Here is a 54,941-nt window from a genome sequence, read left to right as displayed (position 1 = left end):
GCGAGATGCCCAGGATGTTGACGATGAATGACTCGGCACCAAACTGCCGCAGCTGCAGGCTCATCAGGTAGGCCAGCACCACACCGATGAGGAACCCCACCAGCGCCGTGATGGGCAGCGCCGTGGCGCCCATGCGGTACAGATGGCCGGACACATCACGCCACGGCCCCTTGCGCGGTGCGCGCGCCAGGCGCCCCAGGTCCAGCACCAGCTGGCCCACCATCTCCAGCAAGTGGCGGGCGTGGTCCACACCGTGCAGCACCAGCACGCCCAGGTGGTCGACCTGTTCGCCCAGGCGCCAAGGCTCAGGCGGCGGTGCAACACAGGTGAACTGAGCCACCCGTGCCAGCATGGTGCGCTGGCTGTCGGTGCAGGCCAGGTGTGCGGGCCAGGCGTGCTGCCAGTGGTTCCACAGCAGTTGCGCGCCCACATGGTCCAGCCACTGCAGCTCCCGCAGGTCCCAGCCCAGGGTGGGGGCGGGGGGTGCGCTGCGCAGTTGGTCCGACACGGCCTCCCACTGCGCCGCGTTGCCCAGCTCGGCCGCACCCCAGCGCCCACGCAGCTGCGCACACGGCCCTTGGGGCGTATCGGCGCGGACGATGTAGGGAGCGTGGTCGGTCATGGGTCTGGCCGCCAGGGCAGCCGCAGGGGTGGGGTCGTCAAGAAGCAGCAAGGAAGAGCGTGCATGGTAGCGGAGCGAATCTTGCACGCGCTGTCGGACACGAGCCTGTCAAGCACAGACAGGCGGCGAAGCGTGTAATTATTATCAAATCAGCGCCAAGCGCAATCAATTCAAGCATCAGCAGCTACCAAAAATGTAGCAATAGGCACACACCCTATCGACAGGGCCTCCCCCATCCGCACAATGGCCCACCGTTACCACCTTTGATCGGCACCGCCCCTCCTCCATGAGCGACACCACGTTTGACACCATCATCATCGGCGGAGGCACGGCCGGTGCCTTGCTCGCCAACCGCCTGAGCGCCGACGGCCGCCACCGCGTGCTGCTGATCGAGGCCGGCCGCAAGGACGACTACCACTGGATCCACATCCCCGTGGGCTACCTGTACTGCATCGGCAACCCGCGCACCGACTGGCTCTACAACACCGAGCCCGACGCGGGCCTGAACGGCCGCACCCTGCGCTACCCACGTGGCAAGACGCTGGGCGGCTGCAGCAGCATCAACGGCATGATCTACATGCGCGGCCAGGCGCGCGACTATGACCGGTGGGCCGAGCTGACGGGCGACGCCAGCTGGCGCTGGGACAACGCCCTGCCCTACTTCCGCCGCCACGAAGACCACTGGCGCCTGGACCAGCCCGGAGGCGTGAACGAAAATTTCAAACGCCTGCACGGCAACAAGGCCACCGGCAGCACCGGCGAGTGGCGGGTGGAGAAGCAACGCCTGCGCTGGGACGTGCTCGACGCCTTTGCCCACGCCGCGCAGCAGGCCGGCATCCCCGCCACCGACGACTTCAACAGCGGCAGCAACGAAGGCGTGGGCTATTTCGAGGTCAACCAGAAAAGCGGCTGGCGCTGGAACACCGCCAAGGCCTTTTTGCGTCCCACCTGCTATGGCCGGCCCAACTTCGAGATGTGGACCAGCGCGCAGGCGTCCAAGCTCCTCATCGAGACCCAGCCCGATGGCAGCCAGCGCTGCACCGGCGTGTTGGTGTGGGACGGCCACGAGATGGTCACGGCCCGCGCTGCGGGAGAGGTGATCCTGAGCGCAGGCGCCGTCAACTCGCCCCAGCTGCTGCAGCTGTCGGGCATCGGCCCCGCCACACTGCTGCGCCAGCATGGCATCGATGTGGCGGTGGACCTGCCGGGCGTGGGCGCCAACCTGCAGGACCACCTGCAGATCCGCGCGGTGTTCAAGGTGCAAGGGGTGCAGACGCTCAACACCATGGCCAACTCGCTGGTCGGCAAGGCCAAGATCGGGCTCGAATATGCGCTCAAGCGCAGCGGGCCCATGAGCATGGCGCCTTCGCAGCTCGGTGCGTTCACCCGCAGCAGCCCCGACCAGCCCTATCCCAACATCGAGTACCACGTGCAGCCCCTGTCGCTCGATGCGTTTGGCGAGCCTCTGCACAGCTTTCCGGCCTTCACCGCCAGCGTGTGCAACCTCAACCCCACCAGCCGGGGCACGGTGAACATCAAGAGCGCCGACTTCAAGGCCGCGCCCGCCATCACGCCCAACTACCTCAGCACGCCCGAAGACCGCCAGGTGGCCGCCGACAGCCTGCGCGTCACGCGCCGCATCGTGGCCCAGCCCGCGCTGGCCAAATACCAGCCGCAGGAGTGGAAGCCCGGCGTGCAGTTTGAAAGCGACGAAGACCTGGCGCGCCTGGCGGGTGACATTGCCACCACCATCTTCCACCCCGTGGGCACCATCAAGATGGGCCGCGACGGCGACCCGATGGCCGTGCTGGACGCGCAACTGCGCGTGCGCAATGGGCGCGGCGGCCTGGTGGCCGGCCTGCGCGTGGTGGATGCGGGCGCCATGCCCACCATCACCAGCGGCAACACCAACTCGCCCACGCTGATGATGGCGGAGAAGGCGGCGGAGTGGATCATCCAGGCAAGGCGGGCGGCGTGAGTACCATCGCGCCGATGTACTCCTCCACTTTCATCTTTGCGACCAAACAGTTCGACGACGCCTTTCACCGCCTGGACGAGGCGATTGCCACCGCCGCCCGTTCCATCGACGGCTACCTGGGCGAGGAGTCCTGGACGGACACGGGCAACGTCCTGGTATCCAACGTGTACTACTGGCAGTCGCTGGAAGCCTTGCAAACGCTGATGCAACACCCCGCGCACCTGAAGGCCAAGGCCGCGCAGGCGCAGTGGCTCAATGGCTACCAGGTGGTGATTGCGCAGGTGCTGCGCACCTACGGCGACAACCAGCTGACCGGGCTGCTGCCCACGGCCGGGCTGTTCACGCAAGGCACGGCGCCCCACTGATCTTTGCAAGCCCTGGCGCCCAGGTCGCTGCAGCGTTCAGCGGATGCCGCCCACATAGCGCGGCACCTCGGGGGCGGGCTCAGGCGTCGGTACGGGGCGCGAGCGCACAGCCTGCGCCGCCACGTCCAGCAGCGGACGGCGCGGCGCTGCAAGGGGAGTGGCGTGCAGGGCGTGCTCCAGGCGGTCGGCCCACTCAGCCAGATCGGGCGCGTTGTCGTCTACAGCGCGCTGGCGCGCGAACCGCACGATCTCCTGCGCATAGTCGGCGTTGACCGCCATCCATTCGGTATCGGTCACGCGACCCGTTTTGCGCCGCAACAGCACATGCAGGTGGGCGGCAATTGCCAGCTTGTCGGAATCGGACATGGTCGGCTCCTTAATGCATTGGGGTCATCCATCGGACTGCACCCGCTGGCCCGCGTTGCACAACGATGCGGGAGCGGGGAAGGCCTGCCGGGTCTCTCGGGGCTCATTCAGCCGCCCAGGCGCTCGCGGTGCTGGGCAATGTCCAGCCCCGTCTGTTCGCTCTGTTCGTCCACCCGCAGGCCCATCGCAAAGTTGATGACCCACAGCAGCGCGGCCGTCACCACCAGGCTGTAGGCCGCCACGGCGCCCACGCCGATGGCCTGGGTCAGCAGGCTGCCCGCCACCCCGCCCACGGTCTTGCTGGCCAGCACACCGGTGAGCAGCGACCCCACGATGCCGCCAACGCCATGCACGCCAAACACATCGAGCGAGTCATCCACCCGCAGCAGCCGCTTGAGCCCCGTCGCGCCCCAGTAGCAGGCCAGCCCGGCCACCAGCCCAATCACCACGGCCGAGCGCAGCGTGACAAAACCGGCGGCAGGTGTGATGGCCACCAGCCCCGCCACCAGGCCGGAGCACAGCCCCAGCAGCGACGGGCGCCCGCGCACCACCCACTCACCCAGCATCCACGACAGCGCACCGGCCGCAGCGGCCAGGTGCGTCACTGCCATGGCCAGCCCGGCGCGCCCATCGGCCGCGACCGCAGAGCCCGCGTTGAAGCCAAACCAGCCCACCCACAGCATGCCCGCGCCCGCCATGGTGAGCCCCAGGTTGTAGGGCTCAAACGGCTCGCGCCCATACCCCGCGCGGCGGCCCAGAAACCAGGCGCACACCAGCCCCGCCACGCCCGCGTTCACGTGCACCACCGAGCCACCCGCAAAATCCAGCGCGCCCATCTGCGCCAGCCAGCCACCCGGCTCCCACACCCAGTGCGCCACGGGCGCATAGACCACCAGTGTCCACAGGCTGATGAAGACGAGCATGGCCGAAAACCGCATGCGTTCCACAAACGCGCCCACCAGCAGCGCGGCCGTGATGATGGCAAAGGTGAGCTGGAACATCGCGTACACCGACTCCGGGATCAGCGGCGCAATGTGGCTCACGGCCAGCTTGCCCGCCTCCAGCTGAAAGTCGAGCCCGGCAAAGCCAGCACGGTCCCAGCCGCCAAGCCAGGCGCTGCCCGGTGTGAAGGCCAGTGAATACCCCGCCGCAAACCACAACAGGCTGACCAGCGCTGCAATGGCCACCACGCTGGCCATGGTGTTGAGCACGTTCTTCCTGCGCACCATGCCTGCGTAAAACAGCGCAATGCCTGGCAGCGTCATCAGCAGCACCAGGGCGGTGGAGGTCATCATCCAGCCGGTATGGGCTGCATTCACCGTGTCCTGGGCCACCAAGGCGGGGCGCGTGAGGGGCGCCGCGACTGCAGGCGCCTCTGGCACGCCCTGGGCCAGCGCGCAGGTGCACAGCCCCAGACACAACGACACGACCGCAAACACCCGGTGGTTGACTGCACGCATGCACGCTCCCTTTCGCAATTTGTTACAAGCGCATTGCACGAGCCATGCCAGCCAGTTGCCACCGAATCGGGGCACCGGGCGCCCCCGCAAGCCGTCCGGCGCCCAATAACGGGGGGCGGGAAACCCCCAATGCACCAGCAGGGTGCAGCCGTTACAGTCACGGCACTCGAAAGCGCGCTTCGGTGTGCCAAGCGAGGGGCCCGAGGAGACAACCTTTCTACCAAGAACCACATTCAAAACACCCAACGAGGTGTGAACCCTTTCAGGCGCTGGCGATCCCAGCGCCTTTTTCTTGCCCGCTCGATCCTGAGCGGTCCTGAATCGATAGCAGGCCCGGTGCGACAATCCTGCGATGGAATGGATTTTGATGACCCTGGCCTCGCTGCTCGCGGGCTTTGTGGATGCGATCGTGGGAGGCGGTGGACTGGTGATGGTGCCCGCGCTGTTTGCAGCTTTTCCGGGGGCGCCCCCCGCCACCCTGCTGGGCACCAACAAGGCGGCCTCGGTCTGGGGCACCGCCATGGCCACCTGGCAATACAGCCGCAAGGTGCAGATCCGCTGGTCGGCCATGCTGCCGGCCGCAGCCGCCGGTTTTGCCGGCTCGTTCGTGGGCGCCTGGGCCGTCACCGTGGTGTCGGCCGACTTCCTGCGCAAGCTGCTGCCCCTGGTGCTGCTGGGCGTGCTGCTCTACACCCTGGCCAAGAAGGAACTGGGGCGGCACCACACCCCCCGGTTTGCCGGCAGGGCAGAGGTGATCGCCGCCTGCCTGATTGGTGTGCTCATCGGCTTTTACGACGGGTTCTTTGGCCCCGGCACGGGCAGCTTCTTCGTCTTCTTGTTCGTGCGGCTGCTGGGCTACGACTTTCTGAATGCGTCGGCGTCTGCCAAGCTGCTCAACTGCGCCACCAACATTGCCGCGATTGCGCTGTTTGCCGCCAAGGGCCATGTGTGGTGGCACTTTGCGGTGACGCTGGCCGTGGCCAACGTGCTGGGCAGCCTGCTCGGCACCCACATGGCGCTCAAGCATGGCACCGGCTTTGTGCGGGGCATCTTCATCGTGGTGGTGAGCACGCTGATCCTGAAGACGGGGTACGACGCCTTTCTGCGGTAGGCCTGCTCTTCACGCACCAGGTGTCGGTTGCCAGGGTGGCACCCAACTTGCAACGCCCTGCAAGGCCTACCACCAGGGCGCTCCGAGGTCATCGGGGTTGCCCTGCATGGCCCCAATGTGAACGCGCGTCCTATAATTTCCGCACGTTTCCGTTTGATGACGAGGCCCATCGCCAATGGCGATGTCCGCATCCACCCGCTCCGGCCTGCCTACCCGCAGGCCGGATTTTTTGTACCTGAACCACCCCCGCAGGAACCTGTCATGCAATTTTTCAAGTCTGCCGTTGTCACCACCGTGGCGCTGTGCGCTGCCCTCGCCGTCCAGGCCCGCACGCTAGACGAAGTCAAGAAGGACGGCAAGATCATCGTGGCCACCGAGGGCCAGTTCGCTCCCTTCAACTATTTCGAAGGCACCAAGCTGACGGGTTTTGAGGTGGAAGTGGCGGAGCTGGTGGTCAAGAAGATGGGCCTGAAGCTCGAATGGAAGACCCTGGGCTTTGACGCCCTGCTGACCGGCCTGGGCCAGAACCGCTGGGACGCCGTGATCGCCTCGCACGGTGTGACCGACGAGCGCTCCAAGGCCGTGACCTTTGCCAATCCCCATTACTGCTCGGGCGGCATCATCGTGGCCATGGACGACAAGATCCGCAACGCCAAGGACCTGACCGGCAAGGTCGTGGCCGTGCAGACCGGCACCAGCTACCTGGAGCAGGTCAAGAAGGTCAGCGGCGTGAAGGAAGTGAAGAACTTCCCGCAAGACACCGACGCCCAGCGTGCCCTGATCTCCAAGCGCGTGGACGCCTGGGTCAGCGACAAGTTCGTGGCCAAGGAAGCCGCTGCCAAGAACGCCAAAGCCGGCTTCAAGCTGGGCGACATGCTGTTCATCGAGCGCATCGCCCCCGCCATGGCCAAGGGCAACACCGGCCTGGCCGATGCCTGGAACAAGGCGTTCACCGAAGTGCTGGCCGATGGCAGCTACGCCGCCGTCTCCAAGAAGTATTTCAACGAAGACGTGCGCTGCAACTGATGTGATGGCTTAGAACCTGGTCAAGATCTTGACCAGGTTCTTGCGGGTGCGCAGAGGGCTCGGGCCTGCTGCGCACCCTTTGCCGTTTCTGGTGGCGGGTGCATGATCGCCCTGCCCCAGTCCGATTTCCAACCAAGACCTTCTGGTCGTCTGATCCATGCTTCTCGCTCTTTGGCCACAAAGCTGGTCCCGACAGCAGCGCAGCAATGCCACGCTGGTCGCTGCACTGGTGGTGATGGTGCTGGCCCTCTCGTTGCTGGGCCAATTGCTGTCGTTCTTCCCTGACCCCATCGGCCCCAATGCCCAGGCGTTTTCTGAAGGTGCGCGCACCACGCTGTGGCTCACGCTGGTCAGCGGTGCCGTGGGCCTGGTGCTGGGCACAGCTGCGGCGCTGGCCCGCACCGCCCGCTGGACGCCCGTGCGCTGGATTGCTGGCGTGTACATCTGGGCCATTCGCGGCACACCGCTCTTGGTGCAGATCCTGTTTGTGTACTTTGCGCTGCCGGTGCTGGTGCCAGGGCTGAACCTGCCCGACTTTGCCGCCGCCGTCGTGGCGTTGGGACTCAATGTGGGTGCCTACAACGCCGAAGCGCTGCGCGCAGGCCTGCTGGCCGTGCCACGCGGGCAGACCGAGGCCGCCCGGGCGCTGGGCCTGGGCCGCATGCATGTGTTCATGGACGTGGTGTTTCCGCAGGCGTTCAAGATTTCATTGCCGCCGCTGGTGAGCAACTTTGTGGCGCTGCTCAAGGACTCTTCTCTGGCCTACGCCATCGGCGTGGTGGAGCTGACCAACGTGGGCAACCGCATCCAGTCGGCCACGTTCCAGCCCATCGCCACGCTGACCACGGTGGCCATCACCTACCTGCTGCTGACCACACTGGTCACACAGATCTCCAACGCCGTCGAGTACCGCTTTGACGTGGAGGGCCGCAACCAATGAACTCCAACGTTCCACCCAAGCCCTACATCGTGGCCGAGCGCGTGTGCAAGTCGTTTGGCGCGCACCAGGTGCTCAAGGACGTGTCCACCGTGTTCCACACCGGCGAGGTGACGGTGATCATTGGCGCCTCGGGCTCGGGCAAGAGCACGCTGTTGCGCGCCATCAACCGCCTGGAGCCCCACGACAGCGGGCGTATCACCATCGATGGCGTCGAGGTGTGCGACGACCTCACCACCCTGCAGCGCCAGCGCTGCGAGGTGGGCATGGTGTTTCAGCAGTTCAACCTGTTCGGCCACATGAGCGTGCTGGACAACGTGACGCTGGCGCCCCGCCGCATTCGCCGCACCCCGCGCACCCAGGCCAACGACGAGGCCATGCAGCTGCTGCGCCGCGTGGGCATGCAGGACCATGCACACAAGTACCCCTGGCAGCTGTCGGGCGGGCAGCAGCAGCGGGTGGCCATTGCACGCGCACTGGCCATGCAACCCAAGGTGATGCTGTTTGACGAGCCCACCTCGGCCCTCGACCCCGAGATGGTCAAGGAAGTGCTGGACGTGATGCGTGGCCTGGCCCGTGGTGGCATGACCATGATCGTGGTGACCCACGAAATGGGCTTTGCGCGCGAGGTGGCCGACCGGGTGATGTTCTTCGACCAGGGTCGTATCGCGCACGATGCCCCGCCGCAGGAGTTCTTCAGCAACCCGGCCAACGACCGCATCCGCGCGTTCCTGGGCCAGGTCAGCCACTGAACGGGCACGCTGCACACTCTGCAAAGCAGAGGCCACCGGGCAACCGGTGGCCCTTTTTCTTTGAACAGGTTCTTATTGGTTTGGAGAATTCTTCCAATGCGTACTGAACGCTGGGGCCTGATGGCCCTGCTGGCTGTGACCGTGGTGTGGGGCACCACCTTCCCGGCGATGAAACTGCTCTCGGCGCACCTCGACGCACTGCAGATCATCTGGCTGCGGTTTGTGATCGCACTGCTGGTGCTGGCGCCGCTGTGGCGCGGCATGCTGCGCCACGAGCGGCGCTGGGGCTGCGCGCTGGGGTTGCTGCTGTTCCTGGCGTTCTGGCTGCAGATCGAGGGCCTCGCGCGCACCAGCAGCAACCGCAATGCCTTTGTCACCGGGCTCAACGTGCTGGTGGTGCCGCTGATCGCCATGGCAGCGCTGGGGCGGCGCTACGGCTGGCGGCTGTGGGGCGCCTGCGTGATGGCGCTGGCAGGCATGGCGCTGATGTTCCACGAGAACGAGCCCTGGAACCTGGGCGATACGCTGACGCTGGCCAGCACCGTGTTCTATGCGCTGTACATCCTGGCGCTGGAGGAATGCGCGCGCCGCACGGCCGCACAGCCCCTGCGTGCCACCCGCATGGCCGCCGCGCAGGCCACAGTGATGGCACTGGCCTCCACTGCGCTGTTGCTGGTGCAAAGCGGCAACATGGAGTGGCTGCACTCTGCCGCCCAGCTGCCGGTGGACGCCTTGCTGGCCCTGCTGTACCTGGGCCTGCTGGCCAGCGTGGTGGTGGTGACGCTGCAGGCCTGGGGCCAGCAGCGCGTGGACGCCATGCGCAGCGCCATCGTGTTCGGGCTGGAGCCGGTGTTTGCCGCACTCACGGCGTGGATGTTGCTGGGTGAGCAGCTGGGCTGGGCCGGGCTGAGCGGGGCGGCGCTGATTGTGGCGGCGCTGGTGTTCAGCCAGCTTCAGCCGTCACCGCGCGCTGCCGGTGCCTAGCAGGCGCTTTTGAAGCAAAAACAGCTTGTAGCGCTAGTCGATACTGCGCCAATAGCTATCAATTTGATTGCAATCCAGTGCCGGATCAAGGAGCGACCAACGGCACCTCGCTGGCCTTGCGGGGCTTGCCCATGGGCGCACTGGCCAGGCCCTTTTGCACGGCGGCGATGTCTTCTTCGCTGGGGTACTCGCCCAGCAGCCAATAGTCAAACACGCGCCGCGCAATCGGAGCGGCGTGGGCAGCACCAAAGCCTGCGTTCTCCACAATGGCGGCCAGGGCGATGGTGGGGTTCTCGGCCGGGGCAAAGGCCGCAAACAGCGAGTGATCGCGCTGGTGCTCCTCCAGCGCCTTGGCGTTGTACTTCACGTTCTGGCCCATGGTCACGGCCTGGGCGGTGCCCGTCTTGCCGGCCGAGGTGTAGGGCGCGCCCATGAACACCCGCGTGCCTGTGCCGCCCTTGTTCACCGCCACCAAGGCATTGCGCACCAGCTCCACGTTTTTGGCCTGGTAGCCCAGGTTGATGCCAGGGGGCTGCACGATCTCGGTGATGGCGCCGGTGACCGCATTCTTCACCGCCTTGGCCATGTGGGGGCGATAGCGGATGCCTCCGTTGGCCAGCGTGGCCTCGGCCAGTGCTAGCTGTAGCATCGTGAAATTGTTGTAGCCCTGCCCAATGCCCAGCGACACCGTTTCGCCCGGGAACCAGCGCTTCATGTCGGCGCGTTTGTAGGTGTTGCGCTTCCACTCGGTGCTGGGCAGCGTGCCCCGCACTTCGCCGTTGAGGTCGATGCCCGTGGACTGGCCGAAACCCAGCGGCTTCATGAAGTCGTGGATGGCATCCACACCCATGTCCACGGCCAGCGAATAAAAGTAGGTGTTGCTGGAGAACTGGATGGCACGGTGCATGTCCACGCCCCCCAGCCCGCCCTCGTGGCTGCGGAAGGTGTGGCCGCCGAAGGTGTAGAAGCCGGGGTCGTTCACCACCAGGCTGGGCGAGCGCTTGTTCAGCTGCAACGCCGCCAGCGCCATGAAGGGCTTGTAGGTGGAGCCGGGCGGATAGGTGCCGCGCAGGGCGCGGTTGAGCAGCGGCTTGTCGATGGACTCATTGAGCGCGGCCCAGTTTTCGGCGTCAATGCCTTCGACAAACAGGTTGGGGTCGAAGGTGGGCTTGCTCACCAGCGCCAGGATCTCGCCATTGCGCGGGTCGATCGCTACCAGCGCTCCACGGCGGCTGCCATACAGCTCTTCGATGAGTTTTTGCAGCTTGATGTCGATGGACAGCATCACGCTGTCGCCGGGGGTGGCGGCGTGGCTGGAGAGCTTGCGCACAGCACGGCCACCCGCCGAGGTTTCCATCTGCTCCACACCTGTCGCGCCATGCAGGGCCGACTCGAAACTGTGCTCGATGCCGAGCTTGCCGATGTACTCCGTGCCCCGGTAGTTGGCCTCGTCCTCCGAGTCCTGGATGCGGGCCTTCTCGGTCTGGTTGATGCGTCCGATGTAGCCAATCGCATGGCTGGCCACGTCGCCCAGCGGGTAGTTGCGAAACAGCCGCGCCTTGATGTCCACACCCGGAAAGCGGTAGCGCTGGGCGGTGAAACGCGCCACCTCCTGATCCGTCAGGCGGGTGCGGATGGGCAGGGATTCGAAGTTGCGCGACTCTTCCATGAGCCGCTTGAAGCGGCGGCGGTCACGCGCCTGGATGTCCACCACCTTGGACAGGGCATCGATGGTCTCGTCCAGCACGCCGGCACGCGAGGGCGTGATCTCCAGCGTGTAGGCCGAATAGTTGGTGGCCAGCACCACGCCGTTGCGGTCCAAGATGAGCCCCCGGTTGGGCACGATGGGCACCACGGCCGTGCGGTTGCTCTCCGCCTGGGCTGCCAGGTCCTCATGCCGCACCACCTGCAGGTACACCAGACGCGCCGCCACCAGGCAGAACGCCGCCATCACCACCAGGCCCACCACCACGGCGCGCACCCGGAACCGCGAGGCGTCGGCTTCGCTGCTGCGCACCTCGGTCATGGCCTCACCCCTGAAAACACGGCCCAGAAGCTGGCTGCCTGTGTGACTGGAGCGGCCCAGGCCAGGGGACGCCGAGCAAGGGTCGCCCCGCCGCGAGCGCGTGGCAGCCCTTCCCGCAGCGCGCAGCACTGCGAGACAAGGGGGAGGCAGCGCTGCCGCTCAGGGGGTTGTTGCCTCATGTTCACAACGGCCGGTTCTGGTCTTTGTCGGGCGGGCGGCGCTGGGGCGCCAGCAGCACCCAGCTGGCCAGGGGCCACAGCAGCGCCTCCAGGAACGGGGCCAGAAAGCTCCAGAACCCCGGGAAAATTCCGCCCGCCGCCATGCGCAGCAGCAGCTCGATGGCATGAGCAACGGCAAACAGCGGAAACACCTGCAGCGCTTGCGATGGCACACTGAACCACAGCAAACGGCGGTGGATGGCGATGGCTCCGAACGACAGCACGGTGTAGGACAGCGCATGCTGGCCCAGCAGCGCAGACTGGCTCACGTCCATGCACAGGCCCAGCACAAAGGCCGCCCCCATGCCAATGCGCAGCGGCTGGTGCACGCCCCAGAACACCAGCAACACCATCAGCAGATCAGGCATCCACACCACGCGGCCCAGCGGCAGCATGTTGATGGCCAGACCCGCAGCCAGACTGGCCCAGATGAACACCGGGTTCACCGGCATCAGCAGGGGCTCACCCCGCGGCATGATCATCGCGGGCCTCCTTGTGTCGGGGTCATCGGGGCAAGGCGGCGGCTCATTTGCGGCCCCCGCGTTTGTTCGCGGGCGCGGCGGGGGCCGCATCCGGGCGGGGCAATTCGTTGTCGGCCAGGGGCTTGAGCACCACCACATGGCGCGCACCCTGCACCTGCGCCAAAGGCACGCAGTAGATGCGCGCAAACGCGGAGTCGGCACGACGCTCCACCTTCACCACGCGCGCCACGGGCAGGCCCGGCGCATACAGGCCGTCCACGCCGCTGGTGGTCAGCAGGTCGTCTTCGCGGATGTCCGCGTTGGCGGGCATGAAGCGCAGCTCCATGCCACCACCATGGCCCGCCACCGGGTCGCCATAGGCCACGCCGCGCACGCCGGTGCGGATGTTCAGCACCGGAATCGCCTGGTCACGGTCCACCAGCAGCGTGACTTCGCTGACCAGCGGAAACACACGGGTGACCTGGCCCAGCACGCCGGCCTCGTCCATCACCGGAGCGCCCAGCTCCACGCCGCCCAGCTGCCCCCGGTCCAGCACCACACGGCGCGTGTAGGGGTCTGCGGTGTCGTAGATGACTTCGGCCGCCTGGGCAGGGGTCTGGAGCCGGTCGCGCAGCTCCAGCAGTTTGCGCAGCCGCTGGTTTTCCATGGCCAGCTGGTCGGCCTGGTTGGCGCGCTGGCCCATCACGGTCATCTTCTTGCGGGCGGCATCCAGGTCTTCTTGCGCGGTTTGCAACGACTGGAAATAGCTGCGCCCGTGGCTCGCGAACTCCACCGGCTGCAGCATGAGCCACTGCACCGGGTACAGCACCGTGGCCACGGCCTGGCGGAAGGGGCCGGTAATCTGAAAGCGTGCGTCGGCCACCATGAGGAACAGCGCCAGCGCACTGAACACGGCCAAACGCGACAGGGCCGAAGGGCCCTGTTTGAAGAAAGGGGGAGCGCTGCGCTCCAGAGTACCCAAGGGCATGGTGCGCAGCGGTCAGGATCTGCCGCGGGGAGCGGGCTCCACGGGCGGGTGCTCAGAAACAAGCATTGGAGCAGGTGCAGTCATGCAATTCAGAGCGCAAAAAAAGTGCCTGCAGCATACAGGCCTGCCGACTTACTCGCTCGTGAAAATGCTGCCCAGGCGGTCCATGCGCTCCAGGGCGATACCGCAGCCGCGCACCACGCAGGTCAGCGGGTCTTCGGCCACCAGCACGGGCAGGCCGGTTTCCTCGGCCAGCAGGCGGTCCAGGTCGCGCAGCAGAGCGCCGCCGCCGGTGAGCATCATGCCGCGGTCGGCAATGTCGGCGCCAAGCTCGGGGGGGGTTTGTTCCAGCGCGTTCTTCACGGCCGAGACGATCTGGTTGAGCGGGTCGGTCAGGGCTTCCAGCACTTCGTTGGACGAAATGGTGAAGCTGCGTGGCACGCCCTCGCTGAGGTTGCGGCCCTTGACTTCCATCTCGCGCACTTCGGAGCCCGGGAAGGCCGAGCCGATGTTCTTCTTGATGGCTTCGGCGGTGGGCTCGCCGATCAGCATGCCGTAGTTGCGGCGGATGTAGCTGATGATGGCTTCGTCGAACTTGTCGCCACCGACGCGCACACTGCCCTTGTAGACCATGCCGCCCAGCGAGATCACGCCGACTTCGGTGGTGCCGCCGCCGATGTCCACGACCATGGAGCCGCTGGCTTCCGACACCGGCAGGCCCGCGCCAATACCGGCGGCCATGGGCTCTTCGATCAGGTAGACCGCCGTGGCGCCTGCGGCCTCGGCCGCGTCCTTGATGGCGCGGCGCTCGACTTGCGTCGAGCCGCAGGGCACGCAGATGATGATGCGCGGGCTGGGGGTGAACAGCGTGCGCGGGTGCACCATCTTGATGAACTGCTTGATCATCTGCTCGGTGATCACGAAGTCGGCGATCACGCCGTCCTTCATCGGGCGGATGGCTTCGATGTTGCCGGGCACCTTGCCCAGCATGGCCTTGGCCTCGTGGCCTACGGCCTGGATGACTTTCTTGCCATGGGGCCCGCCTTCGTGGCGGATGGCGACAACGGAGGGCTCGTCGAGCACGATGCCTTTGTCGCGGGCGAAGATGAGGGTGTTGGCTGTGCCAAGGTCAATGGCCAGGTCGGTGGAGAAATACCGACGGAAAGCTCCGAACATTCAAAAATCCTCTCGGGCACGGCATGCGCGTCGGCCTGCCATCGCCAGGTATTCAGGGGGGTGTTTATGGGCTTTTTTCACGCAATTGACTCCCATTCCAGGAGCTTTGCGGCAAAGCCGGGATAATACCCCATCCCCTGTGAATAACTCCCTCCGGCGCAGCCCGGATCACAGCTTTACTTCTGGTTTCTCTAGATTCTCCTCCCTATGGCACTGACCCCCCAGGACATCGGCCGCATTGCCAACTTGGCGCGGCTTGAGCTGACGCCCTCCGAAAGTGAGCGCATGCTCACGCAGCTCAACGGCTTCTTTGACATCGTGGAACAGATGCGGGCTGTGGATACCTCGGGCGTCACGCCCCTGGCCCACCCCGTCGCAGCTATCCAGGACGTGGCCCTGCGGCTGCGCGAGGACGTGGCCAGCGAGCCCAACCAGCGCGAAGCCAACCAGCAAAGCGCCCCCGCCGTCGAACGAGGCCTGTTCCTCGTGCCCAAAGTGATCGAGTAAGAGCCCCGCCGCATGACTTCCACCGCATTGCATGACCTGGGCGTGGCCCAGCTGGCCGCCGAGCTGCGCGAACGCCGCGTCTCGGCCGTCGAGGCCGCCCAGCATTTCCTCGCCCGCGCGCAGGCCCACCAGAACCTGGGCGCCTACGTGGCCGTGAACCCGGACATCACCCTGGCCCAGGCCCGCGCCCAGGACGCCGCCATTGCCGCAGGCACCGCAGGCCCCCTGGCCGGCGTGCCGATTGCGCACAAGGACATCTTTGTCACCAAAGGCTTCCCCAGCACTGCGGGCTCCAAGATGCTCGCTGGCTACCAGTCGCCCTTTGACGCCACCGTGGTCACCAAGCTGGCCGACGCGGGCGCCGTGACGCTGGGCAAGCTCAACTGCGACGAGTTCGCCATGGGCTCGGCCAACGAGAACTCCGCCGTCGCCCCCGTGGGCTTTGACGCCCCCGCCCCGGTGCGCAACCCCTGGGCCACGGACCGTATCCCCGGCGGCTCGTCCGGCGGCAGCGCCGTGGCCGTGGCCGCGCGCCTGGCCCCGGCCGTCACCGGCACCGACACCGGCGGCTCCATCCGCCAGCCCGCGTCGTTCTGTGGCATCACCGGCATCAAGCCCACTTATGGCCGCGCCAGCCGCTACGGCATGATCGCGTTTGCCTCCAGCCTCGACCAGGCCGGCCCCATGGCCCGCTCGGCTGAAGACTGCGCACTGTTGCTGTCCGCCATGTGCGGCCCGGACCCGGACCGCGACTCCACGTCGCTCGATGTTCCTGCCGAAAACTTCAGCGCCAAGCTCAACGACAGCATCGATGGCCTGCGCATCGGCATCCCGGCCGAGTTCTTTGGCGAAGGCCTGGCGCCCGATGTGCGCGCCGCCGTAGATGGTGCCCTGAAGGAATACGAGAAGCTCGGCGCCAAGCTCGTGCCCATCAGCCTGCCGCGCACGCAGCTGTCCATCCCGGTCTACTACATCATTGCCCCGGCCGAGGCGTCGTCCAACCTCTCCCGCTTTGACGGCGTGAAGTTCGGCCACCGCGCCAAGGACTACACCGACCTGGTGGACATGTACAAGAAGACCCGCGCCGAAGGTTTTGGCGACGAGGTCAAGCGCCGCATCATGATTGGCGCGTACGTGCTGAGCCACGGCTACTACGACGCCTACTACCTGCAGGCACAGAAGATCCGCCGCATGATCGCCGACGACTTCCAGAACGCGTTCAAGGAATGCGATGTCATCGCCGGCCCCGTGGCCCCCACGGTGGCCTGGAAGCTGGGCGACCACGGCAACGACCCGCTGGCCAACTACCTGGCCGACATCTTCACCCTGCCCGGCTCGCTGGCCGGCCTGCCCGGCATGAGCGTGCCCGCCGGTTTTGGCGAGGGCGGCATGCCCGTCGGCTTGCAGCTGCTGGGCAACTACTTCCAGGAAGCCCGCCTTCTGAACGCTGCGCACCGCCTGCAGCAAGCCACCGACTTCCACCTCCGCCGTCCGGAGGGCTTCTGACATGACCGCCAAACTGATCCATGGCTACGAAGTTGTCATCGGCTTCGAAACCCACACCCAGCTCGCCACCCAGAGCAAGATCTTCAGCCGCGCTCCCACCGCCTTTGGCGCCGAGCCCAACACCCAGGCGTGCGCCGTGGACCTGGCCCTGCCCGGCACCTTGCCGGTGATGAACCGCGAAGCCGTGGCCTGCGCTATCAAATTGGGACTGGCCCTCGGCTCCCACATTGCGCCCGTGAGCATTTTCGCGCGCAAGAACTACTTCTACCCTGATCTGCCCAAGGGTTACCAGATCAGCCAGTTCGAGATCCCGGTGGTGCAGGGCGGCGAGGTCGAGTTCTTTCTGGGTGACGAGAAGAAGACCGTGCGCCTGGTGCGCGCCCACCTCGAAGAAGACGCAGGCAAATCGCTGCATGAAGACTTCATCGGCCAGAGTGGTATCGACCTGAACCGCGCGGGCACGCCGCTCCTGGAGATCGTGACCGAACCCGACATGCGCTCGTCCGAAGAGGCCGTGGCGTATGCCAAGGAGTTGCACAAGATCGTGACCTGGATCGGCATCTGCGACGGCAACATGCAGGAGGGCAGCTTCCGCTGCGATGCCAACGTGTCCGTACGCAAGCCTGGCCAGCCACTGGGCACGCGCCGCGAGATCAAGAACCTGAACTCGTTCAAGTTCATGCAGCAGGCCATCGACTACGAAATTCGCTGGCAGATCGAGCAGATCGAAGACGGTCATGCAATCCAGCAAGCCACCGTGCTGTTCGACCCCGACACGGGCGAAACCCGCGCGATGCGCACCAAGGAAGACGCGGCGGACTACCGCTACTTCCCGGACCCGGACCTGCCTCCGCTACACATTTCAGAGCAGTGGGTGCAGGATGAACGTGCGCAGATGGCTGAATTGCCTCGCACCATGGCCGCCCGTTTTGTGGCGGACTATGGTCTGCCCGAGTACGACGCCACCACGCTCACGCAGAGCAAGGCCATGGCGGCATACTTTGAAGCTGCCGCCAAAGCCTGCAGCCAGCCCAAGCTGGCCAGTAACTGGATCATGGGAGAGGTGTCGCGCCGCCTGAATATGGCGGAGACCGGTATCGAGCAAGCTCCTGTGACTGCAGCGCAGCTGGCCGCATTGATCGGCCGCATTGCCGACGGCACGATCTCCAACAACGCCGCCAAACAGGTGTTTGATGCGCTGTGGATCGGAGAGTCGACCGAAGTGGATGCCGTCATCGAATCCAAGGGCCTCAAGCAGATGAACGACTCCGGCGCGCTGGAGAAGATCATCGACGAGGTGATTGCCGCCAACCCCGACAACGTGGCGCAGTTCCGCGCGGGCAAGGACAAGGCCTTCAACGCGCTGGTCGGCCAGATCATGAAGGCCAGCAAGGGCAAGGCCAACCCGACGCAGGTCAACGAACTGTTGCGCGCCAAGCTGGCGGGCTGACGCACGCCGACTGGCAACAACACCAACAACAAAGGGCCGCTAGGCCCTTTGTTGTTTGGATCTTCTCAATGGGGTGGCGGACGTCGCAGGCCAATGGCAGGTGAAGTGCCCCCCGCGGGCCTCACCGCGTGGCGGCTGGAGCGGAGGCGTCGCTGGCAGGCGTTGTGCCCGGCAGTGGCATGCGCTGCGCATCCCACAGTTTGCGCAGCTGGGCCAGCTCCACGTCAAAGCGCTGGTGCACGCGGCGCTTTTCCTGGTCCTGCCCGGCAATGAAGCGCTGCTGCTCGGCAATGCTGTCTTCGTTCTCGGCAATCTTGCGGCGCAGCGCCATGGGGGCTTTGTTGGGGTCCTTTTTGTAGAACTCCATCTCCACATCGAAGGCTTTGCTCTGCTGGGCCAGTTCGACCAGGCGCTTTTCGGCGGTGGCGGTCACGTCATCGACGAGCTGAATGGCCGCAGCGCGCTCCACATCGTGCGTGGCCTTGTCGGGATAGCGGGCCGTCAGCGCGCGCTCGCGGCGGCGCTCTTCCAGCTCGCGGGCACGGGCTTCGGCCTCTTTGCGGCGCTGCGCTTCTTGCGCGGCGCGTTCCTGCTCGGTCAGCGAGGGGCCAATTTGCCGCCGTACGATGCCCGAGGGCCCGAGCTCCCGCTGCTCGCGGTCCAGGCATTCGGCGATCGGACGGTCGGCCGTCAGGCGCCGGCCATTGCGGTCCACGCAGGTGTAGATGCCGCTGGATGTCCCGGGGGCTTGCGCCCGCGCCCAATCGGCGCCCAGGGTGGCCAACAGAACCCCGCCCATGATCCACGCCGATTTGCTCAAACCATCTACCCCTCGTTGACGCCGTAACGCTGGCGGTAGGCCAGCACCTTTTCGTGGTGGGAACGCATCCCCTCTTCCCCATTCTGCTCAAGAAAGAGCAATAAGTCTGCCAGCCGTGAAATGGCACACACCTGCATGCCCAGTTGGTTGCGCACGTACTGCACGGCGCTGTGGTCCACATCCTGGCCATTCTCGGTGGCTTTCTCCTGGCGGTCCAGCGCAATGGCCACTGCGTGGGGCGTGGCGCCGGCGGCGCGGATGATGGCGATGGACTCGCGGGCGGCCGTGCCGGCCGACATCACATCGTCCACGATGAGCACCCGGCCCTGGAGAGGCGCGCCCACCAGGGTCCCACCTTCGCCGTGGTCCTTGGCCTCCTTGCGGTTGTAGGCAAAGGGCACGTTGCGGCCCAGGCGCGCCAACTCCACCGCCACGGTGGCAGCCAGCGGAATGCCTTTGTACGCGGGGCCAAACACCATGTCGAATTCGATGCCGCTGGCCAGCAGGGCTTTTGCATAGAATTCCGCGAGCCGGCCGATCTTGCGGCCGTCGTCAAACAGTCCGGCGTTGAAAAAATAGGGGCTCAGGCGCCCGGCTTTGGTCTTGAATTCGCCAAACCGCAGCACGCCCGACTCGACGGCAAAACGGACGAAATCCTGCGCCAGCTGGCCCTGTTCGGGGGTTTGCACGCCAACATCCACCATGGGGAAATCCTTGTTCAAGTTAACCAGCCTCAATCTCAATGGCATCCGCTCGGCCACCAGCAAAGGCGTGGAAAGCTGGATGGCAGCCACGCGGCCGGATTGTATTTGTGTGCAGGAAGTCAAGGCCCAGGCCGCCGACATGGCCAACCGCTTCGAGCGCCTGGCCGACCTGCAGGGGCACTTCCACTTTGCCCAGAAAAAGGGCTATTCGGGCGTCGGCATCTACACGCGGCACGTGCCGTCGGATGTAGTCATTGGCTATGGATCGACCGAGTTCGATGCAGAAGGCCGATACGTCGAGGTGCGTTTTGACACGCCCGCCCGCAAGCTGTCGATCATCAGTGCGTACTTTCCCAGCGGCTCGTCGGGCGAAGAGCGGCAGCAGGCCAAATTCCGCTTTCTGGCGGAGTTCCACCCCCACCTCATGCGCCTGAAGGCAGAGCGCGACTTCATCCTGTGTGGCGACATCAACATTGCGCACCAGCAAATCGACCTCAAAAACTGGCGCAGCAACCAGAAGAACAGTGGTTTTTTGCCCGAAGAACGCGCCTGGATGACAAAGTTGTTGCACACAACTGATGAAGGCGGCGGCATCATAGACGTTTACCGTCAGTTACAACCTACCGCCACCGATACCGCCTACACCTGGTGGAGCAACCGCGGCCAGGCCTATGCCAACAACGTGGGTTGGCGGCTGGACTACCACCTGGCCACCCCTGCGATCGCGGCGCTGGCGCGTGCTGAACATATCTACAAGGGCGAAAAGTTCTCGGACCACGCACCCATCACGGTGGACTACGCACTGACCCTCTGAGCCCTGCCCCAGCCCCTCTGCCCCCGATGACCGACGCCAGCACCTCCGCCCCGCCTCCCGCCCACAGTTTTCGCCCCCAGAGCGCCGAAGCGCTGTGGCGTCAGATCTCCACCCCCCACCCCACGGTGGGCAAGGCCCGGCACCTGGGCGAGGCGCTGGTCCACGCGGGGCTGCTGTCCACGCCGGACCTGGCAGAAGGCCTGCAGGCGCAGCAGGAGGAGCGCGGCAATGGCGTGCAGCGGCCCATCGGCCAGATCCTGGTGGACCGGGGGGCACTCACCCAGGACCAGTTGCGCAGCGTGATTGCCACCTGGCTGGGTGAATACACCGTGCACCCCGGCGACATCACGCCGGAAGCGCCGGCCCTGGCACTCATCCCCCGTGCCGTGGCCGAGCGCGAATCCGTGCTGCCCCTGATCGCACGCGAGGACGCGCTGGTGCTGCTGATGGCGGACCCCTGGGACCGCGTGCTGATCGACGAGATCCGCTTTCTGACCCAGCGGCGGCTGATCCCGCTGCGCGCAGCGCCCGGCACGCTGATGCCCGCCATCCACAAGGCCTACCGCACCCGCCCTGCCGACGCGGGCGGGGCGGCAGCAGGCGCACGCGCCACCTCGCAGGAGTTGCTGACCAACCTGGCCACTGCGTCGCCAGACGCAGACACCGAGCAGGCCGACGTGATCAGCGAGTCGGACAACACCCTGGTGCGGCTCATCAACTCGGTGATTGACGAAGCCATCAGCCACCGTGCGTCGGACATCCACATTGAGACCGAACCCGCCCCGCACAACGTGCGCGTGCGCCTGCGCATCGATGGCGACCTGGTGCCCTACCTGGAGCTGCCCGCGCGCTACCGCTTTGCGATGGTGGCACGCATCAAGATCATGGCCAGCATGGACATCTCGGAGCACCGCAAACCGCAGGACGGCAAGATTGACTTTGCCCGCTTTGGCGGCCCTCCGGTGGAGCTTCGCGTGGTCACGGTGCCCACCTCGCGCGGACTGGAGGACGTGGTGCTGCGCCTGCTGGCAGGCGCCAAGCCCCTGCCGCTGGAGAACATCGGCCTGAGCCAGCCCAATCTGCTGGCGCTGCGTGCGGTGGTGCAAAAAAGCTATGGCCTGGTGCTGGTGTGTGGACCCACGGGCTGCGGCAAGACGACCACGCTGCACTCGGTGGTGCGCGACATCAACACCGCAGGCCGCAAGATCTGGACGGCCGAAGACCCCATCGAGATCACGCAGGAGGGCCTGCGCCAGGTGCAGGTGAACCCACGCATCGGCTGGACCTTTGCCGCCGCCATGCGAACCTTTTTGCGCGCTGATCCGGACGTGATCATGATCGGCGAGATGCGCGACGAGGAGACGGCGCGCATCGCCATCGAGGCCTCGCTCACCGGGCACCTGGTGCTCTCCACCCTGCACACCAACTCCGCGCCCGAGAGCATTGCGCGCCTGCTCGAAATTGGCCTCGACCCCTTCAACTTCTCGGACTCGCTGCTGGCCATCCTGGCGCAGCGCCTGGTGCGGCGCCTGTGCACCGCCTGCCGCGAGCCGCGTGTGGCCGACGACGACATGCTGGCGGGTCTGGCGTCGCAGTACCTGGAGAGTGGCACCCACAACACCGCCGAGGCGCGCCAGGCGCAGATCGGACGCTGGCGCCAGCAATACGGCGGCGCCCAGGGCGAGCTGCGGATGTGGCGCCCCGTGGGGTGCGCCAAATGCGAAGGCCACGGCTACCACGGTCGCCTGGGCATCCACGAGCTGATGATGAGTGACGAAGCCATTCGCCAGCACATCCGCCACCGGGCCCCGGCTTCGGACATCCGGCACTCTGCGCTCACCGCCGGCATGCTCACCCTGCGCCAGGACGGCATCGAAAAGGTGTTGCAGGGCCTGACCGACATGAGCGAAGTGGTTGCGGCGACCAACCTGTAGTCTTCAGCCCCGGCAGTCACCCACAAGCCCCCAAAAACCGTCAACAATTGTCAAAACCACCCATCTCGCGGCAATTTTCCGTTGGACGGCAGTCGGTTTTCCTGCTTTCACGGGCATAGTCAAGCCGTGCCAGCTGCCGCACCTGGAGCCATTCCAGGTCCCCGGCGCGCTGGCTGGATGTGAAAGTGGTGACGATGTTGTTCCGATTCCTGGCTGCCCTGCGGGCCCGCACAGACGCCACCCTGGTGGCCCTGCTCGGACCTTTGAGCCTGTGCCTGCCGCTGTGGGCCCACCCCGCCCCGCTGTGCCCAGCCCCCCAGGGCCGCAGCGTGCTGCAACTGCAGCCTGCCGGCGACGGCCAGGCGCAGGCCTGCGACCTGCAGGCCCTGGAGCGACTGCCAGCGCTAGACATCACTACCGCCCTGCCCCCCGCGCTGGGCATGGCGGGTACACACCGCTGGACCGGTGTTCCGCTGCGCCACCTGGTGGAGCAGCTCGGGGGAGGCGAACGCAGCCGCATCGTGCTGATGGCCCTGAACGACTATGCCGTCGTGATCCCCTGGAGCGACCTGCTTCGCTACAACCCCGTGCTGGCCTACCGGCGGGACGGCCAGCGCATGGGCATCCGCGACAAGGGGCCACTGATCCTGATCTACCCGTTTGATGCCCACCCCGCTCTGCAGCAGGGCCAGGACTACGTCAACCGCACCATCTGGCAGGTCCATGCTGTCTCCATCCGCTAAGCAGCAGCCCGCCGCCAGCAACACACGCACCACCCACCGGCTGCTGGCCCTGGTGGTGGCCATGGCTTTGGGCACCTCTGCGGCCCTGTGGTGGACGCTGCGCCAGGCCCAGGACCTTGCGCAGCCCCACCAGCAAAACGACCTCTGGTACATCGCCAGCGTGCACAACGAACTGGCGCGGGTGAGTCTGCTGGCGCGCCAGCTGCGGGCCCGGGAGGCCAGCGCGCAAGACCTGGTCGACCGGCTGGACGTGCTGTACAGCACCCTCGACACCAGCGGTCGCGGACCGCGCGTGAGCACCCAGCTGCGCGAGGCACTGCCGGACACCGCACAGGGCCTGGACGGGTTGCGCACTCAGGTGGAGCGCTGGTCGTCGCAGGCCAGCGGCAGCGCCAACGAGCCCGGCAGCACCGCGGCGCGGCGCACGCAGGCGACGGCCACACCCACTCAGGCGCTGCGCGTGGCCGAAGACATCACCCGCCAGTCCGATGCGCTGCTGGAGCGCCTGCGCCAGGCGGTGGCCACCGTGCACCTGTTCAGCACCCAGCAGACAGACCAGGCGCGCCAGCAGCTGCACCAGCGCTTCATCGTGCTCAGCGTGGTGCTGAGCGCTCTGCTCGTGGGCACCACGCTGCTGATTGCCCGGCTGGTGCAGGATGCACGCGCCGCCAAAGCCGCATCGCGGCAGCTGGCGCAAACCAACCGTGAGCTGGAAGACCGCGTGGCCCGGCGCACGCGCAAACTCGAAGAAAGCCGCGCGCTGCTGGGCTTCATCCTGGACACCAGCCCCAGCGACGTGCTGCTGGCCGAGGTCGAGAGCGGTCGCGTGCATTTCATCAACCACCGGCTGACCGAGCGCCTGGGGCTCAAAACCGCTCCTCAGACCCTGTTTCTGCCCGACCTGCTGCACGACCCCGACACACGCCAGCGCTTCATGCAGACCCTGGACCAGTACGGGCAGGTCGATGCCATGGAGGCGCAGATCGGCACCCATGCCCCGCGCTGGAGCTCGCTGTCGGCCCGCCTCATCGACGTCGAGGGCCAGCTGGCCCACCTGCTGTGGGGCTTTGACATCAGCACCCACAAGGCCCTGGAGGCCCAGCTGCGCGAATTGGCCACGCGCGACGCGCTCAGCGGCCTGCTGAACCGCCGGGCCTTCATGGTGCGCAGCACCGCCCTGTTCGACCACTGCCGCCGCCATGGACAACCTTGCACCGTGCTGATGATCGACATCGACCACTTCAAGCGCATCAATGACCGGTACGGCCACCAGATGGGCGACACCGCCATCCGCGCCTGTGCCGAGGCCATCGGCCAGGCCCTGCGCGAGGCCGACCTGCTCGGCCGCCTGGGCGGGGAAGAATTCGCCGCGCTGCTGCCCCATGCCAGCGCCGACAGCGCAGGCCAGGTGGCCGAGCGCATCCGGGGCGCCATCGCACAGCTGGGCCTGGCGTCGCCTGCAGGGCAACCGGTCACGTTCACCATTTCCATCGGCATGGCTGCCAGCGAGCGCCACCACACAGGCATCGAGCCGCTGATGGCCGATGCCGACGCGGCGCTCTACCGCGCCAAGGCCGCCGGCCGCAACCGGGTGCTGACCCACGAGGCGGCGCACCCCGAACTCTGACCTTAACCAACGACACAACAACCATGAGCCTGCGCCTTTTGATTGTGGATGACAGCCGCATGTCCCGCCTGATCCTGCAGGGCCTGGTGCAACAGACCCACCCCGACTGGACCATCGTGCATGCCAGCAGCGGCGAAGAAGCCTTGCAGCTGGCGCGCGAGAACCCCGTGGACCTGGTTTCCATGGACTTCAACATGCACGGCATGAACGGCCTGGATGCCGCACTGGCGTTGCGCCAGTTGCTGCCCCGGGTGCCCATTGCCATCCTCACGGCCAATGTGCAGAACGCCGTGCAGGAGCGCATCGAGGAAGCGGGTATGGTGTTCATTGCCAAGCCCATCACGGCCCAAGCCGCCCAACAGCTCATCGCCCTCGCAGGAGCCTGACATGCCCATCCAGCTAGACGCCGAACAGATCGATGCACTGAGCGAGATCTTCAACATCGGCGTGGGCAAGGCCGCCGCCGCCATGGGCAGCCTGCTGCGCGACGAGGTGCTGCTGTCGGTGCCGCATGTCAGCGTGTTCACCGTGAGCGAGGCGGCGCAGCAACTGGGCGCCCAGGGCCACCCCATGTATGGCGTGCGCCAGCCGTTTCGCGGCGTGCTCAACGGCGATGCACTGCTGATCTTTCCAGGCCACCGCAGCCTGGAGATCGTGCGCATCGTCGCCGGGCAGAACGTGCCCAGCGAAGACCTGAGCGCCATCGAGCAGGATGCGCTGACCGAGGTGGGCAACGTGATGCTCAACGCCTGCATCGCCGCCTTGTCCGACCTGCTGGGCCACGAGTTCGAACTGAGCCCGCCACGGTTCGACATGGGCGACAGCCGCACCATCCTGGGCACCCGCATCCAGAACCACCTGGTGGTGTTCCTGCACATCCGCTTTGAGCTGCTGAGCAGCCAGATCGAGGGCTTTGTGGTGTTCGTGCTCAACACCACGTCGCTCGAGGGCCTGCGCACCGCCGTGAACCGGCTGCTGGGCCGGCCTGTGGACGCCGACTGAGGCCCCAAGCGGCCGCCAAGGGACGGCGGGCGCTGCACAGACCCTGTGCGAAACTCGCGGCTGTTGCCTTCCGGCCCTGCCGCCGCCGCGCCAGCCCGCTATCGCCCCCTGGGAGAAAGCAGCCCTGGCCCGATGGGCGATGGGTTTACTGCCTCCATCCGATGCTCCGCTACCTCACCGTCCCCGTCACTCCTTTCCAGCAGAACGCCTCCATCGTCTGGTGCGACGCCACCCGGCAGGCCGCCGTGATCGACCCAGGCGGAGACCTGGACACCTTGCTGGCCGCGGTGGAAGAACACGGGCTGACGCTGTCCCAGATCTGGCTCACCCACGCGCACATCGACCACGCCGGCGGCACGGGCGAGCTGGCCCAGCGCCTGTCGCTGCCCATCGTCGGCCCCCACCCGGGCGACCAGTTCTGGATCGACGGGCTGCCGCAGCAAAGCGCCATGTTCGGCTTTCCGCCCGCGCAGCACTTCACCCCCACGCGCTGGCTGCAAGACGGTGACACCGTGCAGATCGGCAACGAGACGCTGGCCGTGCGCCACTGCCCCGGCCACACGCCCGGCCACGTGGTGTTCCACGCGCCGCAGATCGACCGCGCGTTTGTGGGCGACGTGCTGTTTGCGGGCAGCATTGGCCGCACGGACTTTCCCCAGGGCAACCACCAGCAGCTCATCGACAGCATCACGCAGCGGCTGTGGCCCATGGGCAACCAGACGGTGTTCATTCCTGGCCACGGGCCCGAGAGCACCTTCGGGCGCGAGCGGCAAAGCAATCCCTACGTGGGCGGTACCTGAGCACAGACCATTAATGCTCTCTTATTCATAGCACGCCGGGCATATTCCACTGGCGCATCCAGCTGATTGGGCTTGAAATGGGTTGCCAGAGGCCGTCACAGGCCCTGGTTGCGTGCTCCGCGCCGCCGGGTGCCCAGCGGCGATCAGACCCCGGGATACCAGCCAGTTCGCCGCACCCCCGACACCGCCGGGGGCTACGATGGAGCGGTTTGCCACCTCTGCAGGCCGCCCGTGCCCCCGTGCCATGACCCCATCCAACGCGCCGCGCCCCCCGCTTGAACCCCAGCGCGGCTCCAGCCTCGCGGGCAAGGCCTACTGGGCCATGGTGCAGCGGGTTGCGCTGACGGCCGCTGCCATCGACGCGGGCTACATCCTGCTGTTTCTGTGGCTGGGCTCGATGCCGCTGGCGGCCGTGAATGTGCTGAGCATCGCCATGTACCTGGGCGCCTACCGGCTCATCCAGAAGCGCTACAACACCGCTGCACTGGCCCTGATCTGGCTGGAGGTGATCGGGCACTCGGCCCTGGGCTCGCTGCTCATCGGCTGGGAGAGCGGCTTTCACTACTACCTGCTGATGTTCATCCCCGCCATCGTGATCGCCAACACGCGCGGCTATGCCGCGCCCATGGTGCTGGCACTGCTGGCCTACTACCTGGGCCTGCACATGCTGAGCGACGCCGTGGGGCCGCTGGACCCGCTGCCCGCGCACAGCGTGAAGATCGTGAACTGGGTGCACATCTGCGTGGTGTTTGCCATGTCGGCAGCGCTGTCGGCGTTCTACCGCCGCACCATCCTCATTGCCGAGGCGCGCCTGCGCAAGCAGGCCACGCGCGACCCGCTGACCGGCCTGGCCAACCGCAGCCACTTTGACGCGCAGGCCACCGAGGCGCTGGAGCGCAGCCGGCGCAGCGGCGCGCCGGTGACGCTGCTGCTGTGCGATGTGGACCACTTCAAGCGCGTGAACGACCAGTACGGCCACGCCGTGGGCGACCAGGTGCTGGTGGCCATGGGCCAGGTGCTGGCCGACAACCTGCGCGAGGGCGATGTGCTGGCGCGCTGGGGTGGCGAAGAGTTCCTGGCACTGATGCCCGCCAGCCCGCTGGACGCCGCCAGCGCCACGGCCGAGCGCATCCGCGCCGCTGTCGCCCGGGCGCCACTGCCCGTCGGCCCCGAGCCATTGGCCCTGACGCTGTCGTTTGGCGTGGCCCTGGTGCACGGGCCCGACGACCTGCAGGCCGCCATTGCCCGCGCAGACCAGGCGCTCTATGCCGCCAAACACGCGGGGCGCAACCGGGTGCAGCTCGCGGGGGAAGACGCCGCCAGCAGCACCCTGGCGGCTCAGTCTTAGAGGCTTCGAGCCTGCGGAATCTCGCAGGTCAACCGTTGCGGCGCGCGGCCTCGTACAGGCCTTGCACCTTGGGCACGTTCTGCTCCAGCTCGCGAATGCGCGCGGGGCCGGATGGGTGGGTGGACAAAAACGCCAGCCCGCCTTGTTTGCTGCCGCTGGCATTGCCCATCTTCTGCCACAGGCTCACGGCGGCCGACGGCTGGTAGCCCGCGCGCGCGGCCAGCTCCAGCCCCACCAGGTCGGCTTCGCTTTCGTCCGAGCGGCTGAACTGCAGCGTGAGCAATTGCCCGCCCAGACCGGCGGCCGCCTGCCCCAGGTCGCCCAGCCCCAGCAGCTGCGAGCCCAGTCGCAGCGCCAGGTTGGTGCCCTGCGTCTTGGCGATGCGCTCGCGTGCGTGCTCACGCAGCGCATGGGCCATCTCGTGGCCCATGATCATCGCGGCCTCGTCGTCGGTGAGCTTGAGCTGGTCGAGGATGCCGGTGTAGAACGCAATCTTGCCGCCGGGCATGCAAAACGCATTGATCTGCGAGCTGCCGATCAGGTTGACCTCCCACCGCCACTGGCGGGCGCGGTCGTTCCAGGGCGTGGCGTACGGGATCAGCCGCTTGGCGATGGCGTGCAGGCGCTGCAGCTGGGGATGGTTGTCGGGCGCCAGCGCGCGCTTGGCGCGGGCCTGCTCCAGCATCTGGCGGTACTGCTGGGCGGCAGACTGCTCCAGCGTCTCGGCGGGCACGAGCTTGCGCAGGCTGGATGCCGAACCCACGTCCACCTGTGCCAGCACCGGCGTGGCCGCAGCGGCGCTCGCTGCCAGCAGGAACGCGCGGCGGGCGGACCAGGGGGACGACGGCGCGACGGAAGGAGCGGGGCAGAAAAGACACATACAAGGCAATCCCAGAAGGAATAATGAGCAGCGCTGGCACACAACACACCAGAGCCTGCCGCGCAGATGGAGGCTGACAGGATGGCTACAAGGGTGCGTCGGCGATGATAGACAAAACCCCCGCTCGCCCATGTCAGACACCTCCACATCTTCCACCCCCAGCCTCGCTCCCGCTACCGCCCCGGACAAGCCCCCGCGCACGCCCTGGCTGCAAACCCTGCGCGTGTACCTGGAGCCCGCCAGCCTGCGCATGCTGACGCTGGGTTTTTCGGCCGGGCTGCCGCTGCTGCTGGTGCTGGGCACGCTGAGCTTTCGCCTGCGCGAGGCGGGCATCGACCGCAGCACCATCGGCTACCTGAGCTGGGTGGGCCTGGCCTACGGCTTCAAGTGGGTGTGGGCGCCGCTGGTGGACCGCATGCCCATCCCGGTGCTCACGCGGCTGCTCGGGCGGCGGCGCAGCTGGCTGCTGCTGGCACAGCTGGTGGTGGTGGCGGGACTCATCGGCATGGCGCTGGCCGACCCGCGCCTCACACTGGGCCCCATCGTGTGGTGCGCGCTGGCCGTGGCGTTTGGCTCGGCCACGCAGGACATTGCGCTCGATGCCTTCCGCATCGAATCGGCCGACGCCAACCACCAGGCCGCGCTGGCGGCGTCGTACCAGACGGGTTACCGCCTCGCGATGATCTGGGCCGGAGCCGGTGTGCTGTGGATTGCCGCGCGCTCCGAGGTCGCGCCCGCGGCCGGCCAGGCCGTGGCCCTGGGTGCCGCCGCGTACCAGAACGGCGCCTGGCAGGCGGCCTATCTGGCCATGGCGGCATCGATGGCCGTGGGCGTGGTCACCGTATTGTTTTCGCGTGAGCCTGCACCCGTGGCGCTGCCCCCCGCCAAGAACGCTGCCGAGTGGATCCAGGGCGCACTGGTGGCCCCGTTTGCCGACTTCCTGCGCCGCTACGGCTGGCATGCGGCGCTCATCCTGGCGCTGATTGCCGTGTACCGCATCAGCGATGTGGTGATGGGCATCATGGCCAACCCGTTCTACGTGGACATGGGCTACACCAAGGACGAAGTGGCCGCCGTGACCAAGATCTATGGCGTGATCATGACGCTCGCTGGCGCCTTCGTGGGCGGCGTGTTGTCCATGCGCTTTGGCGTGATGCGCATCCTGATGCTGGGCGCCATCCTGAGCGCCGCCAGCAACCTGCTGTTTGCCTGGCTGGCGGGCCACGGGCATGACGTGACGGCGCTGATTGCCGTGGTGTCTGCCGACAACCTGGCCAGCGGCATTGCATCGGCCGCGTTCATCGCCTACCTGTCGAGCCTGACCAACGTGAGCTACTCCGCCACGCAGTACGCGCTGTTCAGCTCGATGATGCTGCTGCTGCCGAAGTTCGTGGCGGGCTTCTCGGGCGACTATGTGGATGCGTTTGGCTACGCCCAGTTCTTCACCTCCACGGCACTGCTGGGGCTGCCGGTGCTGGTGCTGGTGTGGCTGGCATCGCGCATCCAGAAGGTCGGTGGCGCCTGATTCATATGTCCAGACAGCTACTAAATCAATAGCAATTTCTGAAGCCTCTCGCCACCCGGTTTACCGGAACTTTACGGGGGCTTCAACACGGGGAGACGGCTGGGCCGGACCATGAAGACAGTTTCAAAGCCTCGCTACTACACTGCCCCCATGAGCTCCCAACTGCTGATGATCGAAGACGACGCCCGCCTCGCGCAGATGGTGGGCGAGTATCTGGGCCAGTCGGGCCTGCAGGTCACGCACCGTGCCGATGGCAAAAGTGGCCTGGCGCAGCTGCAGGGTCCTGATGCCGGGCCGCTGCCCGACCTGGTGATCCTGGACCTGATGTTGCCCGACATGGATGGACTGGAAGTGTGCCGCCGCATTCGCTCGCTGCAGGGCAACGCGGCGCAGGTGCCGGTGCTCATGCTCACCGCCAAGGGCGACCCCATGGACCGCATCATCGGGCTCGAGCTGGGTGCTGACGATTACCTGCCCAAGCCCTTTGAGCCCCGCGAGCTGCTGGCCCGCATCCGCGCCATCCTGCGCCGGCGCACGGATGGTGGCGGCGCGGCAGCCGCCACCCAGGTGCTGCGCTTTGGCACGCTGGAGATCGACCGCGACGCGCGCACCGTGACCGTGGCGGGGCAGCTGGCGGACCTCACCTCGTACCAGTTCGACCTGCTGGTGGCATTGGCCGAGCGCGCGGGCCGGGTGCTCACGCGCGACCAGATCATGGAGGCCGTGCGCGGTCGCGAGCTGGAGGCGTTTGACCGCTCCATCGACGTGCACATGGGCCGCATCCGCGCGGCCATCGAGGCCGACGCCAAGAACCCGCGCCGCATCCTCACGGTGCGCGGTGTCGGTTATGTGTTTGCCAAGCAGCAAGATTGACCGCTGACGCAGCCCCCGCTGCCTGCGCTGTCGCCCCACGCATGTCCTTGACCAACCCTTTTTCCCGCCGCCTTTATCTGCGCATCTGGCTCGCCGTGGTCGGTGGCATGGCGGTGCTGACGCTCACCGTGGGCTGGGCCTGGCGCATTGCCGAGGAACAAAAGGCCCAAAACAACCAGCCGTTTGTGCCGCCCTCGCGCGAGATGGCGGTGCGCGACCCGGGGGGCAACCTGGTGCTGCGCGGCATGGCCACGCGCCAGCCGTCCGAGCCGGGCGAGGTGGTGGAATTCCACATCGAGGCGGAAAACGGCCAGATCTTCACCCTGCAGATGGCCCCACGCCAGCCCCGCATGGGCCGCAACGGCGGCCGACCCGGTGGCCCCGGCCAGGACGAGGCGGCTTTCTGGACCCGCCCGCCCTTCGGCTTCTTGTGGCTGCTCGGCATCGTGGGTCTGGCGGTAGCGGTGGGCGTGTACCCCATCATCCGCCGCCTCACGCAGCGGCTGGAGGCCTTGCAGCGCAGCGTGAAGAAGTTTGGCGAAGGCGACCTGTCGGTGCGGGTGCCCGAGCAGGGCCAGGACGAGGTGGCCGACCTGGCGCGCCAGTTCAACGCAGCGGCAGAGCGTGTGGAAACCCTGGTCAAGTCGCACAAGTCGCTGCTGGCCAATGCCTCGCACGAGCTGCGCTCGCCCCTGACCCGCATCCGCATGGGGCTGGAGCTGATGGGTGGCCAGCAGCCTTCCCCCGCCTTCCGCGAAGAAATCCTGCGCAACATCGCCGAGCTGGACCAGCTGGTGGACGAGATCCTTCTGGCCAGCCGGCTCGACGCGCGCGAGGCCGACGTGGGCACCGTGGAACTGGTGGACCTGATTGGCCTGGCCGCCGAGGAATGCGCGCGGGTGGACGCCGACCTGGACGTGAGCGCGAGCCCCGATTCGCTGGAGGTGCGCGGCGTGGCGAAGCTGCTGCGCCGGGCGATCCGCAACCTGCTGGAAAACGCACGCCGCTACAGCACCGGCGAGATCACCGTGGTGGTGCACCGCCGCCAGGGCCGCGCCGAGGTGCATGTGTGTGACCACGGCCCGGGCGTACCGCCCGGCCAGCGCGAGCGCATCTTCGAGCCCTTCTACCGGCTGCCGGGCGCCAGCGAGCGCGCGGGCGGCGTGGGCCTGGGGCTGGCGCTGGTGCGGTCGATTGCCGGCCGCCACAACGGCACCGTGCACTGCCAGGACCGTGCTGACGGCGACAGCGGCGCGTGTTTTGTGCTGGCGCTGCCGCTGGCACCATCCACGCACTGATCGGCGCCTGCATTCGCGTGTGCTCAGCGCGCTGCCGCGCGGGGCGCCAGGGGCCAGCGCCAGGCCATGGCGGCATACAGCACCGCACCCACACCGAGCGCTGCGGCGGCCACGGCCAGCCCGTAGACAAAGCCCTGCCCCTGCGTGGCCGCGTGGTGCAGCATCCATGCCACCATGGGCGGGCCCACGATCTGACCGATGCCGTAGGCCGCCGTGAGCAGGCCCGGAAAACTGTCGCCCGCCGCAGGCCACACGCGCCGCGCTTCCTGCAGGGCATAAAAGGTGATGGCAGTGAACGGCAAGCCCAACAGCAGGCTGCCCAGCGCAAACCCCGCAGGCCCCGGCCACACCAGGCTGAGCGCGATGGCCCCGGCCTGCACCACGTAGGCTGCCATCAGCAGCCAGCGCCGGTCCCACGCGGCCGGGGTGCGGGTGGACAACGCCGCGCCCAGCGCCACGCCGGCACCAAACAGCGGCCAGAACAGGTCGGGCCAAGGCGACCCCGCAGGCAAGGCAGCGCGCGCAATCACGGGCAAAAAGGTGGCCGTGACGATGTAGCCCAGCCCTGCGAGCCCATAGGCCAGCGTGAGCCCCGTGCGCGCCCAGACTCCGTGGCCGGGGGTGGAGCCGTCCACCAACGGGCCGGAGGCTGCGGCCGACCCGGGCATCGCCACACCCCGCAGCACGGGCCAGATGGCAGCGCACAGCCCCACACTCAGCAGCCCAAACACCGCCCAGCCCGCTGCGGCAGGCCACTGCAGCGCCACCATGGCACTGGCCGACAGGCCGGTGAGCACGATGCCCAGCCCCGGGCCACAAAAGATCAACCCGCCCAGCGCGGGTTGGCCCAGCGCCACCAGCCGCAGCATGCACCACACCGAGACGTTCAAGAACACCAGCGCACTGGCCACCCCGGCCGCAAACCGCAGCGCGGGCCAGGCGCCCGGCAACGGCAGCGCCATGCCCAAAGTGAGCAACACCGTGGCCGCGAGCCCCCAGCGCGCCAGCCGCGCCGCATGCCACCGCTGCCGCGCACGGGGCGCCACCCAGGGCAGCGCCATGCAGGCCAGCGCTCCGATCAGGTACCCGAGGTAGTTGGCTGTGGCCAGCCAGCTGCCGCCGGCCAGCGTGACCACGCCGTCGTGCAGCATCATGGGCAGCAGCGGGGTGAAGGCAAACCGGCCCACGCCCATCGCCACCGCCAGTGCGGCCATGCCCGCCAGTGCTACAGCCAAGGGACGGTCTTGGGGGGTGGTGCGCGGTTCCATGCAGGCGGTTTCCAGTCTATGATTCTGTTTTGAGATTTATTTTTTATTAATCATCTCATAACAAGAATATCTATGGATCTGGCAGCGCTCGAAATATTCCGCGCCGTCGCGCAGGAAGGCAGCGTGACCCGCGCGGCCGAACGGCTGGGCCGCGTGCAGTCCAACGTGACCACGCGCGTGCAACAGCTGGAAGAGCAACTGGGCGCCACGCTGTTCCTGCGCGAGGGCAAACGCATGGTGCTGACGCCTGCCGGGGAGGCACTGCGCGGCTATGCCGACCGCCTGCTGGCGCTGGCCGAAGAGGCCCGCCAGTCGGTGCACCCCGGCCAGCCCGGCGGCCGGTTGCGCCTGGGCGCCATGGAAAGCACAGCCGCCGCACGCCTGCCGCAGCCGCTGGCCCGGCTGCATGCGCAGTGGCCCGGGCTGGTGCTCGAGCTGTCCACCGCCCCCTCGCGCCAGCTGGTGGAGCAGGTGCTGGCCCACACCATCGACTGCGCACTGGTGGCCTGGCCGCCGCCGGGCATCGACGCCGACGCGCCGGTGGAGCACACCGCCGTGTTTGCCGAGGCCCTGCTGCTGGCCCTGCCCGCCGACCACCCGCCCGTGCACACGCCCCAGGACCTGCAGCTGGACACCCTGGCCGCCTTCAGCCCCGGCTGCACCTACCGCCGCATGGGCGAGGCCTTCATGCAGCAAAAGGACGACAGCCCGCCGCGCGTGCTGGAGCTGGCCTCGTACCACGCCATCCTGGCCTGTGTGGCCACCGGTCGCTGCGCGAGCGTGGTGCCCCAGGCCGTGATCGACCTGATGCGCGAGCCGCCTGCGCTGCGCCTGGTGCCCCTGGCCACCTGCAACACAGTGCTGGTGCACCGGCGCGGCTACCGGTCGCCCGCGCTGGACGCGCTGCGGACCGCACTGACCGCCGGCGAAGCACACCGCCCCGCCACATCGACCTGACCCCCTCTCCCACAGATCGCACAAGGAGCCCCCATGCCCGCCGCCTTCACCACCCACCTGCGCCTTGCGCTGCCCATCATCCAGGGCCCGATGACCGGGTCGGACACACCCGCACTGGCCGCCGCCGTGTCCAAGGCCGGTGGTCTGGGCATGCTGGGCTGCGGCATGCGCTCGCCCGCTGCCATGGCCGAGGCCGCCGCCGAGGTGCGCCGCCGCACCGACCGGCCCTTTGGCATGAACCTGTTTGTGCAGGCCACCCCAACGCCGGACGACGCCACGGTGCAAGCCGCACTGCAGCGCCTGGCGCCGTTCTACGCGGAGTTCGGCCTGGTGCCCGAGCGGCCCGCACAGTGGTGTGAGGACTTCGCGGCCCAGCTCGACGCCCTGGTGGCCGCGCGCCCGGCCGTGGCCAGCTTCACCTTCGGCATCCTCACGGCGGCGCAGGTGGCCAGGCTACAGGCCGTAGGCAGCTACGTGATCGGCACCGCCACCACGCTGGCCGAGGCGCAGGCCTGGGCCAGCGTGGGCGCGGATGCCGTCTGCGCCTCCGGCATGGAAGCCGGGGGGCACCGGGGCACGTTCCTCACGCCCACACAGCCCGGCGCCACCGGAGCGGCGCCATCGCTGGCCGACTTTGCGGCCAGCATGGTGGGTACGCTGCCGCTGGTGGCGCAGTGTGTGCAGGCCCTGTCCATCCCGGTGATCGCTGCGGGGGGCATCATGGACGGGCGCGGCATTGCGGGTGCGCTGGCGCTGGGCGCCCAGGCGGTACAGATGGGCACGGCCTTCCTGACCTGCCCCGAGTCGGCGATTGGCCCGGCGTACCGCGAGGCCCTGGCACGCGCCCAGGCCACCGACACGCGCACCACCCGCATCTTCTCGGGCCGGCCAGCACGCGGCATCGTCAACCGCATGATGCAAGCCCTGCAGGCCGACGAGGCCACCGTGCCACCCTACCCCGTGCAGAACGCACTGACGGGCGCGCTGCGCCGCGCGGCCGCCCAGGCGGGCCAGGCGGACTGCCTGTCGCTGTGGGCGGGCCAGGGGGTGGCCCAGGTGCGGCCCATGCCAGCGGCGCAGCTGGTGGCGTTGCTGGCCCAGGAGTGGCAGCAGGCCACCGCGCCGGGTGGAAACTCCACTGCCGGCCACCAATAACTATTATTTCTATAGCACCAGAGGCATATTGGAAAAGCGCTTGCGGCCAAAAACGCCCCAAAACCCGCGCAGCAGCCTCCCCGATATGAACAGGACGCCAAAAACCGGCGCGCTGTCAAACCCGTGCCACCGTGGAGCTGGCTTTGCCAGGCCACGGGTGGCGTCCCCCTCCCGCAGGAGAGGGGGAAGGTGCGAAGCACCTCAGGGGGTGCCTCACTGCCTCCAGGGCAGTTCGCGCGCAGGGCCCTGGATCACGGGCGGCTGGGCATTGAGGGTTTCGCCCGCCAGCACCCGTTCGTACATGCGCAGGTAGTTGCGGGCCATGCGCTCGGCGCCAAAGTGCTCCACCACATGCTGGTGGCAGGCGCGCGGGTCAAAGCGGTTGCCCCGCACCGCCTCGGCTAGCACCGAGGCCTGGTCTGTCAGCACACCGCAGTGCACGGGCACCAGCTCGGGCAAGGCGCCGTAGGGGGTGGAAAACACGGGGCAGCCAAAGTACAGGCTCTCGATCACGGCCAACCCGAACGGCTCGTGCCAGCGCACCGGAAAGATCAGCCCGCGCGAGGCGTTGAGCAGGCCCGTCTTCTGCGTGCCGCCCACCATGCCGTGAAAGTGGATCTTGCGCGACAGCGTCCAGCGAAAGCCGCGCTTGAAGTTGATGCGGTTGCCGCCCAGCACGTCCAGCTCCACCCCGGCCATCTTGGCCACCTTGATGGCGCCACGCACGTTCTTCACGCCCCAGGCCGCCTTGCCCAGGAAGTGGTAGTGCGAGCGCGGGCGGTCAAAGTCCACCGGGCCATAACCCGCCCAGTCCAGCCCGTTGTAGACGAATTCGCTGGATCCGTAGCGCGCCGCATGGTCGCGCGACAGGAACACCGTGTTGCGGGGCAGCGGCTTGGGCTTGCGGGCGTTGCCGTGCTCGGTCACCAAGTAGGGCTTGGACAGCTCGGAGCGTGGGTTGAACTGGAAATGCGTGATGTCCACGTCGGCCGGGATCTGGCCCTCCCAGGGCTCGTCGGGCCGGATGGGCAGTACCTGGCCGAATTCGCAGGTCGAGCCCTCGGGCACCAGGTAGCTCACGCGGTGGCCCTGCTGCACCAGAGTCTTGCCCAGGTCCCAGATCACTCGCTCGGTGCCGCCGTAGCCATACACAGGGATGGGGGAGTTGTTGACCAGCAGGATGTGCATGGCAGAGGTCCTTCAGGAAAGAGCGGCGGCCTGCCCGGGCGCCTGCAGCCGCTGGCGCTCGCGGCCTTGCAGGATGGCCAGCACCAGCATGCCCATGAACAGATAGAACATGGTGCCGCTGTTGTGCCCCAAAAACACCTGGGTCGTGCCAAAGCCCATGTAGGACACGGGCAGCAGCACCCCGATCATGCGCAGGCACAGGCCCTCGGTATCCAGCACGCCCGCACTCCCTGGGAACACGCGCCGCCGCGTGGGCCAGAACAGCACCAGGGGCACACCATAGAAAAACAGCAAGACCACCACGCCGGGGATGCCGCGCTTGGCAAAGATGTCCAGCACCTCGTTGTGGGCGTGGCTGAACTGCAAAACAATCGGGTGGGCCTCGCCGGCAGCCACCCGCCGCTGCTTCTCGGCCTCGTATCCGTAGCGGCCCCAGCCGGTCCAGGGGCGGTCCAGGCCCATGCGCCAGGCCAGGCCCCAGTGCGCCAGGCGCTGGCCCACCGAGCTGGCCGCGTCGCCCCGCGACTCGTACTGCGTGATCTCCTGCCGCGCCTCATCCACGCGCAGGCGCACCTCGTTGGCCTTGAAGGCCATCAGCCCGGCCGCACCCGCCACGACCAACACGCCGCCCACAAGGGCCAGCTTGCGCTGGCCACAGCGGGCCTGCAGCCAGGCGCACAGCAGCAACGCCAGCGGCAGCACCACCCAGCCCCCGCGCGACTCGGACAGCAGCGATCCCTCCAGGCCCAGCAGAATGCCCACCGCCCAGCCCGCACGCTGCCAGGGCTTCCAGCGGTCCCACAGCACCAGCAGCGCGACCGAACACATCAGCCCCAGCAACAGGCTGAGCCCGCCGTACTGGATGGCGTTGGTAAAACCATTGGCGCGCGGCAGGTGCAGCACCATGGCCTGGTACAAACCGATCAGCCCCGCGCCACAGGCGCCGACGGCGATACCGGCCCAGAGCCAGCGCACCCGCGGGGGATAGGCCAGCACATACAGCAGGCACGGCAGCGCCAGCAGGTACTTGGCAGGCCGGTCCAGGTTGGACCAGCTGCCCTGGGCCGGGTCAAAGTCGAGGGCCCAGACCGTGCCCATCGCCACGATGGAGGCCAAAAGCAGCCAGGCATCGCGCCCCGGCCGGCGCCGCAGCCACACCCCGGCGGTGGCCAGGCTGCACAACAGCAACACCACCGCCCCCCAGGAATAGCCCGAGCGCACCCACAGCGCCATACCCGGCACCATGAAGGCCGCCGCGCCCGACAGGCGCACAAAAAGATCTTCAGCTTTGGTCAACGGCGCACGCTCTCGCTCAGTTGCTGGTGGTCGTACTCCAGGGCGGCGTACCGGAAGAACGCCTCCAGTGCCACAAACAGACAATACAGAAAACCCGCCCCGCCACACAAAAAACCCAGCCGAAACACATACAGGCGCAGGAACATGCTGGTGCCCGAGGCCAGGCCCCGCACCACGCCGCCCTTCTTGCCTGCCGCCGCCCGCTTGGCGGCACCGAGCATCGCGTACTGGGTGAGCTTTTCCAGGCTGCCGCGCACGGTGGTGCGCGAGTAGTGCAGCAGCCGCGCTTCGATCAGGCGGCGCGGCACGGTGCCACCGCCCGGTGGTGGCAACAGTTCGGCCTGCTCGTGCACCACACCCGTGAACTCGCGGACCATGGCGCGCACGAACAGGCGCTCGATCTGCGATTGCGAGCGAAAGTGCCTGAGTTCGTGCCCGTAGGCCACCATGCGCCAGCGGATGCTCCACACGGCCTTCGCACCAGAGCGCACGATCGCCTGCAGCTCCTGGGCGAACGCCGGCGTCATCACCTCGTCGGCGTCCAGAAAGAAGATGTAGTCGCCCCGCGCATGGGCCAGCAGCCGGTTGCGCTGCACGGCAAAGCCCTGCCAGTCGGGGTAGTTGTGGACTTCGGCGCCCAGGCGCTGGGCGATGGCCACGGTGTCGTCCGTGCTGCCGCTGTCCACCACCAGCAACTGGTCGGCAAACGCAGCGCTTTGCAGGCAGGCTTCAATGCGGTGCGCCTCGTTGAGGGTCAGCACCGCCACGGTCAACGTGGGCGGCGGCGTAGCGCCGCCGACTGCAACCGGCATCAATCAGTGACCAGCGTGTACGTGCTCACCGGCCTTCAGGCGGTACACCGTGCCACAGTAAGGGCACTTGGCTTCACCCGTGCGGGCCACGTCCAGGTACACCTTGGGGTGGCTGTTCCACAGCTTCATGTCGGCCTTGGGGCTGGGACAGAAAACGCCGCCTTGGGCGTTCAGGTCTTTGGCCAGGAGTTCAACGGTTGCTTGCGACATGTTCTTCAGACCTTGCTCAGCCAGTGGGCGTATTTCGGATTGCGGCCACCGACGATGTCGAAGAAGGCGCTTTGGATTTTTTCGGTGATCGGGCCGCGCGATCCGCTGCCCAGCTCGATCCGGTCGAGTTCGCGGATGGGCGTGACTTCAGCGGCTGTGCCGGTGAAGAAGGCCTCATCGGCGATGTACACCTCGTCGCGCGTGATGCGCTTTTGCACGATCTCCAGGCCCAGGTCCTTGGCGATGTGGAACACGGTGTTGCGGGTGATGCCGTTCAGGGCACCGGCCGACAGGTCGGGCGTATAGATCACGCCGTTCTTGATCACAAAGATGTTTTCGCCCGCGCCTTCGGACACAAAACCCGAGCTGTCCAGCAGCAGGGCTTCGTCGTAGCCATCGTCCGTGGCTTCCATGTTGGCGAGGATGGAGTTGGTGTAATTGCTCACCGCCTTCGCCTGCGTCATGGTGATGTTGACGTGGTGGCGGGTGTAGCTGCTGGTCTTGACGCGGATGCCGCGCTTGAGGCCTTCCTCGCCCAGATAGGCGCCCCAGGCCCAGGCAGCGACCATCAGATGAATCTGGTTGCCCTTGGGCGAAACACCCAGCTTTTGCGAGCCGATCCAGGTCAATGGACGCAGATAGCAGGATTCGAGCTTGTTTTCGCGCACCACGGCTTTCTGGGCCTCATTCACCTCTTCCTTGGTGAACGGGATCTTCATGCGCAGGATCTTGGCGCTGTTGAAGAGGCGGTCGGTGTGCTCTTCCAGGCGAAAGATCGCCGTGCCATTGGCGGTGTTGTAGGCGCGCACGCCTTCGAAGGCGCCGCAGCCGTAATGCAGGGTGTGGGTCAGCACGTGGATCTTGGCGTCGCGCCAATCGACCATCTGGCCGTCCATCCAGATCTTGCCGTCACGGTCGGCCATCGAGGGAACTACGGGGCTCATGGGTGTCCTTTGGTTGCTGTGGGTCGCAAAACCAGGATTTTACGGGGCGGCGGGCGGCGCGCCTTCTCCATCAGCGGCAGGGTTGTCCTGGGGGCGGACCAGGGTCCACACCACCAGCTTGCCCTGCTGGAACTCGCAGGTCACGTACGAGCGGGTGCCGTCGGTCCAGCGGTAGACCTCGGGCTGCACGTTTTCGGCCGACACGCGCTCTCCCAGCGCCTGGGTCATGGCCACCACGTGCATGAGGTTCACGCCCTTCGTCAGCCGGGCGTTGAGCATCACGGCGCTGCCCACATACCCGATGGGGCGCTTGGCGGCCTTTTGCATCACGCTCATCAGCCGCGTGAAGTGCAGCAGGCCCCACATGAGCAGCCCACCGGCCACGGCAGCCACCCCGGCCCAGCCGTAGGCATAAAAACCAAACCCGATCAGGGCCACCGCCCCCAGGGGCACCAGGATATTGCGCAAGTTCATAGGTCGAGATTGTCTTATGGCGCCATGGACATGGCGCTGTGGGCATTGCTTACAGACCGCGCACCACGTTCATGGCCTCTTCCACCCGCTCGACGGCATGGATGGTCAGCCCTTCGATGGGTTTTTTGGGCGCATTGGCTTTGGGCACCACGGCCACGCTGAAACCCAGCTTGGCGGCTTCCTTCAGGCGCTCCTGCCCCCGGGGCGCAGGCCGCACCTCACCGGCCAGCCCCACTTCGCCAAACGCCAGAAAGCCGCGCGGCAGCGCCTTGCCCCGCAGGCTGGAGGTGATGGACAACATCACCGCCAGGTCGGCGGCCGGTTCGCTGATGCGCACGCCCCCCACCGCATTCACAAACACGTCCTGGTCCATGCAGGCCACCCCCGCATGGCGGTGCAGCACGGCCAGCAGCATGGCCAGGCGGTCCTTGTCCAGGCCCACCGACAGGCGCCGGGGGCTGGGGCCGCCACTGTCCACCAGGGCCTGGATCTCCACCAGCAGAGGGCGTGTGCCCTCCAACGTCACCATCACGCAGCTGCCGGGCACGGGCTCGGAATGCTGGCTCAAGAAGATGGCGCTCGGGTTGCTCACGCCCTTGAGGCCCTTTTCGGTCATGGCGAACACGCCGATTTCGTTGACCGCGCCGAAGCGGTTCTTGATGGCCCGCACCAGGCGGAACTGGCTGTGCGTGTCGCCTTCGAAGTACAGCACCGTGTCCACCATGTGCTCCAGCACGCGCGGGCCCGCCAACGCACCTTCCTTGGTCACATGGCCCACCAGAATGACAGCAATGCCCGTGCCCTTGGCCATGCGCGTGAGGTGCGCCGCGCATTCCCGCACCTGGGCGACGGAGCCCGGCGCGCTGGTGAGCTGGTCGGAGTAGGTGGTCTGGATGGAGTCGATGACCACCACGGCGGGCTGCGTGGCCTCCACGGTCGCCAGAATCTTTTCGAGCTGGATCTCGGCCAGCAGCTGTACCTGGCTGCCGTCGATGCCCAGGCGCCGCGAACGCAGCGCCACCTGCGCTCCGCTCTCCTCACCCGTCACATACAGCGTGGGCAGGCCCGCCCGCTGCAGCGCGTCCATGGCCTGTAGCAGCAGGGTCGATTTGCCAATGCCCGGATCGCCCCCGATGAGCACCACGCCGCCTTCCACAATGCCGCCGCCCAGCACACGGTCCAGCTCGTCGATGCCGCTGGGGGTGCGGGCCACGTCCTGGGCCTCGATGGCGGCCAGCGGCAGGACGGGCTGCGCATTGGCCAGGCCCGCGTAGCCTTGCGGCGTGCTCAGGCGGTTCTTGCCCGGCCCGGCCTCGGCCACCTGCTCGATCAGCGTGTTCCAGGCGCCGCAGGACGGGCATTTGCCCAGCCAGCGCGGGCTGGTGCCGCCGCACTCGGTGCAGGTGAACGTGGTTTTTTCTTTGGCCATGGCAGGTGTCGGTGAGGCGCCCCGATGCAGGGGCAGCCGACTATAGCGGCCATGCCCACCTCGATCCGCCGCAGCCCGTACGATGGCGGGCTTGGCACCGCACGGAGTTGACATTGCAGACACCCACCAACCGCTTCAAACAGGCCATGGCCCAAGGCCAGGCGCAAATCGGCCTCTGGCTCGGGCTGGCCAACGCCTACAGCGCCGAAATCCTCGCAGGCACCGGCTACGATTGGCTGCTGGTCGATGGCGAACATGCGCCCAACGACCTGCGCTCCATCCTGCACCAGCTGCAGGCCATCGCCAGCGCCACCAGCGCCCTGCCGCCAGGCGTGCAGGCGCCCCACCCCATCGCCCGGGTGCCGGTGGGTGACACGGCATTGATCAAACAGTACCTGGACATCGGCGCCCAGACCCTGCTGGTGCCCATGGTCGATACGCCCGAGCAGGCCCAGCAACTGGTGCGCGCCACGCGCTATGCGCCCGAAGGCGTGCGCGGCATGGGCAGCGCACTGGCCCGCTCGTCGCGCTGGCAGGCTTACCCGCAGTATGTGCACGAGGCCAACCAGCAGATCTGCCTGCTGGTGCAGGCAGAAACGGTGGAAGCCATGGCTCACCTCGATGCCATTGCCGCCACGCCCGGGGTGGACGGCGTGTTCATCGGCCCGGCCGATCTGTCGGCCTCCATGGGCCACCCCGGCAACCCAGGGCACCCTGACGTCCAGGCCGCCATCCATGACGGCATTGCGCGCATCCTGCGCGCAGGCAAGGCGCCGGGCATCCTGGCCACCACCGAATCACAGGCGCGCCAGTGGCTGGCGGCCGGCGCGCTGTTTGTGGCCGTGGGCGTGGACACCATGCTGCTGGTGAGTGCTGCGCAGGAGCTGCTGGCACGCTACCGCAGCGCGACCAACGCCGCCCCCGCCCGGCCCGCAGGCTACTGAACTTTTCTTCTTTCAGACTCAAGGACAGACATCCATGAAAGCATGTATTTACGGCGCCGGCGCGATCGGCGGCTGGCTGGGCGTGGCCCTGGCGCAAGCGGGCCACACCGTCAGCATGGTGGCGCGGGGCGACACACTGCGCGCCCTGCAGGCCGAGGGGCTGCGCATGCGGCGCGCCGACGGCTCGCTGGCGCAGGTGCCCGTCACAGCCCACAGCGACCCGGCCGCACTCGGCGTGCAAGACCTGGTGGTGGTCGCCGTCAAGGCCCCGGGCCTGCCCGACGTGGCGCGTGCCATGGCGCCGCTGATCGGGCCCGACACCATCGTGCTCACCGCCATGAACGGCGTGCCGTGGTGGTTCCTCGACGGCTTTGGCGGTGCGGCGCAGGGGCATGCCCTTGAATCCGTGGACGCGGGGGGCGTGATTGCCCAGGCCGTCCCGGCGCGCAACGTGGTGGGCAGTGTGGTGCACACCAGCTGCTCGCTGGAGGCTCCGGGTTTCGTCCGCCAGCACTTTGGCAACCGCCTCATCGTGGGCGAACCGGACGGCAGCCGCAGCCCGCGCCTGCAAGCACTGGCCGACACGCTGCAGCGCGGCGGCATCGATGTGGAAGTGAGCGACTGCATCCAGAAGGACATCTGGTTCAAGCTCTGGGGCAACCTCACCATGAACCCCATCAGCGCCCTCACCGGCGCCACCACCGACCGCATCCTGGACGACGACCTGGTGCGCAGCTTTGTGAGCGCCGTGATGCTGGAAGCCAAGGCCATCGGCGACAAGCTGGGCCTGCCGATTGACCAGCAGCCCGAGGACCGCCATGCCGTCACACGCAAGCTGGGCGCGTTCAAGACCTCGATGCTGCAGGACGTGGAAGCGAACAAGCCGATGGAGATCGACGCCCTGGTGGGCGCGGTGCGCGAGCTGGGCCAGATCACCGGCACGCCCACGCCGCACACCAACGCCCTGCTGGGCCTCACGCGGCTGATGGCGCGCACGCGGGGCCTGTACTGATTCATTTCAAGCAAAATCGGCTGCAGGCGCTAGTGGAATATGCGTCAACAGCTATTTAATTCATAGCAAACCAACCATGACCCAACTCACGCTGTACTACACCCCCGGCACCTGCGCGCAGGCCGTTCGCATCGCTTTGGAAGAAGCGGGCGCCCCCTACGACCTGGTGCGCGTGGACTTCGCCGCTGGCCAGCAACGCACGCCCGAATACCTGGCGGTGAACCCCAAGGGCCGCGTGCCCGCGCTGGCCACGCCGCACGGCACCCTGACCGAAACCCCGGCGCTGCTGGCCTATGTGGCGCAGAGCTTTCCAGAGGCGCGCCTGGCGCCCGCCGACGCGCATGGCTTTGCGCGCCTGCAAGAGTTCCACAGCTACCTCGCGTCCACGGTGCACATCGCCCACGCCCACCGCCCCCGCGCCAGCCGCTGGGCGGACGAGCCCGAAGCCCACGCCGCCATGCAGCGCAAGGTGCCACAGAACATGACCGAGTGCTTTCACCTCATCGAAACCCACTACCTGCCGCAAGCGGACCAGGGGCCCTGGGTGATGGGCGAGCAATACACCGTGGCCGACGGCTACCTGTTCACCATCGGCACCTGGCTGCACAGCGATGGCGTGGACATCGCCCAGTTCCCGAAGGTGTTTGCACACACGCAGCGCATGCTGCAGCGCCCCGCCGTGCAGCGCGCGCTGGCCTGATACGCCACCTGCGGACGCAAAAAAGCCCCGGTGCTTCTGGCTCGAAGCACCGGGGCTTTTTGCTGGCTACCGGGATCAGTTCACCTTCAGATACCGCCAGTCGATGCGGTTGTCGGCGCGGTGGATGATGTCCACCTTCTTGGTGCCCGCCCACGGAATCACCTGGTTGTACAGCGGGATGTGCGACACCAACTCATGCTCCTTGATCAGCGCCTGCTCGATCAGGCCGTTGCGCGTGGCGGTGTCCGTTTCCTTCTTCACACGCTCGATCAGCGCGTCCATCTGCGGGTCGGAGAACCGGCCCAGGTTGAAGTTGCCGTCCCCACCCGCGCCCGTCGTACGCACCAGCGACTGCAGGCTGTAGAACGCATCGAACGTGGGCACACCCCAGCCCAGCAGGTAGATGCTGGCTTCGTTGCGCTGGATCATCGGAAAGTAGGTGGCAAACGGCAGCGAGCGCAGCTTGGCCTTCACGCCCACCTTGGCCCAATGTGACGTGATGGCCTGGCACAGCTGCTCGTCGTTGATGTAGCGGCCCGCGCTGCAGGCAAAGTCCACCTCAAACCCGTTGGGGTAGCCCGCATCGGCCAGCAGCTTTTGCGCGGCCTTGGGGTCGTAGGGGTAGCGCACGTCGGCCTTCTTGGTCCAGCCGTTGACCTGGTTGGCGATGAGTGTGCCCGTGGGCTGGGCCAAGCCACGCAGCACCACGCGCTGGATGGAGTGGATGTCGATCGCCTGGTACAGCGCCTTGCGCACGCGCAGGTCCTTCAGCGGGTTCTTGCCCTTCACGTCCGAGCCGGGCAGCTCGTCGCGGAACTGGTCCAGCCCCAGGAAGATGGTGCGGTACTCGGGCCCTTCGAGCACCTGCAGGTTGGGCGTCTGCTTGATGCGCGCCAGGTCCTGCAGGCTCGGGTCGATCACGAAATCCACCTCACCCGACAGCAACGCCGCTGTGCGCGTGGCGTCGGCCTTGATGGGGGTGTAGACGATCTCGGTCAGGTTGGTGGGGTACTTGCCCTTGCCCCACCAGTGGGGGTTGGGCTCCAGCACCACGCGCTGGTCAGGCGTCCACTGCTTGAGCTGGTAGGGGCCGGTGCCCAGCGCATTGCGGTGGGCAAAGTTTTCGTCCTTGGTCTTGATGTCCTTGGGCTCGACCGACTTGTTCTTCTCGGCCCAGGCCTTGCTCATGATGCGCAGCTCGGTCAGCTGGTTCACCAGCACCGGGTTGGGCAGGTCGGAGTGGATGTCGATGGTGTAGGCATCGACCTTTTCCACGCGGTCAATGCCCTGGGTGTAGACGGCGAAGTTGGAGCTTTTGGCCTTGGCCCGCTCCAGCGAGAACTTGGCGTCGTCGGCCGTGAACTCGCTGCCATCGCTGAACTTCACGCCCTTGCGCAAGGTCAGGCGCAGCTGGGTGGGCTTGATGAGCTTCCACTCGGTGGCGAGCGAGGGCTCGGGCTTGAAGGTCTTGCTGTTGTATTCCACCAGCGTGTCGTACACCGCGCCGTGCATGGTGTTGTTCACGCCCACGTTCTGGGTGTGGATGTCCCAGGTGGAAATGTCCACCGAGCGGGACCAGCGGAACGTGGCGGACTGTGCGGCCAGGGGCAGGGCCGCAACAACGGCGGCGGCCAGGAGTAGGTGTTTGAAGCGCATGGACGGGAGGATAGGCAAAAACGCCAAAAAATGCTGAATGGCCAGACTATCCCCCAAGCGGCGCTTTTAGAAAACGAACTTATTCTTCTTAGCTTAGAGCCATCACCCCTGCCAGCACCAGCATGGTGGTGGCCGTCACCCCGTCCAGCACGCGCCACGCCGCCGGGGTGGCAAACAACGGCGCCAGCCAGCGGGCACCCAGGCCGATCAACAAGAACCACAGCGCGCTGGCCAGCGAGCCACCCGCGGCAAACAGCGCACGGCCCCAGGCCGGGTAGGGTGTGGCCATGGTGCCCAGCAGCACCACAGTGTCCAGGTATACATGCGGGTTGAGCCAGGTGAGTGCCACCACGGTGGCCAGTGTGGTGCGCAAACTGGCGCCGGGGCCGCTGGTGGCCACCAACAACTGGCCCGGGCGCAGCGCCCGCGCGGCCGTCTGTACGGCATACATCAACAGGAACAGCGCCCCCGCCCAGCGCATGAACTGCGCCCACTCGGGCCGGGCCAGCAGCACGCCGCCCATGCCCCACACGCCCACCTGCAGCAGTAGCGCGTCCGACAGCGCACACACCAGCACCACGGGCATCACATGCTCGCGCCGCAGGCCCTGGCGCAGCACAAATGCGTTTTGCGCGCCAATAGCCATGATGAGCATGGCGGTGGAAGTGAAACCGTGAACGAAGGCAGTGGAGACCATGGGCACGGATTCTGGCGAAGGGCCTTCGTTGACGCCAGCTATACTTTTTAACGATCCGTCAGAATGGCTAACCACCCATGCAACTCGACTCCGCCCAGCTCAACGCCTTTGCCACGGTGATCGATGAGGGCAGCTTCGAGCGAGCGGCGGCCGTGCTGCATGTCACGCGCTCAGCGGTGTCGCAGCGCATCAAGCTGCTGGAAGAGCGCGTGGGCCAGGTATTGGTGCGCCGCGCCACGCCCTGCACGCCCACCGAGGCCGGGCAGGCGCTGTACCGCCATGCGCGCGAGGTGGCGCTGAGCGAGGCCGACGCGCTGGCCACCATTGGCGGCGGGCAGCACAGCACCACGCGGCTGGCGATTGGCGTGAATGCCGACTCGCTGGCCACCTGGTTCCCCCACGCCATGGCGCAGGCGGCCGAGGGGCAGGCCATCACCTTCGACATCCATGTGGAAGACCAGGACCATTCGGCCAACCTGCTGCGCGAAGGCCGCGTGATGGCCGCCGTGACGGCCGACCCGCAGCCCGTGCAGGGCTGCCAGGTGCTGCCGCTGGGCACGCTGCGCTACCGCGCGCTCGCTAGCCCTGCGTTCATGGAGCGCCACTTTGCGCAGGGCGTGAACGCCACCACGCTGGCGCAGGCACCCATGCTGGTGTTCAACCGCAAGGATGCGCTGCAGGCGCGTTTTGTGGGCCGCATCACGCGCCGCAAGCTCGCACCGCCCGTGCACTGGCTGCCCGAGGCGCATGCCTTCGTCAAAGCCACCCGCGCCAGCCTGGGCTGGGGCATGACGCCCGACCCACTGGTGGAGGATGACCTGAAGACTGGTGCGCTGGTTGAGCTGATTGCAGGCAAGCCGGTGGATGTGCCGCTGTACTGGCAGTGCTGGCGCCTGAATGTGCAGGCCCTGCAGCACGTCACCCGGGCAGTGCAAAAGGCGGCGGCGCTGACGCTGCTGCGCTGAGAGGAAAGTAGCGAGTGATGTAGCAAGCAGGGGCCGACTACGCAGCGCTCGCCAGGTCCTCGTGGTGGTCCGCCGCGCCGCGCTTCCAGTAGGCGGAGATGCGCATGCGTTTGGCGTCCACACCCGGCTTGGCCAGCATGGCGCGGCGCACGGCGGCCATGTCGCTGTGTTCGCCAGCGGCCCAGACAAAGCCCGCGCCGGGCGGCAGCGACAGCGCCTCCACAGCGGCAGGCAGCGCGCTCACCCACTGCAGATCCACCTGCGCCGCGCTCGCCAGCGTGCGCTGGTCGGCCGGGTTGCTCAGCTGGATGCGCACGGTGGCCACCGCGCTGGCGGGCAGCTCGGCCAGGCGGCGGGCGATGGCGGGCAGCGCGGTTTCGTCACCCAGCAGCCAGTGCCAATCGAAGCCCGTGGGCACGACCATGCTGCCGCGCGGCCCGGCAATGCCCACCCACTGGCCCACGGTGGCGCTGGCGGCCCAGTCGGTGGCAGGGCCTGCGTCGTGCAGGGCGACCTCGATGTCCAGCTCGCCCGCTGCGGCGTCAAAACGCGCGGGGGTGTAATCGCGCAGCACGGGGCGGGGGCCGTCGAACACGGGGCGGCCATCTTGCAGCGTGGGCAAGGTGGGGCGGTCTTGCCCGGGCGAGGGAAGGATGAGCTTGAGATGGTCGTCGAACCCGGCACTCACAAAGCCTGCCAGCTCGGGGCCGGCCAGGGTCAGCCGCACAAAGCCGGGGCTGACCTGGGTGCGGCGCACCACCTGGAGGTGGCGGCCCTGCAGGGAATGGCGAATGCGCTCGATGGCGAGGGAGGGGGCCGTGGCGGCCAGGGGCAAGGAAGCGTTCATGGCGTAAAATGTTGATTTAATCAACCAAATCATCCGCCATTCAGTTGACTTTGTCAACCGATAGCCACACCATGCCCCCACGCGCCCGCCCCGATGTGTTTGAAGCCCTGCACGACCTGATGCACGCCTACCGGGCGCGCATGGTGCGCGCGATGACCTCCGTGCATCCGGACCTGACCTTCAATGAAGTGCGCGCGCTGAACTTCATCGGCCGCCACCCTGGCGCCACGCAGAAAGAGCTGGTGCGCCACAGCGGCGCCGACAAGGCCCAAGTGGCACGCATGCTGGGCCTGTTGCAGGACAAGGGCTGGCTGGAACGCCAGCCGCACGCCGAGGACCGGCGCAGCCTGTGCCTCACGCTGAGCGCCGAGGGCCAGGCGCTGTACCAGGCGCTACAGGGCGCGCGGCAAACCCTGTCGGCCCAGGTGCTGGCGGGCTGCGACGACGCCACCCAGGCGCAGCTGCTGGCCCTGCTGGCACGGGTGCGGGCCAACCTGGATGCGCTGCCGCCCGTGGAGCCCGGCGAGGACTGCGGCCATGGCACGGGCCGGTCCTCGCGCTAGGGGCACCCCAGGGGGTTTCCAACGCTTTTGGAGAGATTTTTGCCCTAGGCGCTAGTACAACATGCCTGGATAGCTATCAAAACAAGAGCAATTACCGCCCCTGGATCACCCGCAGCGCCTCGGGCAGCGAATGCACATGGGGCAGGAAGTGGTCGATGGTGGCGCCCAGCAGCACGGCGCAGACCAGCGCGCCCAGCAAGGGCTTCCAGGTCAGGCGCACGGCGGCGCTGAGCCAGCCCTCGCGCTCCACCCCCACGGCGGCGCGGGCAGTGGCCACTGAAAAGGCGATCTCCACCGCCACTGTGAGCAGCACATCCCAGCCAAAAAACAGCATGGCGAGCGACCCCGCACCCAGGATCAGCGCTGCGCCGATGAGAAAGATGGCCACCACGGGCACGACCACCACGGCACCCTCGTCGGCGCTGCCCAGCGCATCGGCCGCGCCCCCGGCAATATCGCCCAGCACGCTGGAGTCGCTGCCGGACCCCCCGCTGGACAGGCCCTGCGTCCACCCGCCCCCAAAGTCCCCCGATGCGCCACCGCCGCCAAAGTTGCCACCGCCGGTGCGGGGCAAGGGCACTTGGCCACCGCCGGTGCGGGGCAAGGGCACTTGGCCTCCCCCGGAGGGGCCATTGCCACTGGGCCACGAGATGTCGGGCAATTCCACACTGCTGCCGTCGCCCGACGACCCGTCCCGACGCACCAGCCGCGCTGCCCAGGCGCGCAGCACCAGCAGATAGCCAACGTAGCCCACCGACAGCGTAATCAAGTACCGCAGTGCCAGTGAATCCACGCCCAGCACCATCTGCAGGTGCGAGGTGGTCCACATCAGCAGCAGCGTGAAGCTGCCGATCAGCAACCCGTGCCAGCGCAGGCTGTAGCGCTGCTGCAGGGTGCGCGCCACCGCGCCGTGGTGCGGCATGCGCACCGAGCGCCAGGTGGAGCTGCCTTTTTTCTTGGAACCGGAGGAGTTGCTGCGGGGTGTGGCCATGGAAGGAGCGCGCTGCGCGCGGCGGCAAACAGACGGCGCCATTTCACACCAGTTTCAGGCCGCGCCCCACACCGGCGGGCCCTGCGGCGTGAACTTGTGCGCGAACCGCGCCCTGCCGCACGCCAATGAAGGGGGGCTTCAGGCCCCGCCGTCCACCACCACCGGCACGCGCTGCGCCAGGGCGCACATCAGCTCGTAGCCCACGGTGCCTGCTGCCTGCGCCACCTCGTCGATGGACAACACCACGCCATTGCTGGCGCGGCCCCAGAGCGTGACCTCGCTGCCAAAGCCCACCTCCACACCCGCCTGCTGCAGGGGCGTAAGGTCCACGGTCACCATGTCCATGCTCACCCGCCCCACCAGGCGCGTGCGCACGCCGTTCACCAGCACCGGCGTGCCGGTGTCGCAGTGGCGGGGGTAGCCGTCGGCATAGCCGCAGGCGGCGATGCCGATGGTGAGCGGCCCATCGGCCGTGAAGCGCGAGCCATAACCCACGGTGTCGCCCGCCTGCAGTTGCTGGGTGGCGATGAGGCGGGTGGACAGCGTCATGGTGGGTTGCAACCCCCAGTGGCTGGCGTTGTGCTCGGGGAAGTCGGGGACGCTGCCATAGACCACGATGCCCGCGCGCACCCAGTCGGCGCGCACGCCCGCATCCTGCGCATGACGCAGGGTGGCGGCGCTGTTGCTCAGGCTGCGCTCGCCAGGCAGGTCCTGTGCCGCAGCGGTGAAGGCCGCCATCTGGTGCGCAATGCCACGCGGGCCATCGGCATCGCTGAAGTGGGTCATGAACGAAATCTCGTCCACCTGCGGCAGCGCATTGAGCCGGGCCCACGCGGCGCGGTAGCGCTCGGGCGTGAAGCCCAGGCGGTTCATGCCCGAATTCATCTTGAGGAACACCCGGTGCGGCACCTGCGTCTTGTGCGCAGCCAGCATGTCGATCTGCTCGTCGCAGTGCACCGCATGCCACAGGCCCAGGCGCGAGCACAGCTCCAGGTCGCGCGGCTCGAACACGCCTTCGAGCAGCAGGATGGGCCCGCGCCAGCCCAGGTGGCGCACGCGCTCGGCCTCGGCCAGGTCCAGCAGCGCAAAACCGTCGGCCCCGCGCAGGCCCTCGTACACCCGCTCGATGCCGTGGCCATAGGCATTGGCCTTGACCACCGCCCACACCTTGGCGTCAGGCACCGACTGGCGCACGCGCGCGAGGTTGTGGTGCAGGGCCGTGGTGTGGATGGTGGCAGCAATGGGACGGGGCATGGGACAGACCTGATGGAGCGAGGGATTTACCGGGGGACCAGCGCCGGATTCTGGCACTGTGGCCGTTTATCCGCGTGATATAACCGCCTGTCCCTCGCTACGATTCTTCACATTTACCAGGGCATCAGCCCAACTGATGCTCTCACCAGCCATTCGATGAAGCGCGGTTTTTACACCATCATGTCGGCGCAGTTTTTCAGCTCGCTGGCCGACAACGCACTCTTCGTAGCCGCTGTGGAACTCCTGCGCACCGGAGGCGCCCCCGAGTGGCAGCGCGCGGCCCTGGTGCCCATGTTCGCATTGTTCTATGTGGTGCTGGCGCCCTTCGTCGGCGCCTTTGCCGATGCGCTGCCCAAGGGCAAGGTCATGTTTGTCAGCAACGCCATCAAGGTGGCGGGCTGCCTGATGATGCTGTTTGGCTCGCACCCGCTCATGGCCTACGCCGTGGTGGGGCTGGGTGCTGCGGCCTATTCGCCCGCCAAGTACGGCATCCTGACCGAACTGCTGCCCGCGTCCCAGCTCGTCAAGGCCAACGGCTGGATCGAGGGCCTGACCATTGCATCGATCATCCTGGGCGTGCTGCTGGGCGGCCAGCTGGTGGGGCAGCAGCTGTCGGGCATGCTGCTGGGCTTTGACTTCCCCGTGATCGACACCGGCGTGGACACCCCCGCCGAGGCCGCCATTGCGGCGCTGATCGCTGTCTATGCACTGGCTGCCTGGTTCAACACCCGCATCCCGCACACCGGCGTGGAGATGCGCCCCCTGCGCGCCGACCCGTCACGCAGCGTGGTGACCAACGCGCTCAACCTGCTGCCCGACTTCTGGGCCTGCAACAGCCGCCTGTGGCGCGACAAGCTGGGCCAGATCTCGCTGGCCACCACCACCCTGTTCTGGGGCGCCGGTGGCAACCTCAAGTTCATCGTGCTGGCCTGGGCCGCCGTGGCCCTGGGCTACAACACCACCCAGGCCTCGGCCCTGACCGGCGTGGTGGCCATCGGCACCGCCGTGGGTGCCGTGGTGGCATCGATGCGCATGCGCCTGGACATGGCCACCCGCGTGATCCCGCTGGGCATTGCGATGGGCTTGCTGCTGATCCTGATGGTGTTCATCAGCAACATCTGGCTGGCCATTCCATTCCTCATCGTGCTGGGCGGCCTGGGCGGCTACCTGGTGGTGCCCATGAACGCCCTGCTGCAGCACCGGGGCCACAACCTCATGGGCGCGGGCCGGTCGATTGCCGTGCAGAACTTCAACGAGCAGGCCTGCATCCTGGGCCTGGGGGCTTTCTACAGCCTGTCGCTCAAGCTGGGCCTGTCGGTGTTCGGCGCCATCACCACCTTCGGGCTGGTGGTGGCGGGCATCATGTGGGTCATCCGCCGCTGGCACCAGCGCAACTGCGTGAACCACCGCGACGAAGTGAACCACTTGCTGGACATCGCGCGGCACGATACGCACCATTGACTCCTGATTGCGAAGCCCCCCTGTGCGGCTTCGCCGCTTCCCCCGAGGGGGACGCACCCAGTGGCCTGGAGCTATTGAAGGCTCCCCCTGAGCCGCTGCGCGTCTTCCCCTTCTCTCGCTGCGCGGGAGGGGGACGCACCCAGTGGCCTAGCAAAGCGAGTTCCACGGGTGCACTGGCCTTGAAACGTGCCAGTTTTAGCTGGCTGTGCAGCATGGAACCACCTGCTACATAATTTATAGCTTTCAGCGCATATTCCACTAGCGCTACCGCCTGTTTTTCCCTTCAATGCACTCTCCCCTCCCCTTCGCCGCACTCTTATTCAACGCCTTTGTCTGGGGCCTGGCGTGGTGGCCGTTTCAGCACATGCACCAGGCGGGGCTGCACCCCTTGTGGGCCACGGCCTGCATGTATGCGGTGGTGCTGCTGGCGCTGCTGGCTTGGCGCCCCAGCATCTTGCAGCAGGTGCGCGCGCATCCGCAGCTGTGGCTGCTGGCGCTGGCCTCGGGCCTGAACAACGTGGCCTTCAACTGGGCCGTGACCATTGGCGACGTGGTGCGCGTGATCCTGCTGTTCTATCTGATGCCCGCCTGGGCCGTGCTGCTGGCTTGGAAGGTGCTGGGCGAGCGCCCTACCCCTGCGGCGCTGCTGCGCCTGGCGCTGGCTTTCTGCGGCGTGGTGCTGGTGCTGCTGCCCGAGGGCGCGCCTGCTTCGCGCCTGCTGCAGAACCTGTCGCTGGCCGACGCTCTGGCGTTGCTGGGCGGTTTCATGTTCGCGCTGACCAACGTCACGCTGCGCCGCCTGCACACCGTGCCGGGGCCCGCGCGCATGTTCTCGATGTTTGGCGGCTGCATGCTCATGGCGCTGGCCGTGGCCAGCATTGGCCTGCAAGTGGGCGTGGTGGAGCCCTTCCCTGCCGTCAATGCCACCTGGGTCGTCACCGGCCTGCTGCTGGCCGGGGTGCTGATGCAGGGCAACTGGGCGCTGCAATTTGGCGCCGCCCGCCTTGCGGCGGGCACCACGGCGCTGGTGATGCTGTCGGAGGTGATGTTTGCCAGCGTGTCGTCGGCCCTGCTGGGCGCGGCCACGCTGAACACGCGCACCGTGCTGGGCGGGGCGCTGATCCTGCTGGCTTCGCTGCTGGCGGCGCTGCAGTTCCGCCGACAGGGCGCTGCGGGCCCTCATTGATGGATTGACCCGCCTGCGCACAGGCCTCTGCAGCTGGGGCTACGATGGCCCGTCATCCCCACCCGGAGAACCCGCATGTCCACCAGCATCTACGACTTTGAAGCCCTGCAGATGAACGGCCAGGCCGTGCCCCTGTCGCAATACCGGGGCAAGGTATTGCTCATCGTGAACACCGCCAGCGCCTGCGGCTTCACGCCCCAGTTCGGCGGGCTGGAAGAACTGCACAAGGAATACGCAGACAAAGGCCTCGTCGTGCTGGGCTTCCCCTGCAACCAGTTCGGCGCCCAGGACCCCGGCAGCAACGACGAGATCGCCAGCTTCTGCCAGCTCAACTACGGCGTGAGCTTTCCGATGATGGCCAAGATCGACGTGAACGGCGCCAACGCATCGCCCCTGTACCAGTGGCTCACCGCCGAGGCCCCAGGCCTGCTGGGCAGCAAGGCCATCAAGTGGAACTTCACCAAGTTCCTCGTCGGCAAGGACGGCCGCGTGATCCGCCGCTATGCGCCGCAGGACGCGCCGAAGAAGCTGGCGGGGGATATTGAGGCGGCGCTGGCAGGCTGAGAGGGCGCCCCCTTGGCGCCCTCATTGAATCGGAAAAATAGGTCGTATGGGCGCCTTGGGATTCACA

Annotated in this window: 54 protein-coding genes (1 of these 54 cut by a window edge); 31 read left to right on the top strand and 23 right to left on the bottom strand. The window is 67.2% G+C overall.

Annotated elements, in window-relative coordinates; translation table 11 throughout:
- Nucleotides 1-622, bottom strand: the 5' portion of a protein-coding gene (locus C8C96_RS05570; RefSeq protein WP_121943895.1) for an ABC transporter permease. 503 nt of this gene lie to the left of the window's left edge; 622 of the gene's 1,125 nt are visible here — the first part of the coding sequence; its start codon is at nt 620-622; its stop codon lies beyond the left edge, outside the window.
- Between the two features lie 286 nt (nt 623-908).
- On the opposite strand from C8C96_RS05570, the gene C8C96_RS05565 reads away from it, so the two are divergent.
- Both C8C96_RS05565 and C8C96_RS05560 read left to right on the top strand, forming a co-directional pair.
- Nucleotides 909-2,600 carry a GMC family oxidoreductase gene (locus tag C8C96_RS05565; RefSeq protein WP_121941713.1) on the top strand — a complete coding sequence of 564 codons (1,692 nt, stop codon included), beginning with the start codon at nt 909-911 and terminating at the stop codon, nt 2,598-2,600.
- Nucleotides 2,601-2,614: 14 nt separating this feature from the next.
- Complete coding sequence (locus C8C96_RS05560) at nt 2,615-2,965, top strand: antibiotic biosynthesis monooxygenase (protein ID WP_121941712.1); 351 nt, start codon at nt 2,615-2,617, stop codon at nt 2,963-2,965.
- Nucleotides 2,966-3,001: 36 nt separating this feature from the next.
- Here C8C96_RS05560 and C8C96_RS05555 read toward each other — a convergent pair whose 3' ends face one another.
- On the bottom strand, nt 3,002-3,331 hold the full coding sequence (locus C8C96_RS05555; RefSeq protein ID WP_121941711.1) for a hypothetical protein: 330 nt from the start codon (nt 3,329-3,331) through the stop codon (nt 3,002-3,004).
- 107 nt (nt 3,332-3,438) lie between these two features.
- Nucleotides 3,439-4,791, bottom strand: a complete 1,353-nt coding sequence (locus C8C96_RS05550; RefSeq protein ID WP_099731499.1) for an ammonium transporter — start codon at nt 4,789-4,791, stop codon at nt 3,439-3,441.
- 352 nt (nt 4,792-5,143) lie between these two features.
- Between C8C96_RS05550 and C8C96_RS05545 the strand changes: the two genes are divergently transcribed.
- The 5 genes from C8C96_RS05545 to C8C96_RS05525 all read left to right on the top strand — a co-directional run bounded on the left by C8C96_RS05545 (nt 5,144) and on the right by C8C96_RS05525 (nt 9,601).
- The gene (locus C8C96_RS05545; RefSeq protein WP_015012153.1) at nt 5,144-5,902 is read left to right on the top strand and encodes a TSUP family transporter; all 759 of its coding nucleotides are present in this window, start codon (nt 5,144-5,146) and stop codon (nt 5,900-5,902) included.
- A gap of 261 nt (nt 5,903-6,163) precedes the next feature.
- Nucleotides 6,164-6,928, top strand: coding sequence for an ABC transporter substrate-binding protein (locus C8C96_RS05540; protein WP_121941710.1), 765 nt, complete (start codon nt 6,164-6,166; stop codon nt 6,926-6,928).
- A 157-nt stretch (nt 6,929-7,085) separates the two neighbouring features.
- Nucleotides 7,086-7,868 (top strand): amino acid ABC transporter permease, encoded by a 783-nt coding sequence (locus C8C96_RS05535; RefSeq protein ID WP_056057473.1) that lies wholly within the window; start codon nt 7,086-7,088, stop codon nt 7,866-7,868.
- Nucleotides 7,865-8,617: an amino acid ABC transporter ATP-binding protein gene (locus tag C8C96_RS05530; protein WP_056057470.1), complete on the top strand. Its 753-nt coding sequence runs from the start codon at nt 7,865-7,867 to the stop codon at nt 8,615-8,617. The genes C8C96_RS05535 and C8C96_RS05530 overlap by 4 nt, the downstream gene beginning before the upstream one ends.
- Nucleotides 8,618-8,713: 96 nt before the next feature.
- On the top strand, nt 8,714-9,601 hold the full coding sequence (locus C8C96_RS05525; RefSeq protein WP_056057465.1) for a DMT family transporter: 888 nt from the start codon (nt 8,714-8,716) through the stop codon (nt 9,599-9,601).
- A gap of 85 nt (nt 9,602-9,686) precedes the next feature.
- Here C8C96_RS05525 and mrdA read toward each other — a convergent pair whose 3' ends face one another.
- From mrdA to C8C96_RS05505, 4 genes are all read right to left on the bottom strand, one after another.
- Complete coding sequence (mrdA, locus tag C8C96_RS05520) at nt 9,687-11,627, bottom strand: penicillin-binding protein 2 (RefSeq protein WP_116748637.1); 1,941 nt, start codon at nt 11,625-11,627, stop codon at nt 9,687-9,689.
- Between the two features lie 181 nt (nt 11,628-11,808).
- Nucleotides 11,809-12,327, bottom strand: coding sequence for a rod shape-determining protein MreD (gene mreD, locus C8C96_RS05515; RefSeq protein ID WP_056057460.1), 519 nt, complete (start codon nt 12,325-12,327; stop codon nt 11,809-11,811).
- A gap of 43 nt (nt 12,328-12,370) precedes the next feature.
- A complete protein-coding gene (gene mreC, locus C8C96_RS05510) occupies nt 12,371-13,294 on the bottom strand; it encodes a rod shape-determining protein MreC (protein WP_056742141.1) in 924 nt (307 codons plus the stop codon).
- A 132-nt stretch (nt 13,295-13,426) separates the two neighbouring features.
- Nucleotides 13,427-14,470: a rod shape-determining protein gene (locus tag C8C96_RS05505; RefSeq protein ID WP_008907364.1), complete on the bottom strand. Its 1,044-nt coding sequence runs from the start codon at nt 14,468-14,470 to the stop codon at nt 13,427-13,429.
- Between the two features lie 207 nt (nt 14,471-14,677).
- On the opposite strand from C8C96_RS05505, the gene gatC reads away from it, so the two are divergent.
- From gatC to gatB, 3 genes are read left to right on the top strand one after another with little or no spacing between them, the layout of a single operon-like run.
- On the top strand, nt 14,678-14,977 hold the full coding sequence (gene gatC / locus C8C96_RS05500) for an Asp-tRNA(Asn)/Glu-tRNA(Gln) amidotransferase subunit GatC (RefSeq protein ID WP_008907365.1): 300 nt from the start codon (nt 14,678-14,680) through the stop codon (nt 14,975-14,977).
- 12 nt (nt 14,978-14,989) lie between these two features.
- A complete protein-coding gene (gene gatA, locus C8C96_RS05495) occupies nt 14,990-16,483 on the top strand; it encodes an Asp-tRNA(Asn)/Glu-tRNA(Gln) amidotransferase subunit GatA (RefSeq protein WP_121941709.1) in 1,494 nt (497 codons plus the stop codon).
- A gap of 1 nt (nt 16,484) precedes the next feature.
- Entirely contained in the window at nt 16,485-17,933 is a 1,449-nt protein-coding gene (gatB, locus tag C8C96_RS05490; protein WP_121941708.1) for an Asp-tRNA(Asn)/Glu-tRNA(Gln) amidotransferase subunit GatB, read from the top strand.
- Nucleotides 17,934-18,054: 121 nt separating this feature from the next.
- Here the strand turns inward: gatB and C8C96_RS05485 are convergent, their stop codons facing one another.
- Entirely contained in the window at nt 18,055-18,732 is a 678-nt protein-coding gene (locus C8C96_RS05485; RefSeq protein WP_370107348.1) for a DUF4124 domain-containing protein, read from the bottom strand.
- A gap of 26 nt (nt 18,733-18,758) precedes the next feature.
- Complete coding sequence (gene pyrE, locus C8C96_RS05480; protein WP_121941706.1) at nt 18,759-19,457, bottom strand: orotate phosphoribosyltransferase; 699 nt, start codon at nt 19,455-19,457, stop codon at nt 18,759-18,761.
- A 10-nt stretch (nt 19,458-19,467) separates the two neighbouring features.
- Between pyrE and C8C96_RS05475 the strand changes: the two genes are divergently transcribed.
- The 8 genes from C8C96_RS05475 (at nt 19,468) to C8C96_RS05440 (ending at nt 27,725) form a co-directional block, all read left to right on the top strand.
- The gene (locus tag C8C96_RS05475) at nt 19,468-20,271 is read left to right on the top strand and encodes an exodeoxyribonuclease III (RefSeq protein ID WP_121943894.1); all 804 of its coding nucleotides are present in this window, start codon (nt 19,468-19,470) and stop codon (nt 20,269-20,271) included.
- 26 nt (nt 20,272-20,297) lie between these two features.
- Nucleotides 20,298-22,205, top strand: a complete 1,908-nt coding sequence (locus C8C96_RS05470; protein ID WP_056057444.1) for a GspE/PulE family protein — start codon at nt 20,298-20,300, stop codon at nt 22,203-22,205.
- A gap of 194 nt (nt 22,206-22,399) precedes the next feature.
- Nucleotides 22,400-22,948, top strand: coding sequence for a molybdopterin-dependent oxidoreductase (locus C8C96_RS05465; RefSeq protein ID WP_143227300.1), 549 nt, complete (start codon nt 22,400-22,402; stop codon nt 22,946-22,948).
- A complete protein-coding gene (locus C8C96_RS05460; RefSeq protein WP_121941705.1) occupies nt 22,929-24,575 on the top strand; it encodes a GGDEF domain-containing protein in 1,647 nt (548 codons plus the stop codon). Before C8C96_RS05465 ends, C8C96_RS05460 begins: the two co-directional genes overlap by 20 nt.
- A gap of 23 nt (nt 24,576-24,598) precedes the next feature.
- Complete coding sequence (locus C8C96_RS05455) at nt 24,599-24,961, top strand: response regulator (RefSeq protein WP_199737444.1); 363 nt, start codon at nt 24,599-24,601, stop codon at nt 24,959-24,961.
- A gap of 1 nt (nt 24,962) precedes the next feature.
- On the top strand, nt 24,963-25,577 hold the full coding sequence (locus tag C8C96_RS05450) for a hypothetical protein (RefSeq protein ID WP_056057432.1): 615 nt from the start codon (nt 24,963-24,965) through the stop codon (nt 25,575-25,577).
- 161 nt (nt 25,578-25,738) lie between these two features.
- The gene (locus C8C96_RS05445) at nt 25,739-26,377 is read left to right on the top strand and encodes an MBL fold metallo-hydrolase (RefSeq protein ID WP_121941704.1); all 639 of its coding nucleotides are present in this window, start codon (nt 25,739-25,741) and stop codon (nt 26,375-26,377) included.
- 244 nt (nt 26,378-26,621) lie between these two features.
- Nucleotides 26,622-27,725: a GGDEF domain-containing protein gene (locus tag C8C96_RS05440; protein ID WP_121941703.1), complete on the top strand. Its 1,104-nt coding sequence runs from the start codon at nt 26,622-26,624 to the stop codon at nt 27,723-27,725.
- 28 nt (nt 27,726-27,753) lie between these two features.
- On the opposite strand, the gene C8C96_RS05435 is transcribed toward C8C96_RS05440, so the two are convergent.
- Nucleotides 27,754-28,605, bottom strand: a complete 852-nt coding sequence (locus C8C96_RS05435; protein WP_121941702.1) for a M48 family metallopeptidase — start codon at nt 28,603-28,605, stop codon at nt 27,754-27,756.
- A 130-nt stretch (nt 28,606-28,735) separates the two neighbouring features.
- On the opposite strand from C8C96_RS05435, the gene C8C96_RS05430 reads away from it, so the two are divergent.
- The 3 genes from C8C96_RS05430 to C8C96_RS05420 all read left to right on the top strand — a co-directional run bounded on the left by C8C96_RS05430 (nt 28,736) and on the right by C8C96_RS05420 (nt 32,301).
- Entirely contained in the window at nt 28,736-30,130 is a 1,395-nt protein-coding gene (locus tag C8C96_RS05430; RefSeq protein WP_056057321.1) for an AmpG family muropeptide MFS transporter, read from the top strand.
- A 150-nt stretch (nt 30,131-30,280) separates the two neighbouring features.
- The gene (locus tag C8C96_RS05425; protein WP_056057318.1) at nt 30,281-31,003 is read left to right on the top strand and encodes a response regulator; all 723 of its coding nucleotides are present in this window, start codon (nt 30,281-30,283) and stop codon (nt 31,001-31,003) included.
- Nucleotides 31,004-31,044: 41 nt separating this feature from the next.
- Complete coding sequence (locus tag C8C96_RS05420; RefSeq protein ID WP_121941701.1) at nt 31,045-32,301, top strand: ATP-binding protein; 1,257 nt, start codon at nt 31,045-31,047, stop codon at nt 32,299-32,301.
- Between the two features lie 23 nt (nt 32,302-32,324).
- On the opposite strand, the gene C8C96_RS05415 is transcribed toward C8C96_RS05420, so the two are convergent.
- Complete coding sequence (locus C8C96_RS05415; protein WP_121941700.1) at nt 32,325-33,569, bottom strand: YbfB/YjiJ family MFS transporter; 1,245 nt, start codon at nt 33,567-33,569, stop codon at nt 32,325-32,327.
- A gap of 72 nt (nt 33,570-33,641) precedes the next feature.
- Between C8C96_RS05415 and C8C96_RS05410 the strand changes: the two genes are divergently transcribed.
- On the top strand, nt 33,642-34,526 hold the full coding sequence (locus C8C96_RS05410) for a LysR substrate-binding domain-containing protein (RefSeq protein WP_121941699.1): 885 nt from the start codon (nt 33,642-33,644) through the stop codon (nt 34,524-34,526).
- Between the two features lie 33 nt (nt 34,527-34,559).
- Nucleotides 34,560-35,681: a nitronate monooxygenase family protein gene (locus tag C8C96_RS05405; RefSeq protein WP_121941698.1), complete on the top strand. Its 1,122-nt coding sequence runs from the start codon at nt 34,560-34,562 to the stop codon at nt 35,679-35,681.
- Nucleotides 35,682-35,894: 213 nt separating this feature from the next.
- Here C8C96_RS05405 and C8C96_RS05400 read toward each other — a convergent pair whose 3' ends face one another.
- Genes C8C96_RS05400 through radA form a run of 7 tightly spaced genes read right to left on the bottom strand, consistent with a single transcriptional unit; the run spans nt 35,895 to nt 42,034 of the window.
- Nucleotides 35,895-36,869, bottom strand: a complete 975-nt coding sequence (locus tag C8C96_RS05400) for a glycosyltransferase (protein WP_121941697.1) — start codon at nt 36,867-36,869, stop codon at nt 35,895-35,897.
- Nucleotides 36,870-36,881: 12 nt separating this feature from the next.
- The gene (locus tag C8C96_RS05395) at nt 36,882-38,165 is read right to left on the bottom strand and encodes an O-antigen ligase (RefSeq protein ID WP_121941696.1); all 1,284 of its coding nucleotides are present in this window, start codon (nt 38,163-38,165) and stop codon (nt 36,882-36,884) included.
- Nucleotides 38,162-38,977 carry a glycosyltransferase family 2 protein gene (locus C8C96_RS05390; protein WP_121943892.1) on the bottom strand — a complete coding sequence of 272 codons (816 nt, stop codon included), beginning with the start codon at nt 38,975-38,977 and terminating at the stop codon, nt 38,162-38,164. Before C8C96_RS05390 ends, C8C96_RS05395 begins: the two co-directional genes overlap by 4 nt.
- 3 nt (nt 38,978-38,980) lie before the next feature.
- Nucleotides 38,981-39,187: a zinc-finger domain-containing protein gene (locus C8C96_RS05385; protein ID WP_056057299.1), complete on the bottom strand. Its 207-nt coding sequence runs from the start codon at nt 39,185-39,187 to the stop codon at nt 38,981-38,983.
- A 5-nt stretch (nt 39,188-39,192) separates the two neighbouring features.
- Complete coding sequence (locus tag C8C96_RS05380; RefSeq protein WP_056057294.1) at nt 39,193-40,131, bottom strand: branched-chain amino acid transaminase; 939 nt, start codon at nt 40,129-40,131, stop codon at nt 39,193-39,195.
- Nucleotides 40,132-40,170: 39 nt separating this feature from the next.
- The gene (locus tag C8C96_RS05375) at nt 40,171-40,605 is read right to left on the bottom strand and encodes a glycerate kinase (protein WP_116748618.1); all 435 of its coding nucleotides are present in this window, start codon (nt 40,603-40,605) and stop codon (nt 40,171-40,173) included.
- A gap of 49 nt (nt 40,606-40,654) precedes the next feature.
- Nucleotides 40,655-42,034, bottom strand: a complete 1,380-nt coding sequence (radA, locus tag C8C96_RS05370) for a DNA repair protein RadA (protein ID WP_056057287.1) — start codon at nt 42,032-42,034, stop codon at nt 40,655-40,657.
- Nucleotides 42,035-42,147: 113 nt separating this feature from the next.
- Here radA and hpaI point away from each other — a divergent pair, with 113 nt between their 5' ends.
- The 3 genes from hpaI (at nt 42,148) to C8C96_RS05355 (ending at nt 44,690) form a co-directional block, all read left to right on the top strand.
- The gene (gene hpaI, locus C8C96_RS05365; RefSeq protein ID WP_121941695.1) at nt 42,148-42,978 is read left to right on the top strand and encodes a 4-hydroxy-2-oxoheptanedioate aldolase; all 831 of its coding nucleotides are present in this window, start codon (nt 42,148-42,150) and stop codon (nt 42,976-42,978) included.
- Nucleotides 42,979-43,012: 34 nt separating this feature from the next.
- Nucleotides 43,013-43,990: a 2-dehydropantoate 2-reductase gene (locus C8C96_RS05360; protein ID WP_121941694.1), complete on the top strand. Its 978-nt coding sequence runs from the start codon at nt 43,013-43,015 to the stop codon at nt 43,988-43,990.
- A 76-nt stretch (nt 43,991-44,066) separates the two neighbouring features.
- Nucleotides 44,067-44,690 carry a glutathione S-transferase family protein gene (locus C8C96_RS05355; RefSeq protein ID WP_121421944.1) on the top strand — a complete coding sequence of 208 codons (624 nt, stop codon included), beginning with the start codon at nt 44,067-44,069 and terminating at the stop codon, nt 44,688-44,690.
- A 75-nt stretch (nt 44,691-44,765) separates the two neighbouring features.
- Here the strand turns inward: C8C96_RS05355 and C8C96_RS05350 are convergent, their stop codons facing one another.
- On the bottom strand, nt 44,766-46,346 hold the full coding sequence (locus C8C96_RS05350) for an ABC transporter substrate-binding protein (RefSeq protein ID WP_121941693.1): 1,581 nt from the start codon (nt 46,344-46,346) through the stop codon (nt 44,766-44,768).
- An 88-nt stretch (nt 46,347-46,434) separates the two neighbouring features.
- Nucleotides 46,435-47,043, bottom strand: coding sequence for a LysE/ArgO family amino acid transporter (locus C8C96_RS05345; protein WP_121941692.1), 609 nt, complete (start codon nt 47,041-47,043; stop codon nt 46,435-46,437).
- Nucleotides 47,044-47,120: 77 nt separating this feature from the next.
- On the opposite strand from C8C96_RS05345, the gene C8C96_RS05340 reads away from it, so the two are divergent.
- Entirely contained in the window at nt 47,121-48,008 is an 888-nt protein-coding gene (locus tag C8C96_RS05340; protein ID WP_121941691.1) for a LysR family transcriptional regulator ArgP, read from the top strand.
- Nucleotides 48,009-48,045: 37 nt separating this feature from the next.
- On the opposite strand, the gene C8C96_RS05335 is transcribed toward C8C96_RS05340, so the two are convergent.
- Nucleotides 48,046-48,855, bottom strand: coding sequence for a siderophore-interacting protein (locus C8C96_RS05335; protein ID WP_121941690.1), 810 nt, complete (start codon nt 48,853-48,855; stop codon nt 48,046-48,048).
- Between the two features lie 71 nt (nt 48,856-48,926).
- Between C8C96_RS05335 and C8C96_RS05330 the strand changes: the two genes are divergently transcribed.
- Nucleotides 48,927-49,418 (top strand): MarR family winged helix-turn-helix transcriptional regulator, encoded by a 492-nt coding sequence (locus tag C8C96_RS05330; RefSeq protein ID WP_121941689.1) that lies wholly within the window; start codon nt 48,927-48,929, stop codon nt 49,416-49,418.
- Between the two features lie 91 nt (nt 49,419-49,509).
- Here C8C96_RS05330 and C8C96_RS05325 read toward each other — a convergent pair whose 3' ends face one another.
- Together C8C96_RS05325 and alr are read right to left on the bottom strand one after the other, a co-directional pair.
- Nucleotides 49,510-50,409, bottom strand: coding sequence for a hypothetical protein (locus tag C8C96_RS05325; RefSeq protein WP_121943891.1), 900 nt, complete (start codon nt 50,407-50,409; stop codon nt 49,510-49,512).
- A 138-nt stretch (nt 50,410-50,547) separates the two neighbouring features.
- Nucleotides 50,548-51,663 (bottom strand): alanine racemase, encoded by a 1,116-nt coding sequence (gene alr, locus C8C96_RS05320; RefSeq protein ID WP_121941688.1) that lies wholly within the window; start codon nt 51,661-51,663, stop codon nt 50,548-50,550.
- Between the two features lie 156 nt (nt 51,664-51,819).
- Between alr and lplT the strand changes: the two genes are divergently transcribed.
- The 3 genes from lplT to C8C96_RS05305 all read left to right on the top strand — a co-directional run bounded on the left by lplT (nt 51,820) and on the right by C8C96_RS05305 (nt 54,874).
- Nucleotides 51,820-53,124: a lysophospholipid transporter LplT gene (gene lplT, locus C8C96_RS05315; protein ID WP_121941687.1), complete on the top strand. Its 1,305-nt coding sequence runs from the start codon at nt 51,820-51,822 to the stop codon at nt 53,122-53,124.
- A 286-nt stretch (nt 53,125-53,410) separates the two neighbouring features.
- A complete protein-coding gene (locus tag C8C96_RS05310) occupies nt 53,411-54,310 on the top strand; it encodes a DMT family transporter (RefSeq protein ID WP_121941686.1) in 900 nt (299 codons plus the stop codon).
- Between the two features lie 75 nt (nt 54,311-54,385).
- Nucleotides 54,386-54,874, top strand: a complete 489-nt coding sequence (locus C8C96_RS05305; protein WP_121941685.1) for a glutathione peroxidase — start codon at nt 54,386-54,388, stop codon at nt 54,872-54,874.
- Nucleotides 54,875-54,941 lie beyond the last annotated feature (67 nt).

Source organism: Acidovorax sp. 100, from assembly GCF_003688355.1.
GTDB classification, from domain to species: domain Bacteria; phylum Pseudomonadota; class Gammaproteobacteria; order Burkholderiales; family Burkholderiaceae_C; genus Acidovorax; species Acidovorax delafieldii.
Note: the sequence above shows the minus strand (reverse complement) of the source record. Positions and strands in the feature narration are given on the sequence as shown.

What these genes read in the sequence shown, in the direction of transcription:
- C8C96_RS05390 (WP_121943892.1), bottom strand. Translation starts at nt 38,977, where the DNA reads ATGCCGGTTGCAGTCGGCGGCGCTACGCCGCCGCCCACGTTGACCGTG.
- C8C96_RS05550 (WP_099731499.1), bottom strand. Translation starts at nt 4,791, where the DNA reads ATGCGTGCAGTCAACCACCGGGTGTTTGCGGTCGTGTCGTTGTGTCTG.
- C8C96_RS05335 (WP_121941690.1), bottom strand. Translation starts at nt 48,855, where the DNA reads ATGAACGCTTCCTTGCCCCTGGCCGCCACGGCCCCCTCCCTCGCCATC.
- C8C96_RS05330 (WP_121941689.1), top strand. Translation starts at nt 48,927, where the DNA reads ATGCCCCCACGCGCCCGCCCCGATGTGTTTGAAGCCCTGCACGACCTG.
- C8C96_RS05345 (WP_121941692.1), bottom strand. Translation starts at nt 47,043, where the DNA reads ATGGTCTCCACTGCCTTCGTTCACGGTTTCACTTCCACCGCCATGCTC.
- C8C96_RS05410 (WP_121941699.1), top strand. Translation starts at nt 33,642, where the DNA reads ATGGATCTGGCAGCGCTCGAAATATTCCGCGCCGTCGCGCAGGAAGGC.
- C8C96_RS05465 (WP_143227300.1), top strand. Translation starts at nt 22,400, where the DNA reads ATGTTGTTCCGATTCCTGGCTGCCCTGCGGGCCCGCACAGACGCCACC.
- mrdA (WP_116748637.1), bottom strand. Translation starts at nt 11,627, where the DNA reads ATGACCGAGGTGCGCAGCAGCGAAGCCGACGCCTCGCGGTTCCGGGTG.
- C8C96_RS05565 (WP_121941713.1), top strand. Translation starts at nt 909, where the DNA reads ATGAGCGACACCACGTTTGACACCATCATCATCGGCGGAGGCACGGCC.
- radA (WP_056057287.1), bottom strand. Translation starts at nt 42,034, where the DNA reads ATGGCCAAAGAAAAAACCACGTTCACCTGCACCGAGTGCGGCGGCACC.
- mreC (WP_056742141.1), bottom strand. Translation starts at nt 13,294, where the DNA reads ATGCCCTTGGGTACTCTGGAGCGCAGCGCTCCCCCTTTCTTCAAACAG.
- C8C96_RS05560 (WP_121941712.1), top strand. Translation starts at nt 2,615, where the DNA reads ATGTACTCCTCCACTTTCATCTTTGCGACCAAACAGTTCGACGACGCC.
- pyrE (WP_121941706.1), bottom strand. Translation starts at nt 19,457, where the DNA reads ATGGTGGATGTTGGCGTGCAAACCCCCGAACAGGGCCAGCTGGCGCAG.
- gatB (WP_121941708.1), top strand. Translation starts at nt 16,485, where the DNA reads ATGACCGCCAAACTGATCCATGGCTACGAAGTTGTCATCGGCTTCGAA.
- C8C96_RS05540 (WP_121941710.1), top strand. Translation starts at nt 6,164, where the DNA reads ATGCAATTTTTCAAGTCTGCCGTTGTCACCACCGTGGCGCTGTGCGCT.
- lplT (WP_121941687.1), top strand. Translation starts at nt 51,820, where the DNA reads ATGAAGCGCGGTTTTTACACCATCATGTCGGCGCAGTTTTTCAGCTCG.
- C8C96_RS05415 (WP_121941700.1), bottom strand. Translation starts at nt 33,569, where the DNA reads ATGGAACCGCGCACCACCCCCCAAGACCGTCCCTTGGCTGTAGCACTG.
- alr (WP_121941688.1), bottom strand. Translation starts at nt 51,663, where the DNA reads ATGCCCCGTCCCATTGCTGCCACCATCCACACCACGGCCCTGCACCAC.
- C8C96_RS05460 (WP_121941705.1), top strand. Translation starts at nt 22,929, where the DNA reads ATGCTGTCTCCATCCGCTAAGCAGCAGCCCGCCGCCAGCAACACACGC.
- C8C96_RS05435 (WP_121941702.1), bottom strand. Translation starts at nt 28,605, where the DNA reads ATGTGTCTTTTCTGCCCCGCTCCTTCCGTCGCGCCGTCGTCCCCCTGG.
- C8C96_RS05525 (WP_056057465.1), top strand. Translation starts at nt 8,714, where the DNA reads ATGCGTACTGAACGCTGGGGCCTGATGGCCCTGCTGGCTGTGACCGTG.
- gatC (WP_008907365.1), top strand. Translation starts at nt 14,678, where the DNA reads ATGGCACTGACCCCCCAGGACATCGGCCGCATTGCCAACTTGGCGCGG.
- C8C96_RS05455 (WP_199737444.1), top strand. Translation starts at nt 24,599, where the DNA reads ATGAGCCTGCGCCTTTTGATTGTGGATGACAGCCGCATGTCCCGCCTG.
- C8C96_RS05445 (WP_121941704.1), top strand. Translation starts at nt 25,739, where the DNA reads ATGCTCCGCTACCTCACCGTCCCCGTCACTCCTTTCCAGCAGAACGCC.
- C8C96_RS05545 (WP_015012153.1), top strand. Translation starts at nt 5,144, where the DNA reads ATGGAATGGATTTTGATGACCCTGGCCTCGCTGCTCGCGGGCTTTGTG.
- C8C96_RS05400 (WP_121941697.1), bottom strand. Translation starts at nt 36,869, where the DNA reads ATGCACATCCTGCTGGTCAACAACTCCCCCATCCCTGTGTATGGCTAC.
- C8C96_RS05340 (WP_121941691.1), top strand. Translation starts at nt 47,121, where the DNA reads ATGCAACTCGACTCCGCCCAGCTCAACGCCTTTGCCACGGTGATCGAT.
- C8C96_RS05385 (WP_056057299.1), bottom strand. Translation starts at nt 39,187, where the DNA reads ATGTCGCAAGCAACCGTTGAACTCCTGGCCAAAGACCTGAACGCCCAA.
- C8C96_RS05470 (WP_056057444.1), top strand. Translation starts at nt 20,298, where the DNA reads ATGACCGACGCCAGCACCTCCGCCCCGCCTCCCGCCCACAGTTTTCGC.
- C8C96_RS05450 (WP_056057432.1), top strand. Translation starts at nt 24,963, where the DNA reads ATGCCCATCCAGCTAGACGCCGAACAGATCGATGCACTGAGCGAGATC.
- C8C96_RS05360 (WP_121941694.1), top strand. Translation starts at nt 43,013, where the DNA reads ATGAAAGCATGTATTTACGGCGCCGGCGCGATCGGCGGCTGGCTGGGC.
- C8C96_RS05380 (WP_056057294.1), bottom strand. Translation starts at nt 40,131, where the DNA reads ATGAGCCCCGTAGTTCCCTCGATGGCCGACCGTGACGGCAAGATCTGG.
- C8C96_RS05485 (WP_370107348.1), bottom strand. Translation starts at nt 18,732, where the DNA reads ATGGGCGGGGTTCTGTTGGCCACCCTGGGCGCCGATTGGGCGCGGGCG.
- C8C96_RS05355 (WP_121421944.1), top strand. Translation starts at nt 44,067, where the DNA reads ATGACCCAACTCACGCTGTACTACACCCCCGGCACCTGCGCGCAGGCC.
- C8C96_RS05535 (WP_056057473.1), top strand. Translation starts at nt 7,086, where the DNA reads ATGCTTCTCGCTCTTTGGCCACAAAGCTGGTCCCGACAGCAGCGCAGC.
- C8C96_RS05530 (WP_056057470.1), top strand. Translation starts at nt 7,865, where the DNA reads ATGAACTCCAACGTTCCACCCAAGCCCTACATCGTGGCCGAGCGCGTG.
- C8C96_RS05325 (WP_121943891.1), bottom strand. Translation starts at nt 50,409, where the DNA reads ATGGCCACACCCCGCAGCAACTCCTCCGGTTCCAAGAAAAAAGGCAGC.
- C8C96_RS05310 (WP_121941686.1), top strand. Translation starts at nt 53,411, where the DNA reads ATGCACTCTCCCCTCCCCTTCGCCGCACTCTTATTCAACGCCTTTGTC.
- C8C96_RS05420 (WP_121941701.1), top strand. Translation starts at nt 31,045, where the DNA reads ATGTCCTTGACCAACCCTTTTTCCCGCCGCCTTTATCTGCGCATCTGG.
- mreD (WP_056057460.1), bottom strand. Translation starts at nt 12,327, where the DNA reads ATGATCATGCCGCGGGGTGAGCCCCTGCTGATGCCGGTGAACCCGGTG.
- C8C96_RS05305 (WP_121941685.1), top strand. Translation starts at nt 54,386, where the DNA reads ATGTCCACCAGCATCTACGACTTTGAAGCCCTGCAGATGAACGGCCAG.
- C8C96_RS05555 (WP_121941711.1), bottom strand. Translation starts at nt 3,331, where the DNA reads ATGTCCGATTCCGACAAGCTGGCAATTGCCGCCCACCTGCATGTGCTG.
- gatA (WP_121941709.1), top strand. Translation starts at nt 14,990, where the DNA reads ATGACTTCCACCGCATTGCATGACCTGGGCGTGGCCCAGCTGGCCGCC.
- C8C96_RS05350 (WP_121941693.1), bottom strand. Translation starts at nt 46,346, where the DNA reads ATGCGCTTCAAACACCTACTCCTGGCCGCCGCCGTTGTTGCGGCCCTG.
- C8C96_RS05440 (WP_121941703.1), top strand. Translation starts at nt 26,622, where the DNA reads ATGACCCCATCCAACGCGCCGCGCCCCCCGCTTGAACCCCAGCGCGGC.
- C8C96_RS05505 (WP_008907364.1), bottom strand. Translation starts at nt 14,470, where the DNA reads ATGTTCGGAGCTTTCCGTCGGTATTTCTCCACCGACCTGGCCATTGAC.
- C8C96_RS05430 (WP_056057321.1), top strand. Translation starts at nt 28,736, where the DNA reads ATGTCAGACACCTCCACATCTTCCACCCCCAGCCTCGCTCCCGCTACC.
- C8C96_RS05405 (WP_121941698.1), top strand. Translation starts at nt 34,560, where the DNA reads ATGCCCGCCGCCTTCACCACCCACCTGCGCCTTGCGCTGCCCATCATC.
- C8C96_RS05375 (WP_116748618.1), bottom strand. Translation starts at nt 40,605, where the DNA reads ATGAACTTGCGCAATATCCTGGTGCCCCTGGGGGCGGTGGCCCTGATC.
- C8C96_RS05425 (WP_056057318.1), top strand. Translation starts at nt 30,281, where the DNA reads ATGAGCTCCCAACTGCTGATGATCGAAGACGACGCCCGCCTCGCGCAG.